A 56040-nucleotide genomic window follows, 5' to 3' on the forward strand; every position below is an offset into this window, starting at 1 on the left:
GGCCACGAGCAGATCGCGGCCGTGATCACGGGAGCGCAGGCGCAGTTCCCGGGGTTCTCCTTCCGGCTGTCCGGCACGGTCGACGGGCACCACGACATAGCCCGCTTCACCTGGGAACTGGTGAGCGCGGCCGATGGCTCGGCGCCCGTCGCCGGCTTCGACGTGATCAAGCTGGACGACGACGGGCGCATCCGTACCGTCCACGGCTTCCTGGACCGCGTCCCGGCGGGCGCGGCGTAGAACACCCTGCCGGGCGGCTCGGAGGCTACCGCTCACAGCCTTCCGGGCTGCCCTGCGCACCACCCTCACCGGGTGCCGCCTTGTCGTCCGTCGCGGGCTTCGCCTTCAGGCCGAGGACCAGTTCGTCGTCGGCGACATCGGCGACGACGGTGTCACCCGGGTTGAGCGTGCCGTCCAGCAACATGTTCGACAGCCGGTTGTCGAGTTCGGACTGGATGGTGCGGCGCAGCGGCCGGGCCCCGTATTCCGGCTGGTAACCACGTTCGGCCAGCCAGTCCTTGGCCGCCTCGGTGACCTCCAGACCGACCTGCTGGGCGTGCAGCCGGCGTCGGCTGCCCTCCAGGAGCAGGTCGACGATCCGCACCAGGTCCTCGCGGACCAGCGCGTGGAAGACGATGACCTCGTCGATCCGGTTGAGGAACTCGGGACGGAAGTGCGCCTGGAGCTCCGCCATCAGATCGTCCTTGATCTCCTCGACGTCGCCGTGGTGGTCCAGGATGCGCTTCGAGGCGATGTTGCTGGTCATGATGACGACGGTGTTGCGGAAGTCCACCGTGCGCCCCTTGGCGTCGGTGAGCCGTCCGTCGTCCAGGACCTGCAGCAGCAGGTTGAACACGTCCCGGTGGGCCTTCTCCACCTCGTCGAACAGCACGACGCTGTAGGGCTTGCGGCGCACCGCCTCGGTGAGCTGGCCGGCCTCCTCGTAACCGACGTATCCGGGCGGGGAGCCGATGAGCCGGGAGACGGTGTGCTTCTCCTGGAACTCGCTCATGTCGAAGCGGACCATACGGTCGGGGTCGCCGAAGAGGAGTTCCGCCAGCGCCTTGGCGAGTTCCGTCTTGCCGACACCGGTGGGGCCGAGGAAGAGGAAGCTGCCGGTGGGCCGGTCGGGGTCGCCCATGCCGGCCCGGCCACGGCGGACGGCCTGGGCCACGGCGGTGACCGCCTGATCCTGGCCGATGACACGCTCGTGCAGGACCTCCTCAAGCTTCAGCAGACGTTCGCGCTCGGTCTCGGTCAGCTGGGAGACCGGGATGCCGGTGCGCGCGGAGAGCACCTCGGCGATGTCCTCGGGGGTGACGGCGGGCGTCGGTACCCCGCCTTCGCCCATCGAACCGAGTCGCTCCTCCAGCTCGGTGACCTCGCGTTTGAGTTCGCCGGCGCGCGTGAAGTCCTCGGTGCTGACCGCCTCGTCCTTCTCGCGGCGCAGTCGGCTGAGCCGGTCCTCCAGCTCCGCAGCCTCGCGGGAGCCGCCCACGCTGCGCAGTCCGACCCGGGCGCCGGCCTGGTCCATGAGGTCGATGGCCTTGTCGGGCAGGAACCGGTCGCTGATGTAGCGGTCGGAGAGGGAGGCCGCGGCGTCCAGCGCCTCGTCCGTGTAGCGGACCTGGTGATGGGCCTCGTACGAGTCGCGCAGCCCGCGCAGGATCTCGATCGTCTCCTCGACGGTGGGCTCGGGCACCATGACCGGCTGGAAACGGCGTTCGAGCGCGGCGTCCTTCTCGATGTGTTTGCGGTACTCGTCGATGGTGGTGGCGCCGACGACGCTGAGGTCACCGCGGGCGAGCGCGGGCTTGAGGATGTTGCCCGCGTCCATGGAGCCCTCGCCGGTACCGCCCGCCCCGACGACCGTGTGCAGCTCGTCGATGAAGAGGATGATGCCCTTCTGGGCCTGGGTGACCTCGTCGATGACCTTCTTCAGCCGTTCCTCGAACTGGCCCCGGTACTGGGACCCGGCGACCAGGCCCGCCATCTCGAGAGCGGCGACACGGCGGTTCTTCAGCGCCTTGGGGACCTCTTCGGCGACGATGCGCTGTGCCAGACCCTCGACGATGGCGGTCTTGCCGACGCCGGGGTCGCCGATGAGCACCGGGTTGTTCTTGGTCCGGCGGGAGAGGACCTCGATGGTCTGCTCGATCTCGCCGGCCCGGCCGACCACGGGGTCGAGGCGTCCGCTGCGTGCTTCGTCGGTGAGGTCGCGCCCGTACTGCTCGAGCGTCGGGGTGTCGGGGTGACCGCCTGCCGGTCGCCCTTCCCGGGCCGGGCCGCTGAGTGCGCCGGGCGAGGCGCCCTCGGCCCTGAGGGTCTGGGTGAGCGGGGAACGCGGATCGTCGAGCAGCGCGGCAAGGATGTGCTCCGGGCCGATGTACGAGGCACCGGCCGCCTGGGAGCGGGCGTGGGCGGCGAGCAGGGCTCGCTTGGCCGCCGGTGTGAGCGCGGGTTCCCCGGTGCCGGTCCCGGTGGGCAGTGATTCCTGCAGGTCGGCGGCGAGCCGGTCCGGATCCGCACCGGCCTGCTCCAGGAGCTGGCGGGCGGCCGGCACCTGGGTGGCGGCCCACAGCAGGTGCACGGTGTCCAGATCGGACCCGTCCTCGGCGGCCCGGCCACCGGCGGCGGCGAGCAGTTCCTGCGAGGAGCCGCTGAGGAGACGCCCGATGGGGACGCGTTGCACGGCCGGCGGGGAGGTCGCCGGGCTCATGCCGAAGAAGCGGTTGAAGAGTTCGGAGAACGGGTCGCCGGACCCGAAGGGTGAGATCGTCACGGTTGACCACCCGTCCGGCCGACGACACACGGCCGCGCGTCGCCCGCCGTAGTCGGTTGCCCCTACCCCGACCAGTCTTCGCCAGGTCCAAGGGCGGCACAACCGCACGGTCGACGCCGTCGGCGGCTCCCGTGCGCACGGATTCCACCGCATCCGAGGGTCCTTCGTCCCGCGGTGACCGTCCGCCCTCGGGGCCGGCTCGTTCCTGGGCATGCGGGCGGCCTCCCGCGTATGCGGTCGGCCGCCCTCCTGCGTACAGAAGGTGAGCGAACGCCCTACGCCTTGATGACCGCGTCGATCCGCGCCAGCTCGTCCGCGTCGAAGTCCAGGTTGCGGATCGCCGCGACGCTGTCCTCCAGCTGCTGCGGGCTGCTCGCACCGACCAGGGCCGAGGTCACCCGTCCCCCGCGCAGCACCCAGGCCAGGGCCATCTGGGCCAGCGACTGGCCGCGGGACTTGGCGATGCCGTCGAGCGCGCGCAGCTGCCCCACCAGCTCCTCGGTGAGGGAGTCGGCGCTGAGGAAGGGGCTCTCGCTCGCGGCGCGCGAACCCGCCGGAATCCCGTCGAGGTAACGCGCCGTCAACAGACCTTGCTCCAGCGGCGAGTAGGCGATCGAGCCGACCTGGAGCTCTTCCAGGGCGTCGAGGAGGCCTTCTTCCTCCGGGCGGCGGTCGAGCATCGAGTAGCGCGGCTGGTGGATCAGCAGCGGGGTGCCCAACTCCCCCAGGATTCGGGCGGCTTCACGGGTCTGCTCCGGCGAGTAGTTGGAGACGCCGACGTAGAGCGCCTTGCCCTGCTGGACCGCCGAGTGCAGGGCGCCCATCGTCTCCTCCAGCGGTGTCTGGGGATCGGGGCGGTGCGAGTAGAAGATGTCGACGTAGTCCAGGCCCATCCGCTTCAGGCTCTGGTCGAGCGAGGACCTCAGGTACTTGCGGGAGCCCCATTCGCCGTACGGGCCCGGCCACATGAGGTAGCCGGCCTTGGTGGAGATGACCAGCTCGTCGCGGTAGGGCGCGAGGTCCGCCCGCAGCGCGTCGCCGAGGGCGGACTCGGCGGCGCCGGGCGGCGGGCCGTAGTTGTTGGCCAGGTCGAAGTGCGTGACGCCGAGGTCGAAGGCGCGGCGCAGGATCTGCCGCTGCGTCTCCACCGGGCGGTCGGGGCCGAAGTTGTGCCACAGGCCGAGCGACAGCGCGGGCAGCTGCAGACCGCTGCGTCCGGTGCGCCGGTAGGGCATGGTCTCGTAGCGGGCGGGGTCTGCCGTGTACAACGTGCACTCCAGGAGGGAAGTTCAGGACGATGCGGTCCACTCTCGCCTGCCGCTCGGGCAGTAGTCCAATCGGCTCCCGGAACATCTGACCGGCACGGCGCACGATTCCGCGGCCTGGCCTGGGACCTCGACCGCGAGAACTGGCGCACCCTCCTGTCCCTCCCGTGACTGCGGCGGCGCAGCACGATGGGGGCGGGGCACACGGCCCCGTTCAGGCCCCTCCCCCGGCGTGAGCGGAGCGTTCGCATGTCCGGGCAGGCGCTGCGTGCCAACGTGTTGCACCGTTGATCCATGAATGCCAAGGACATCCTCATCGACGCGTACGGCCGCATCCGGGAAGAAGTCCATGCCGCCGTCGACGGTCTGGGCCCGGACGACCTCAATGCCCGGCCCACCGCCGACACCAACTCCGTCGCCTGGCTCGTCTGGCATCTCACCCGGGTGCAGGACGATCACATCGCCGACGCTGCCGGTCTCGACCAGGTATGGCTCGCCCAGGGCTGGGAGAAGCGCTTCGGGCTCGATCTGCCCCGGCAGGACACGGGCTACGGCCACAGGCCGCGCAAGGCCGCCAAGGTGCGGGTGGAGTCGGGCGACCTGCTCACCGGGTACTACGACGCCGTGCACGAGCAGACGCTCGGCTTCCTGCGCGGGCTGCTGGCCAAGGACCTCGAGCGCATCGTGGACGAGCGCTGGGATCCGCCCGTCAGCCTGGGCGTGCGGCTGGTCAGCGTCCTGTCCGACGATCTGCAGCACGTCGGACAGGCCGCCTATGTGCGAGGGCTGCTTCAGAGCGCAGTCCCGTAACCGGGCAGGATCACGTCCCGGATGAGGGCGCCCTTCTCGTCGAACGGGATGAACGCGCTCTTGACCGCGTTCACCGTGACCGTGCGCAGGTCCTCCACCGTCCAGCCGGCCTCCTCGGCCAGCAGGGACATCTCACGGGTCATCGTCGTACCCGAAACCAGACGGTTGTCGGTGTTGAGGGTGACCCGGAAGCCCAGGTCCTTCAGGGCCGTGATCGGGTGGTCGGCGATCGAGGAGGCGGCGCCCGTCTGCAGGTTGGACGTCGGGCACATCTCCAGGGCGATTCGGCGGTCACGCACCCAGCTCGCAAGGCGGCCCAGCTTGCCGTCGACGATGTCCTCGGTCAGGCGCACACCGTGGCCGATGCGCTGGGCACCGCACACCTGGAGGGCCTGGTGGATGCTGGGCAGGCCGTGCGCCTCACCCGCGTGGATGGTGAACGGCACGCTCTCGCGGCGCAGGTACTCGAAGGCGGCGAGGTGGTCGGCGGGCGGGAAGCCGTCCTCGGCGCCGGCGATGTCGAAACCGACGACGCCGGCGTCACGGAAGGCCACCGCGAGGTCGGCGATCTCCCGGGTGCGGTCGAACATGCGCATGCCGCACAGCAGGGTGCCGACCCGCACCGGGGTGCCCGCGGCCGCGGCCTTGGCCATCCCCGCAGCGAGGCCCTGCTGCACGGTCTCGACCACCTCGGGCAGGGTGAGGCCGCCCTTGAGCATCAGCTCCGGGGCGTAGCGCACCTCGCCGTAGACGACGCCGTCCTCGGCGAGGTCCAGGACGTATTCCTCGGCGGTGCGCAGCAGGCCCTCGCGGGTCTGCATCACGGCCAGGGTGTGCTCGAAGGTGGCTATGTAGCGCACCAGGTCTCCGGAGTTGGCGGCTTCGTAGTACCACTGCGCCAGCGCCTGCGGGTCGGTGGTGGGCAGGGTGTGGCCGACCGTCTCCGCAAGCTCCACGAGGGTGGCGGGGCGAAGTCCGCCGTCGAGGTGATCGTGCAGCACAGCCTTGGGGAGTCGGCGGATGGTGTCGGTGTCGATGCGCGGGGCGGTCATGTGCGGTTGGTTCCTCGGCAGGTTGTTCTGGGGTTTCGTCCGGCGGGGTTTCAGTCGGCGGGCTGGAGCAGGTCCCAGCGGTTGCCGTACAGGTCCTGGAAGACGGCGACCGTGCCGTACGGCTCGTGCCGCGGTTCCTCCAGGAAGGTCACTCCGGCCGCGGTCATCCGGGCGTGGTCGCGGGCGAAATCGCCGGTGTGCAGAAAGAAGCCCACACGCCCGCCGGTCTGGTCGCCGACCCGGTCGCACTGGGCCTCGTCCTTGGCCCGGGCGAGCAGCAGGGCGGTGCCCTCGCCGACGCCACCGGGCTCGACGACGACCCAGCGGGAGCCGTCCGGCCGCGGCTCGTCTGCGGCGAGCCGGAAGCCGAGGGCCTCGGTGTAGAAGCGGACCGCTTCGTCGTAGTCGTCGACGACGAGGGTGACCAGAGCGATGCGTCTCATCGGGCCTTCCGGTGCGAGGTACGAAGTGATCACGTTATACGTAACACGTAGCGTACGGCATCCCGTCAAGGGGGCCCGCAGGGGTCGTACCCCCGGCCACCCCGGCGTCTACGGCGCGGCGCCCGCACGGCGCGGTCGGCGGTGCCATGCTCTGCGGCATGGCACATGACTACGTGGGTGCGGCGCTGACCGTCGGCCACCGGGACCCTGAGCTCAACGAACGTCTGTCCAAGGGGCTGGACGAAGTCAATTTCCCCGCCACCGGGACCACCGCCGCAGACGAGGGGACCCTGTCGGTGAAGGTCGTCGACGACACCGGCGAACTCATCGGGGGGCTCTCCGCCTGGACCTGGGGCGGGCTGCTGGGCATCGAGATGCTCTGGGTGCGCGAGGAGAGCCGAAGGGAAGGATGGGGAAGCCGACTCCTTCTCGCAGCCGAGGACGAGGCACGGCGGCGCGGCTGCGACCGCGCGTGCGTGTCGTCGTTCACGTTCCAGGCGCCGGAGTTCTACCAGCGCCACGGATACATCGAGACCGGCAGGACGCCGGGCATCCCCGGCGGGGCGGAGGACGTCCATATGTACAAGGAACTGGCCTGACCGCTTCCGCCTGACAGGAGACCTTGCCGGGCAAGGGGCGGGACCCCGCACTCGCGCCGGCGGCCGTTCGGTGCCCGGCGCGCCTCAGCGTCCTTCTTCGCCCTGGGCGATCTCGACCTCGTGGTGAAAGCCGATGACTCCGGTCGCCGAGGTGCAGACGGAGACGGTCGCGCAGGCGACGAGAAGGCCGGCGATCCAGGGGGCGGCCCGGTGCGGCGGGCGGGGGGCCGCCAGCAGCGCGGCGACCCGCTGCGGCACGGGGCCCGTGGTCGCGGCGGCCGCGAAGGACGGCCGCTCCCCGTGGGCCGCCCGGGCGGCGAGCGCGGCGCGGCCGATCGCCCGGGCGGTCAGCCGGCGGTCGCCGACCGCCGCGGCGGCGGCCTCGTCGGCCGCGCGCTCGACCGCGAACCGGATGACCTCACCCACGGGCCGCAGCCCGGGGTGGCACAGCGCGGCGAGTTCGGCGAACGCGAGGAAGTAGTGATGTCCGCCCGCGTTATGGGCCCGCTCGTGGGCGAAGAGCGCCTCGCGTTCGTCCGGGCCGAGGCTGCGCAGCATGCCGGTGGTGACGACGATGCGGTGCGGTCGCCCGGGGAGGGCGTACGCGTCGGGGCGCGGGGAGTCGATGACGCAGAGGTCGCCCGCGGTGGCCCGGCACCCCGCCTCGGCGGTCGCGACATGGAAGGCCCGGGCCTGGCGCGTCGCGGTACGGATCACGGTCCACAGGCACACGGCGAGCGCGCCGACGGAGAACGCCGCCGCGGGCACGACGAACAGGTCCGACGCGGTGCGCAGCGGGTACACCAGCTTGCCGAGCGCCGCAAAGAGGGGCAGCTTGAGCAGCCCGGTGAGGACGAAAGCCCCCAGGGCGGTCAGGGAGCAGCACGCGACCACAAGCGTGGAGCAGGTCACCACCCACAGCGCGGTCGCGGGCGCGAGCCGTTCGAGAGCGCGCCGGGCGAGCGCGGGCATCGCGAACGGCAGCACCAGGGGGACGATCAGCAGAAAGGTCACTGCTCACCGGATTCCAGCAGATCCCGCAGGACGCGCTCGTCATCCTCGCTCAGCTGGGCGACGAAGCGCGCCAGCACGGTGTGCCGGTCGCTGCCCCGGTCCAGTTCGGTGTGCATACGCCGGGCGGTGAGCCCGTGGGTGTCCTGGACGGGGAAGTAGGCGTACCCGCGGCCCTGGCGCCTGCGGTCGACGACGCCCTTGTCGTACAACCGGGACAGGATCGTCGTCACCGTCGTACGGGCGAGGCCGGCTCCGAGGCTCAGCTGTACCTGGCCGGGGGTCTGAGGGGCGTCCGCGGCCCAGAGCGCGGCCATGACACTGGCTTCCAGTTCGCCCGCCGGTCGCCGCTCGTCCTTCACTTCGGTCATGGAACCTTCCTCACCCGGCCATCATCTACATTCCTGTAGACGGTCTACAGGATTGTAGTCTTCGTGAGGCCGGTCGAAAGCCGGCCCGCCTGTCCATTATGAAAGGGGCCACGACCCATGGACGCAGGTTCGCGCACCGCACCGCTTCGCGCGGCCGCCGCCCCGCAGGCGCTGTCGTGAAGCGGGAGGACGTCACCGACCTCGCCGGTTCCACGGCCGTGGGCGCCCTGGTCGCGTTCGTGCTGCTGGCCCTGACGGTGACGGGGCACAACGGCGCTCCGCTGTTCGGCGACCAGGACCTGCTGGACTGGTCGGTCGCCCACCGCCCGTCCGCCGCGGTCGCGGTGGCCCGGGCGGTGACGTACACGGGTACGGGGTTCATCCCTTATCTGCTCGTTGTCCTGGCGGGTCTCCTCGCGGGGCGTACGGTGCGGCGGCGCGCTCTCGCCGCCGCTGCCGCGGTCGCCTGCCTGGCCGCGGGCCAGGCCGTGCGGTACGGCGTGATGTCGCTGGCGGCGCGCCCGCGGCCGGAGACGCAGGACTGGGTCACCCACGCGTCGGGCTGGTCGTTCCCCTCGGGGCATACGACGACTGCCGCGATCACCGCCGGGCTGCTGGCCCTCGCGATCTGGGGCCGGGCCTCGCGGGGCAGAGGCGCGTTCGTAGCAGTCGTCCTCGCCTGGGGTGTCCTGGTCGGACTCACCCGCGTGTATCTGGGCGTCCACTGGTTCTCCGACGTCCTGGGCGGCTGGCTGTTCGCCCTGTGCTGGCTGAGCCTGTGCGTCTACGTCGCCGCCCGGCTGGCCCCGCGTACGCACGCCGCCCCGGCGGAGCCCGCCTCCACGCCGACGTCCTGAACTGCCGCCGGGAACAACTTCGTTCCCCAGGCACGACATACGCTTCGGGGGCCCGATAGGTTCGCGCCGTGGGGAATGACGACGGGACGAAGATCCGACTCGCGGCTGCGGCGGACGCGACGGTGATCGCGCACATCCATATGACCTCTCGCGCCGCGGCGATGCCCTACCTGCCTCCGCAGAGACGCGATCACGAACAGGTCACCCGATGGGTAGAGGATGTCCTCCTCACGACGTGCCGCGTGTGGGTGGCAGAGCGTGAGGGGGAAATCCTCGGCTACGCCGCCCTCGAGGGCGACATGCTCGAACACCTCTACCTGCGGCCGGATGTCCGCCGCCAGGGCATCGGCACGCTGCTGCTCGACGCGATCAGGCAGCACAGCCCGGACGGGCTGTCACTGCACGTCTTTCAGCAGAACACCGATGCCCGCGCGTTCTACGAACACCACGGCTTCCATGTCCTCGACACCAGCGACGGCCGCACGAACATGGAGAATCTGCCCGACATGACCCTGCGGTGGATCAGGCAGTGATCGGGGCCGGCGGGCTCACTCCCTTTGCCGGTGCAGCGCGTCGAGGCGCGCCATGTCGTCGTCGGTGAGCCGCAGCGCGCCCGCGGCCACGTTCTCCGCGAGATGGTCCGGGTTGCCGGTGCCCGGGATGGCCAGGACGTGGGGGCCCTGCCGGAGCGTCCAGGCCAGCCGGACCTGGGCGGGCGTGGCATCGTGCGCCCGCGCGACGGCGCGGACGACCTCGTCGCCTCCGTCGCCGACCGGGCCCTGTGGACCGCTCTCCCCGGCGATCGCGAAGAACGGCACGAACGCGATCCCCTGTTCGCCGCAGATCCGCAGGAGTTCGTCCGTGGCCGGATCGGGCCGGTGGAGCCCGTACTCGTTCTGTACGCACACCACCGGCGCGATGGCCTGCGCCTCGGCGAGGTGGCGGGGCTCGACGTTCGAGATGCCAAGGTGCCGGATCAGCCCAGCGTCGCGCAGGTCGGCCAGCGCGCCGAAGTGTTCGGCGATCGAGTCGTACGTCCGCATCCGGCGGAGGTTGACCGCATCCAGGTGGTCACGGCCGAGTTGACGCAGGTTCTCCTCGACATGACCGCGCAGTTCGTCGGGCCGAGCCGCGGTGCCCCACTCTCCCGAGTACTCGCGGTGCGGACCGACCTTGGTGACGATGACCAGGTCGTCCGGGTACGGCGCGAGCGCACGGTTGATCAGCTCGTTGGCGGAGCGCAGGGAAGAGAAGTAGAAGGCGGCCGTGTCGATGTGGTTGACGCCGAGTTCGACCGCCTTCCGCAGCACGGCGAGGGACCGCGCGCGGTCGCTCGGCGTGCCGAGGTGGAAGGCGGCGCTGCCCGTCAGCCGCATCGCGCCGAAGCCGATGCGGCCGACGGGCAGGTCTCCGAGCTTCCAGATGCCCGCCGCGTCGGCGGTGATCGTCTGCGAGTTCATCCGGGGATTATGCGCAGACCGCACGGAGGGGCATACGCTTCGCGGGAACCGGTCGGGCGTGCCCCGGCTCCACGCCGCGTCAGCGCACCGCCGTAGGCACCACCGCCCGGCCGACGCGCGCCTCGTGGACCCGGCGGGCCGGCGCGGAGGTCGGCCCGCCACTCGTTCCTATGGCTCAACTCACGTTGAGAGCCGTGTCGTCGATGACGAACGACGTCTGGAGCTTGGCGCCCTCGGTGCCGGTGAACTTGATCGAGACGGTCTGCCCGGCGTAGTTGCCGAGGTTGAAGCTGCGCTGGGTGTATCCGGAGGCCGCGTTGAGGTTGGAGTAGGTCGCCAGGGTGCCGAGGACCGTGCCGGAAGGGTTGAGGACCTGCACGCTGAGCGTGTCGTACGCCGTACTGGTCGTGGTCTCCGCGGTGTCGATGTGGAGGTAGAAGCTCAGGGTCGCGGCGCAGCCCGAGGGGATGGTCACCGTCTGGGAGAGGGTGTTGGTTGTGGCGGAGCCGTAGCCGTCGAGCCATGCGTAGTACGAGCCGGAACGGGCTGACTCCCCGGTCGAGTTGGTGATGACGCCGCTACTGGCGCTCCAGGTGGTGTTGCCGGACTCGAAGCCGTTGTTGCCGAGGAGCTGTGCCGCGGTGCACGAGGTGGAGCCGCCTCCCCCGCTGCTGCCGCTCGCTCCGGCGAGCCATGCGGTGGCGTTGAGGGCGAGGGCGGCGTTGGTGGCTCCGGGGTCGTTCCAGCCGTCGTACAGCGTGTTGCCGCTCTGGCCGGTGCCGTCGTCGATGGGTGAGCTGTCGCCCCAGAAGGCGACGCGGCCGCTGCCGAAGGTGCTGGTGAGGAAGAAGGCGCCGGTGTTGCCGGAGTAGCCGGAGCGGTAGAGCAGGCCCTTGACGGAGGAGTTGTCGGAGGGCTTGAGCGTGGCGGTGGTGCCGTTGGCGATCAGGCTCTTGGTGACGGTGCCGAAGGATCCGTGCAGGACCGGGTCGGTGCTGTCGCTGATGGCAGCGGGGTGATCGGAGCCGATGTTCAGCGCGTCGATGGAGAAGCCGAACGGGTCGGTGGAGTCGACGCTGTTGTTGGACATCAGATCGTTGAGGATCTTGACCGCGTCATAGCCGTCGTTGTTGCGGTCGGCGCCGGTGTGGTCGGAGATCATGAAGAGCCCGCCACCGTTCTTGACGAACGTCATGATGGCGGTCTTCTCGGCTGTGGTGAACGGCGTGTTGGGTTCGGGCAGGACGAGCGTGTCGAACTTCGACAGGTCGGTCGAGGACGATCCGCCGTAGGAGAGGCTGGAGCCCGAAGGCAGCGTCTTCAGACTGTAGTTGCCCGTCTTCTGCAGGGCGACGCCCCACGAGGAGAGCGCTCCGGTCCAGTCCTTCTCGACGGACGGGGAGGCGTTCTCTCCGAGCGGGTCGGGCTGGCTGGTGGAGATGATCCAGTCGGCGTTTCCCGCGGTCTCCGCGTGTGCGTTGTCGAACAGGACGCGGTGTGGGGTGGCCGCGTGGGCCGGTGTGGCCGCCGTGGTCATCTGGACGGCGGCGCCCGTGGTGAGCAGGCCGAACACGGCGAGGGCCGTGGTGAGTCTGCGGGGGGACCTGGTGCGTGCGAGCATCCGGCGGACCTCCGTGAGGGGGTGGGGGGAAGGAACGGTGCGGGTGCCGAGTCTTCGCGCAGAGAACCACCCACTCGGTCTGCGCGCGTAGACATCTCTTCATATGCTGCCCGGATGACGGGTTTTTGAACGGTACATGGCAAAAGTGGGTGCGAACAGGAGAACCTCCCGTCACCAGGCCGAGGATTGACCCGACGTTGACCGGCGGTTGAAGAAGTGGAATGGATTGTTCGGCATGGTGACGCCCTTCGGCACGGCGCCGACGGCCCGCCCGTGGCGACGCCTGTGGCCTGAGGGGTCGTACCCTGCACCCTTGAGATCATGTCGCGAGAAGGGCGGCCACTTCATGGTGAAGGACCCCGAACTGCGGTATCTGCGCCGCTGCGTCGAGCTGGCGACCGAGGCACTGGAGGCCGGCGACGAGCCGTTCGGCTCGGTGCTGGTCGCGGCGGACGGCACGGTGCTGGCCGAGGATCACAATCGGGTGGCCTCCGGCGACCGCACCCGCCACCCCGAGTTCGAACTGGCCCGCTGGTCCGCCGCGCACCTGACACCCGAGGAGCGCGCGGCAGCGACCGTCTACACCTCCGGCGAGCACTGCCCCATGTGCGCGGCCGCCCACGCCTGGGTGGGCCTGGGCCGCATCGTTTACATCGCCTCGTCGGAACAACTCGCCTCATGGCTTCAGGAGTTGCAGATTCCCGAGCCTCCTGTACGGACGCTCCCCGTGAACGAGGTCGCGCCCGGTGTGGCGGTCGAGGGTCCAATTCCGGAACTGGCGGCGGAGGTACACGAGCTGCACCGGCGCTTCCACCGCCGCAACGGCGAGGTGAACTAGTGCCGCGGCAGGCAACGTTTGCCCGTTGAGGAGCGGCGTCGTGGGGGCACCTCCCGCTCTGGAGGTCCCCCCCGCTCAAGCGGAGCCGAGAGTGGGAGAGAAGCCGAGGGTGGGGGAGCGTGCTCCGGGGGTCCCCCTGCTCGAAGAGCTCGAGGAAGTGCCGGACGGAAGCCCTCGTACTGGACGTACTTGGGCTTTCGTCTGGCGCGGCGAGTGGGGGTACCCCCTGCTCGAAGAGCTTGGGGGAGCGTGCCGGGCGTCGCGACGGGGCGAACGTTGCCTGCCGCGGCACTAGCGTGGCTGGACATGACCGACGAACACGTGACGCTGCGCCCCGCAACCGAGGACGACCTCTCAGTCTTGGACCGTTTCCTGACAGACCGTGAGGTGGCTTCGGGCTTCCAATGGTTCGGCTGGTGGGACCTCGGGCGCTGGCGGCGCGAGTGGGCGGAGAACGGGCTGCTCGGCGATGACCGAGGCACCCTCATGGTGGTGCGAGACGACGAGGTGCTGGGCTTCGTCGGTTTCCGGAAGGTCTGGGCGTCCCGTTTCTCCTTCCACTGGAACATGGGCATCGCTCTGCTGCCCGAGGCCCGTGGCAAGGGCGTGGGCACCGAGGCCCAACGGCAGTTGGTGCGCTACCTCTTCGCACACACCGTCGCCAAGCGCGTAGAGGCGGACACCGAGGTCGAGAACATCGCGGAGCAACGCTCCCTGGAGAAGGCCGGGTTCAGCCGGGAGGGGATCATGCGCAGCGTCGTGTTCCGTGACGGGCGATGGCGGGACGGGGTGCGGTACAGCATTCTGCGGGGCGAGGCAGCCGACGCGGCCCGGCGCTGACGTCGGCGCCGGGGGCCCTGTCGGCCGTTCGTCCGCAAGGCCCCCTCGGCGCACTCGGCGTATTCGGCTCAGCGCGTCCCGCTCACCCGGGAACGGCGGTACAGGATCGCCCCGCCGAGCACCAGGGCCGCGCTTCCCGCGAGCGCGGGCACGGTCGCGTCCGCGCCTGTGTGGGCGAGCGTGGCCGCCACGGGCTGTGCATCGAACTGCGTCTCGGGGGGTGCGACGGGCCGTGGAGCGTGGTGGCGGTGAGGCTGGTTGCCCGGGGCGTTCGTGGAGGTGTTGCCGGTGGCCTCGTTGCCGACGCCGGCCACGCTCACCGAGTTGCCGCTGATGTTCACCGGAAGGTCGACCGGCAGTTGCACCTCGTTACCGGAGAGCATGCCCGGTGAATCCGTTCCCCGGCTGTGCGCGAACGCGCCGCCCCGAGGGGTCGTGCGGTTCGCCGGACCGCCTTGGCGCGCGTCCCGGTTCGCGCAGGCGTTACCCGCGGCCGGGTTGAGAAGCCCCACCACGTTCACGGTGTTGCCGCACACGTTGACCGGTACGTGCACCGGGAGCTGGACAGTGTTGCCGGAGATCAGCCCGGGCGAACCCGCCGCAGTGCCCTCCGCCGCGGAGTCCGCGTGCGCGGGCAGCGCCACAGCCATCGCCCCCGAGGCGGCGGCCACGGCGATCAATCCATTCCGGGTAACCCGTTTCATCGGTTCCCTGCCTTCCACACATGGTCGCGGGCACTCGCCCGCACTCGATAAAACGCAGGCAAAGCATCCGAGTTATGGCTTATCCGCCTTTCACTCGATCGAGTGGCACGGTGATCGAACCATGGGAACACCGTCCTCGGGACGGATCCCACCGCGCCAGAAGGCCGACCGACGGTGGCGCACGGAGGGTACGCCACATCCGCGCGCCCCGCCCTCCCGGAGGCGCACCCCCGGGAGCCCGCCTATCGTGAGCGGAAGGCCGTCGCCGGATCCTCAGCCGGGGCGTCCCCGGAGGCACCATGCTGTCCATGCGCAGACGCCGTGCGATCGCCACGGCGGCGGCCACGACCGCGGTGCTGGCCCTCTTGGGCACGGCGCTTCCGTCGGCGGTCGCGGCCGGCGGCGACCGCGACCTGTCTCGCTTCTACCGCCAGAAGATCTCCTGGTCCGCCTGCAAGGGCGAGGGCATGCCGAGAGACCTGCAGTGCGGGAAGGTGACGGTCCCCCTCGACTACGCGAGGCCTTCCGCCGGCACGCTCGACCTGGCGCTGGCCCGCTTCCCGGCGACCGGGGGGTCCCGGGGATCCGTACTGCTGAACTTCGGCGGCCCCGGCCGCGCGGGCGTTTCCCAACTCGCCTCGGCCGGATTGGAGTTCATGGACCTGGCGAAGTCCTACGACCTGGTGACGTTCGACCCGCGCGGTGTCGGCCGGTCCTCGCCCGTCAGCTGCGGAGAGGACACGGACGGGACGACGGGTACGACGGGTGTCCCCGCCGAAGAGAGCGATCCCCGGGCCGCTCTCCAGCAGATGCGAAAGTTGGCCGAGCAGTGCGCCCGGCACTCCGGGCCGGTACTGGCGCACATGGGGACCGTCGACGCCTCCCGCGATCTGGACGTGATGCGCCAGGCCCTCGGCGACAAGAAACTGAACTACCTCGGCTTCTCCTACGGCACGCGGCTGGGCGCGGTGTACGCGGCCCAGTTCCCGACGAAGGTGGGCCGGATGGTGCTCGACGGTGTGGACACGCTCACCGAGCCCCTGGCTGAGCAGGGCCTGGCGGGCGCGCGGGGTCAGCAGATCGCCCTGGAGGACTTCCTCGCCTGGTGCGTCAAGAACGTGGCCTGCCCCTTCGGACAGGACGCGCGTTCGGCCCGGGAGCAGGTGGTCCGGCTCGTCGACTCGCTGGACAGGAACCCCGTACCGACCGCCCTCGGCCTGCCGTTCTCGGGGCAGGACCTGGTCGACGGGATCGGGCAGGCACTGTTCAGCGAGCGGCTGTGGCCGGCGCTGGAGCAGGCGCTGTCCCGGCTCGTGGAGAAGGGCGACCCCGGCGGGATCATGCGCTTCTCCAGCGGCGCCCTGGCCGTGCCGTCCGCCCGTGAGACCGGTGGCGGGCTCGTCGACCCCGCGGACGTGCCCGACGACAACCTGCCGGCCGCGCTGATGGCCGTCAACTGCGCGGACGACCCGGACCGGCCGAGCGCCGACCGGATCGTCCAGGACCTCCCCCGGCTGCGCAGCCGCTACGAGGAGGCGTCCCCGGTCTTCGGACCGCACCGCCTCTCGCAGGTGCTGATGTGCTACGGACGTCCCCCGGGCACCGACTTCATCCGGAAGGAGGTGAAGGACGTCCACACCGCGAAGATGCTGCTCGTCGGCACACGCGGGGATCCTGCGACCCCGTACCGCTGGACGCTGGAGACCGCCAGGCGCCTCGGCCCGTCGGCAGTGGTCCTCGACAACAAGGGTGAGGGCCACACCGGATACACGTCCTCCAGGTGCGTTCACGCGAAGGTCGACGCCTTCCTCCTGGACGGCACGTTGCCTGCCGACGGCAGCACGTGCGGTTCGGAACGACCGCACTGAGCCGGGGCGCTGATGCCCCGACGGGCGATGCCTGCCGCGGCGTCAGACCGGATCCCGGATGATCGGGCAGGTCATGCAGTGCCCGCCGCCCCGTCCTCGTCCCAGTTCCGCGCCGACAATGGTGATGACCTCCACGCCCGCCTTGCGCAGGAGCGTGTTGGTCTGGGTGTTGCGGTCGTAGGTGAAGACCACGCCCGGCTCCACGGCGACCGCGTTGTTGCCGCTGTCCCACTGCTGGCGCTCGGAGGCGTACACGTCCCCGCCCGTCTCGACCACCCGCAGCCCGGGCAGGCGGAGCGCCTTGGCGACGACGTCCACGAAGGGGCGCGCGCCCTCGTCGACGGGTTCGATGCCCGGGGCCTGGTCGGCGGGCCGCAGGGAGAAGGTGTGGACGCCGTCCATGATGGCCGGGTAGAGCGTCACCAGGTCCCGGTCGGCGAAGGTGAAGACGGTGTCGAGGTGCATGGCGGAGCGCAGCTTCGGCATGCCGGCCACGATGACGTGCTCGGCGGCACCGTTCCGGAACAGGGCCGCCGCGACCTGGGTGATCGCCTGCCGTGAGGTGCGTTCGCTCATGCCCATCAGTACGACACCGCCGCCGACCGGCATGATGTCTCCGCCCTCGAACGTGGCCTGTCCCCAGTCGAGTTCGGGGTCACCCCACCAGACGGTGGACCCCGCGAAGTCGGGGTGGAAGGCATAGACCGCCTTCATCAGCAGGGTCTCGTCATGGCGGGCGGGCCAGTACAGCGGGTTGAGGGTGAGTCCGCCGTACAGCCAGCACGTCGTGTCGCGGGTGTAGAGCGTGTTGGGCAGCGGCGGCATCAGGTACTCGCGCGCGCCGGTGGACTCGCGGGCCAGGGCGATGTGGCCGGTGCGGTACGCGTCGGGCAGGTCAGTGGTGGCGAGGCCGCCGATCAGGTGTTCGGCGAGCCGGGCGGGATCGAGGGACTCCAGGAAGGCGCGGGTGGTGTCGACGAGCCCGAGCCCGACCTCGTTGGCGGTGATCTTCCGGTCCAGCAGCCAGTCCCGGGCCCCGGGGACGCTCATGGTCTGTGCGAGCAGGTCGTGCAACTCCACCACCTCGACGCCGCGCCCGCGCAGCTTGTCGACGAAGTCAGCGTGGTCGCGCTGGGCGTTCTCCACCCACATGACGTCGTCGAAGAGCAGTTCTTCGGCGTTGGTGGGGGTCAGCCTGCGGTGGGCGAGACCGGGCGCGCAGACCAGTACCTTGCGCAGTCGCCCGACCTCGGAGTGCACACCGTACGCGGGGCGGGAGTCTTGACGGGTCACGATGAGCCTTTCCGGAGTGCGGCGGGGTCACGATCCGTCCCGGTGCCCTGCGCCAGGACGCCCGGAGCGGCACCGCCGAGCGCCCTGCCCCGGCCGCCCCCGTACGGCGCATGGGATGTCCTACGGCGGTCAGGTGCCGGCCTCCGTCGGCGATGCGGACGGTCACGGCCGACGGCCCGAGCGACATCGACAACCGATTATCTCGAATATTGTGTCGATTTGCCCCAAATGCCTTATCGGCGAATCCGCCCTATCGTGCTCATATGGAGCACGATCTGAGTCCCGCGACCCTCGCCGAGCTGCGGCGGCCACGCAGCTACCCCGCGGTGTCCGTGCTGACGCCGACGCACCGCCGTGGGCCCGACAACACCCAGGATCCGGTCCGGCTGCGCAATGTGGTGGCCGAGGCCAAGAAGCAGCTGGAGGCCGATCCCGCGGTCACCCGGGAACGGCGCAACGATGTCGTCCGGCAGCTCGACCAGGCCCTTGCGGAGGTGGACTTGTCGCACGCGGAGGACGGCCTCGTCATCTTCGCCGCACCGGGCGAGCACCAGGTCTGGTCACTGGCCCGTACGGTGCCCGAGCGCGTGGTGCTCTCGGACACCTTCCTGACCCGCAACCTCGTCTCCGCACAGGCCGCCGAGCGGCCGTTCTGGGTGCTGTCGGCCGCGGCTGACCGGGTGACGCTGTGGAGCGGCAGCATCGACCGCGTCACCGAGGATCACACCGGCGGCTTCCCGCTGACCAGGAGCCGCGAGAATTTCGACGCCGAGCGCCGGGAGCAGATCGGCAACACGCCGAGCATCTTCCGCGACGAGGAAACACGCCATTTCCTGCGCGAGGCCGACACGGCGCTGAGCGCGGTACTGCGCGAGCACCCGCGCCCGGTGTACATCACCGGCGAGCCGACGGCGCTGTCCTGCCTCGACGAGGTCGGCACCGTCTCCAAGGACGCCGTCCATGTCCCGCACGGTGGCCTCGCCCACGGCACTCCAGACGCCGTGTGGCAGGCACTCCGGCCCGTGATCGAGGCCCATGACCGCCAGGACATCGACACGGTGAGCCGTGAGCTGGTGACCGCACGCGGCCGCAAGGCGTTCGCCGCCGGCGTCGACGAGGTCTGGCAGAACGCCTCCGACGGCCGCATCCACCTCCTCGCGGTCGAGGAGAACTATCGCGTGACGGTCCGCGATGACGCCGGTGACCATTTGGTGCCGGCCGAGAGCGGCGATCTTGACGCCCGCGAGGACATCGTGGACGAGATCGTCGAGCGCTGCCTGGACACCGGGGCCGAGGTCCACTTCGTTCCGGACGGCACGCTGGGCGACGCGCAGGGCATCGCCGGGGTGCTGCGCTACTGAGGCCCTGCCCGTGCTGCCCTCCCTCCCCGCCACCTGCCCCGCCGGGGACAGTCGGTGGAGAGGGGGGGCACCCTGTGACAAGTGGGGCCCGAGGGGGGTCCGTGGCTCAAGAAGCCGATGCCGCCGGGTCCGGCGGGGGGCGCTACGCGTGGTGAGCGGAGGCACCCACGCATGTGTCGAACGCATATCTGAACATGGGACACACACGCCCGCACACCCCGTCGAGTACCGTACGTTACCTGCGACTTGACCACATCGGGCACGAGGGCTCTACATCCCGCACAGATACTCCACAGAGCCTGTGGCATATGCCAGAAGCACCACCGGATCGTGTGTTGCCAAATGCCTTACAGGGCATCGCAGGCTGTGCAACAGTCGTAACGGCCCTTCCGCCAGCCTTTGTGGAACCGTCCCCGCATCGGAGTGCCCATGCCACCCCATCTCTCCGCGGACCCTTCATCCGCCCGGCCACCCGAGCGCGGCGCGGTCGATGCGCTCATCTCGCAGACACGGCGGCTGCGCGGCGAAGTGGACGCGGTACGACGGGAGGCCCTCGAGGACGGCTCGGAGCTGGAGACCCGTTGGCAGCGCGCACTGTGCGATCTGGCACTGCACCAACTCAGCGATGTCGATGAGCACTTGGCGCAGCTGCGGGACGGCCCGCCCCCCGTGGCGGTCGAGGACCGCGACGCCCCGGCCGTCCCGCCCGCGCGCCCGGCGGGCTCGTTGCTCAGCCGGGTCGGCAGCGCGGAGTGGAATCTACTGACGGACGAGGCGAGTTGGTCCGGGGAGCTGTACCGGATCCTCGGGCGCGACCCTGCCGCCCCCGCGCTCACCCTCGACGAGTTTCCCTCGCTGGTGCACGACGACGACCGGCCGCTGCTGACGGCGATGGTCACGGACTGCCTGATCGACGGCAAACCCATCGACGGGGAGTTCCGGATCCTGCGCCCCGACGGTGGGGCGCGCACCGTGCACATGATGGGCGAGCCCGTGCTCGCCACCGACGGCAGCACCTCCTCGATGTGGGCCGTGCTGCGGGACGTCAGCGAGCTGCGCCGCTTCCGGCGAACCGTGGGCGAGGCCCGTGACTCACTGCAGCGCCACCGGTACCGAGCGCAGACCGAGCGCCGGGTCGCGGTCGCGTTACAGGAGGCCGTGCTGCCGCCATGGCACGGCTCCCTGCGGGTCCCGCAGCGGGGCCCGGGGACACTCGAACTGGCCGCCCACCACCTGCCGTCCTCCGCGGGCGCAGCGATCGGCGACTGGTACGACGCGCTCGAACTGCCCGACGGGGACACACTGCTCGCCGTCGGTGACCTCACCGGGAACGGGGTGTCCGCGGCCTCGGGCATGGCGACACTGGTCGGGGCCCTGCGCGGCATGGCCATGGCAGGCACCGAACCCGGCCCCCTGATGGGCCTGCTCAACCAGTTACTGGACGCCTCGACCCGGCCGTCCCTGGGCAGCGCCGTCTGCTGCCGTTACCGCCCCGCGACGCACACCCTGACCTGGGCGCAGGCAGGACACCCCGTCCCGCTGCTGTTCCGCGACGGGGCGGGGTGCGTGCCGGCGGCGCCGGACGGCGTACTGCTCGGGGCGACCTCGACAGCCACCTATGGACAGGCCGAAGTGACCCTGGAGAGAGGCGACCTGCTGCTCCTGCACACCGAGGGGCTACTCCCGCGGTGCAGCGGCACGGCGGCCGTCCAGAGGCTGCTCGACCTGGCTCCGCGCTTCAGCGCAGCCCGTACGGCCCAGGACTGTGTACGGACCGTGGTGGAAGAGTTCGGCGAGGCCTGCGTGCTCGCCGCCAGGATCGTCTCCTGACGAGGGGACCACGGCCTCCTGGAGCCGGACCCTACGCTGCTTGCACAGACCTCTCCTACGCCTGCGCGTCGTTGCCGCCTCTGGGCTTCGGCAGCCCCTTGGGCAAGGCCAATTCGATCTCCTCCCGCAGGTCCTGGATCTTCGGATAGCTGGAGTACTGGCCGGTGAGCCGGTACATCTCGCGCAGCCGGTCCCAGGTGCGGTGGGAGGAGTTCGCCCCCATCGACGTCAGGGCCAGACGTGCGTAGCGGTCCGCCTGCTCCGGGTCGTCGGCGATGAAGCACGCGGACGCGAGGGAGATGTGGTCGAAGATCTTCGACCGGTCCCGGCCGGTCCCGCGCAGCTCCAGCGCCTCCTTCGCGTGCCGCTGCGCGACGGCGGCCGCGCCCGGCTCGTGTTCGGCGAGAGTGCGATAGGCCAGCGCCTGCATGCCGTGCAGATCCGCCTCGTCGAACATCTGCATCCAGCTCGGCGGGGGCACATCCGCCTTGTCCGAGACGAACAGCTCCTCCGCCTCGCCGAGTGTGCGCCGCATGGCCTGACCCTTGCCCATCGAGGCCTGCGCCCAGGCCTCGATGGTGCTGAGCATGGCCTGAGTGCGGGGCAGCACCTGATCGCCGGAGCCGGACCTGGCGAGGTGCATCAGATCGAGTGCGTCGTCGGGTCGGCCGAGGTGCACCATCTGGCGGGCCGCGCGGGAGAGCGCCTCACCGGCACGAGGCCGGTCGCCGCCTTCACGGGCCGCGTGGGCGGCGATGACGAAGTACTTCTGTGCCGTGGGCTCCAGGCCGATGTCGTGCGACATCCAGCCGGCGAGGACGGCGAGGTTGGCGGCGACGCCCCACAGGCGCCGCTGCAGATGGTCGGGGTGCCGGTAGGAGAGCATGCCTCCCACTTCGTTGAGCTGTCCCACGACAGCCTTGCGCTGCAGCCCGCCGCCGCGGGCCGCGTCCCAGGCCCGGAACACCTCGACAGAGCGCTCCAGTTCCTCGACCTCCTGCGATCCGATGGGGGCGGCCTCGTAGCGGTCGTACCCAACTTGGTCGACATGCAGGGGATCGTCGAATGAGGGAGTGTCGGCCGCGAGGGCCGGATCGGTGTGCAGCCAGTCGTGCATGGCGCTGCTGAGTGCTGATCCTGCGGCGAGCGCGGCGCCCGCGCCCACCAAGCCGCGTCGGTTGAGCATGAGGTCCATTCCCGTGAATTCGGTGAGGACCGCAGCAGTCCGCTCGGGCGCCCAGGGAACTCCGTCGGGGTGCTGGGCACGCCCTTCGTCACGCCGTTTTCCCGGGCGTCCGTGCCGGACCAGACCGAGGTCCTCGATGGTCACGACACGACCGAGTCGCTCGGTGAACAGCGCCGCCATCACCCGTGGCACGGGATCGCGCGGGATCTCTCCCATGTCGATCCAACGCCGCACCCGCGAGGTGTCGGTCGCCAGCTGGGGGTGGCCCATGGCCGCCGCCTGCCGGTTGACCAGCCTCGCGAGTTCACCCTTGGACCAGCCGGCCAGGCCGAACAGATCCGCGAGGCGGGTGTTGGGTTGTCTGCTCACGTCAAGCCCCCAGGTTCTCGGCTGAGTTGACAGTAGCCCTCCGTCAGTTGCTTCGGGACTATTCGCCAGGGTTCGCCAGGGTGCGCCAGATGGTGTGCCACGGGGCATCGGGTGTCAGGTAGGAACGCGCCACCCCGACCCGGCCGCCGCAGGGGCATTCCCCAGGGTGCACCCGCGGCGGCCGGGTCGGGCGGCGCTGAACTCGCAGGCACACGAAGGGATCTGTCTCGCCTATGTACGCAGCATCGTCCTCCGTGTCCGCCCCGCCCCGGTCGCTGCGCTCCCGCCCGGGCGTCGGCGGCCCCTATCTCGACTCCGCGCGACCCGCGTCCCCCGCGCTCGCCACCGCCAGGGCGCGACGCGTTCCGGGGGTCGGCGCCCCACCGCTCAGCGGGAAAATCGACTTGTCCGGCCCGCAGGGCGCGCAACTGCGCACCGCCATCGCCTCGGTGCACCGCATCTGTCCGGAGTTCTCCCCGGTGCAAGTGCTGCGCCACAACGGGCGCTCCGTACTCATCGTCGGCACGACAGGACGCACCACGGCGGTCGCCAAATGCTTAATCGACCGCTCCCCCGTCTGGTCGGAACGCATCCGGCACGAAATAGCGGCATACCGGTCGTTCGTCCGACACCGGCCACCGGTACGCGTACCCCGGCTGATCGCGGCGGACCCGGACAACTGCACGCTGGTGATCGAGCGGACGCCGGGCCGGGTCGCCGCCCTCCAGCGGCATCCGAGGGAGGCACCGCCGCGCGGCGACATCCGTACGGCGCTGGGCGCGATCTGCCGGCTGAACGCATGGCGTCCGCCGGCGGGGACGTTCGTGGCCCCGCTGGACTACGCGGAGCGGATCGCGCGTTTCCATGATCTGGGCCTGCTCACGGACCGGGACATGGGCGACCTGCAGAAGCTGCTGCACGACATCGCTCACGCGGCGGGCCGGCAAGGTATGGGGCAGTTCTGTCATGGAGACGCGCTCCTGTCGAACATCCTGCTCTCACCGGCGGGTCCGGTGCTGGTGGACTGGGAGCACGCGGGCTGGTATCTGCCCGGATACGACCTGGCGACGCTGTGGACAGTCCTCGGCGACGCCCCGGACGCCCGACGTCAGATCAGCCAGATCGCACAGTCGGCGGGACCGGCCTCGCGTGATGCCTTCCTGGTGAACCTGATGCTCGTCCTCACCCGTGAGATCCGCAGGTACGAGACGGCCGTGCAGCGTTCGATGCACGAGGCGACCTCGGCGGCACCGGGAGCGGCCCACCCGGGCACATCGTCCGGTGAGGAACAGCGATTGCTGCTGCGGCGGCTGCACGACGACTGCCAGTTGGCTCGGCGGGCCGTACGAGCGGCGGTCGGCACTCGCTGAGCGAATGACGGTCCGCGGAGCGTTGGTGCCCCGCGGGCCCTCGTCCTGTCCGGTCGCCGGGACAGCCGCGCAGAACGCACCCGTTCAGATCATTGGTCCACTCCACTGACGCCCCGCAGGCCGAGCTGCTGTCGCCACGAAACTCCTCGCCACCGCCGCTGACATGGGAAATCGCCTCCGACTGGGCATGATTGACGGATCGTCGCAGAGCCGGTACCACTGACGCACGTTCGGCCCCGCACGTCCCAGAGCGCCCACCGTCCCAGGAGGCTGCATTGCGAGGATCCGCCACCGCCCCCAACGCCCCCGCCGGGCGCAGACGCGCCCTCAGAACGGCAGGCGCCGTCGCCTCGGCGGCGCTGCTGCTGCCGGTGCTGCTGGGCGCCGCCCCGACCCCCGAACGGCACCCCTCGGCCGGTCTGCAGGGTGCCTTCGCCGCCGCGGCCGCCGAGTACCACGTGCCGCAGAGCGTGCTGCTCGGTGTCTCCTACCTGCAGTCCCGCTGGGACGCGCACGGCGGCGCGCCGAGCGTCACGGGCGGCTTCGGCCCGATGCATCTCACCGACGCCCGCGCCGCGATCACCGAGGCCCCGCACCACAGTGAGGGCACGGAGGACGCCCGCGGCGACCAGGCCCGTGCCGCGCTGCTGCCCACGACGAAGGTCCCCGAGAACGCCGAGCTGCCGGCCCGGCTGAACACGCTGACGAAGGCCGCCACGCTGACCGGCATCCCAGCGGAACGGCTGCGCACCGACCCGGCGGCCAACATCGCGGGCGGCGCCGCACTGCTCGCCGCCGCACAGAAGCACCTCGGCCAGCCGCTGACCGCCGACCCGGGCGAGTGGTACGGGGCGGTGGCGACGTTCTCGGGCGCGGACGACAGCGCGACGGCGGCCGCGTACGCCGCCGACGTCTTCCAGGTGATGCGCGGCGGTGAGCGGCGTACCACGGACTCCGGACAGAGCGTCACGCTGGCCGCACAGCCGGGCCTGGCACCCGACACGGCGCAGCTGAAGCGCGCCGGACTGCGCGCGGGCGGCACGGCCGGGACCGAGTGCCCGCAGAGTGTGTCCTGCGAGTGGATCCCGGCGCCGTACGAGGAGTTCGGTGAGGGCGACTTCGGCAACCACGACCTGGGCGACCGGCCCTCGTCGCAGAGCATCAAGTACATCGTCATCCATGACACCGAAGGCCGGTGGGACGGCGTCCTCAATCTGATCAAGGACCCGACGTATGTGTCCTGGAACTACACGCTGCGGTCGACGGACGGGCACATCGCCCAGCACGTCAAGGCCAAGGACGTGGCCTGGCACGCGGGTAACTGGGACATCAACGCCAGGTCCGTCGGCCTCGAGCACGAGGGCTTCCTGGTCTCGCCGGACACCTGGTACACCGAGGCGATGTACCGCTCGTCGGCCCGGCTGGTGAAGTACCTCGCCGGGAAGTACGGCATCCCGCTGGACCGGCAGCACATCCTGGGGCACGAGAACGTGCCGGGCCCGACGACCTCCTCCGTCCCGGGCATGCACACGGACCCGGGCCCGTACTGGGACTGGCGGCACTACTTCGAGCTGCTCGGCAAGCCGTTCCACACCACGGCCGATCCCGACGGCGGCCTGGTGACAATCCTGCCGGACTACGCGAAGAACCGTCCCGAGTACACCGGCTGCACCGCCCCCGGACAGCCGTGCGCGCCGCACGGCTCCAGCGAGGTGCGCCTGTACAGCAAGCCGGACGAGACCTCGCCGCTGATCAAGGACATCGGGCTGCGTCCCGGGGGCGGCGACTCCACGATCGACGTGAACGACGTGGGCTCGCGGGTCTCCACCGGTCAGCAGTATGCGGTCGCCGACCGTGACGGGGACTGGACGGCGATCTGGTACCTGGGCCAGAAGGCCTGGTTCAAGAACCCGAAGAAGCAGTCGACGGCGGTGAACGCGTCCGGGCTCGTGGTGATGCCCAAGGACGGACTCGCGGACATCCCGGTGTACGGCCGGGCGTATCCGGAGAAGGGGGCCTACCCCGCGGGCGTGCCCGTGCAGTCGGTCTCGCCGCTGTCCTACCGGCTGCCGGCGGGCCAGAAGTACGTCGTCGGCGACGAGATGGCGGGCGAGTACTACTACTCGGCCACCTTCACCATGGACTCGCACAAGGTCGTGATCGGCAAGGACCGCTACTACGAGATCCAGTTCGGACACCGGGTGGCGTTCGTCCGGGCCGCGGACGTGCAGGTGGTGCCGTCGGCGTCGTAGTGCGGTGCGCAGGGCCGGGATCGCTCGCTGGTCCCGGCCCTCCGCGTGTCGCCGGGCGGCAAGAGATGCGACAAGCCGGACGGAACCCCGGACCGTCAGAGGTCCGGGGTCCCGTCCGAGCCGGTATGCCGGTCGTCAGCCCTGCTGGAACAGCTCCGCGGGCAACGGCTTCAGCAGTGCGTACAGGTCGTCGGTGATGGGGCGGTCCCAGGCGGTGATGGTCACCAGGACGTTGTCGCTCCGGTCGAACTGAACGCAGGAGATACGGCTCTCGGAGAGCTTGAGGCGGCGCACGATCAGGAGGTTGTCGCCCTGCATCACCGGCATGTCCTCGGTCCCGACGACGGTGACCTCCTCGTCGTTGTCCAGCGCGACGAGAAGCTGGCCCACCTCGAAGGGGATCTCGCCCTCGGCGACATCACGGGCCGGGGAGCCCTCCGGCAGGTTGCCGATGATCATCGCGGGGCCGCGGCCGCCGAACAGGTCGTAGCGCAGGAAGACGCCCTGGCAACTGCCGTCGGGAGCGGGGAGCAGACCCGCACCGAGATTGCCCGGCCAGTCCCCCGGGTCCATGGCCAGAACGTCGAAGTCGGGGCCTGCGGGGGTGGCGCTGCGGCGGCGGAGGAAGGACATGCCGCAATGGTACGTGCCCGGGCGGAAAGCGGGGTCTGGGGTGGGCCGCGGGGAGAGCCGCTCACGCGCCGCCGAGCGGGGCCGTTGGCGCGGGGCCCGTCCGTCCGATGCGGCGGCCGGGGGACCGGTCAGCCGTCGGTGCGGGCGGGCTCCGTCGCCGGGGGGATCACCGCGATGGGGCTCGCCGCGTGAAGCAGGACGGCCTGGGTCACCGAGCCGATCATGCGGGCGGGGGAGAAAAGGCGTCGGCGGTGGCGGCCCACGACGACCAGTTCGGCTTCCTTGGAGGCCGCGACCAGGTGGCCCGCGGCGTCGCCGGGCGGGGTCGAGAGGTCGACCTGCACATCCGGGTGCCGCTCGCGGTGGGCGGCGAGGAGGCTCGCGGCCAGGGTGCGGGTCTCGCCCTCCACGGCGTCCTCGTCGTCGCCCGGGGGGACCAGTTCGCCGGGCGTCGTCCAGATCCGCGCCGGGGGCCAGGGGTATGCGGCGATCACCTGCAGCCGGGCGCCGCGGCGGTCGGCCTCGGCGAAGGCGAAGGCGAGGCTGGCCTCGGCGGGGCTGTCGATGTGCAGGCCGACGACGACGCGCGGCCCCGGTGCGACGGGCGGGCCCTCGTGCACCTGTCGTCCCGGGCGCGGCACCACGACCACCGGACAGTCGGCGTCGCGTGCGGCGGCCACACCGCTGGAGCCGAGCAGCAGGCTGGCGAAGCCGCCGCGGCCCCGTGAGCCGAGCACCATCAGCTGAGCGCTGCCACCCAGTTCGGGCAGCACGGCGGCCGGGGCGCCGGCCAGCGACAGGTACTCCATGACCGGGCGCTCCGCCCGGCCCTCCAGCAGCGCCCGTACGTCGTCGAGCACCGGGTCCTCGTCCGGATCCGGGGGGCCGGCGACCAGGACCGTGACGTCGGGCTGCGCCCAGGACGCGTACTGCCGCACGTGGACCACGCGCAGCGGCGCCTCGCGCAGTCGTGCGGCGGTCAGCGCCCACTCCAGGGCGCGCAGACTGTCGTCCGATCCGTCGACGGCCGCGATGACCGGCAGGGTGCTCATGGGATTCTCGCCTCCGGCACACACAGTTGTGATCGCTCCGGGGCCAGCCTGACGTACGGGATGGCCTCAGGACGGGGTCACCGGCCGCGTGTCCGGACATTCCGCGCCGGGCGAGGGCTCACGTCAGATCGAACTCCCCCTCCCGCGCCCCCGACACGAACGCGCCCCATTCCGCGGGGGTGAAGATCAAGGAAGGGCTTTCGGGACGGTCACTGTTCCGCATGGCGATGAAGCCTTCGACGAAGGCGATCTGGACATCTCCGAGCCCTCGGCTGCTGGAGTGCCAGTCGGCGTTGCTGAGGTCCAGCTGCTCCGGTTTGTCCCAGCCGGTGAGCGGCTGCTGCTGGGTGGTGCTCTCGGCCACGTCCGTGCTCCTCCCGATTCGTCGTCCGCGGCCAGCCTATCGATCGTGTCCGACCGCCAAAAGGTCATGTCACCTTCTAAGCGGTGAACGACCGAGCGTGTCTGCCCGGTCGTTCACACAGCCGGAGCCGGTGTCCGTAAGTGAGCGGCGCCGCGCGGTGGGAAAGCCGCCGGCCAGGGCCTATGCCGGTCGGCCGAAGAAGTCGTCCACCCGGGCGGTGAACCGCTCGGGGTCGTCCAGCCACGGGTAGTGGCCGGCACCCGGTTGTACGGCGAACTCGGCATGGGGGACAGCCTCGGTGACGCGGCCCGCGAGTTCCGGGTAGCACCAGCCGTCGAGTTCGCCCGCGAGGAGGAGCACGGGCGCGGTCAGCCGCGCGAGTGCCGCCCGGGTGGTGGGCGGGTCGTAGGCGCCGTGGGAGCCATAGATGTCGGCCGCGGGCTCGTTGGTCTGCTGCTCGTCGGCGTCGGAGTGGGCGCGTGCCGCCGCGTCCCAGCGTCCGTACCAGAAGGGCATGAAGGCGGGGTCGAAGTCGCCGTGTCCCGTCAGCCATGCCTCGAAGACCGGGAAGGCGGCCTCGAACCAGGGCTCGTCCTTGCGTAGCCGGGCCGCTGCGAGCTGGTCCCCGGGAGTCGGGATCATGCCGAGGGCCCACGGGACGGCGGTGATCAGGGCGAGCCGCGCAACGCGCTCCGGATACCGGGCCGCGTAGAGCAGGGCGAGGCTCCCGCCCGCCGAGTGCGCGAGTACATCCATGCGCTCGAGGCCGAGATGCGCGCGCAGCGCCTCCACGTCGTCGACGAGCCGGTCGCATCGGTAGGTGGCCGGATCGGCGGGCACGGCCGAGTCCCCGGTGCCCCGCAGATCGAGTCGTACGAGCCGCCGGGAAGCCAGCCCGCCCAGATCTCCGAGATAGGTGCCGGCCCGCATGGGACCGCCCGGCAGCACGACGAGCGGATCCCCCTCGCCGCGCAGATGGTAGGTGAGCCGGGTCCCGTCGTAGGCGTCGAATTCAGGCATGTCCTTGATCTTCTCGGCCGGGACGGCCGGGCGACAACGGGTTTCCCCGCACGGGCGAGGAGGCCCGGCGGTTACGACCTGGGGAGCAAGAGGGAGTGGGTGAAGGAGCGGCGTCCGGTGCGGTCGCTCACGGCGTTGGCGGGTTGCTTTCGATGTCCGGTACCGCCCGCATGATCTCCTCCATGCACCACAGATGATCACCCGTGAACACCTTGTACCGGAACTCGGTCACAAAGTCCCAGTGAACATGCATCACGAAAAATCACTGCCGACCGATCCGGATATTCTGCATCTCCGCCATAACTCAGGTACGTAGAGTCCTCGGTGTGCAGCTTCGGTACAGCTTCCGCTTGTACCCGCAGCCTGGCCAGCGCACTGCGCTGGCAAGGGCGTTCGGGTGCGCCCGTGTCGTGTTCAACGACGCGGTACGCGCCCGCGAGGACGCCCGCAGGCAGGGCCTGCCGTTCCCGAAGGCCGCGGACCTGTCCCGCACCCTGATCACCCAGGCCAGACAGACCGCCGAGCGTGCGTGGCTGGGCGAGGTCTCCGCAGTGGTGCTGCAGCAGTCCCTGCGGGACGCCGAGAGCGCCTATCGCAACTTCTTCGCCTCGCTGAAAGGCGAACGCAAGGGACCGAAGCTGGGCGCGCCGCGCATGAAGTCCCGTAAGGACGCACGGCAGTCGATCCGGTTCACCACAAACGCCCGATGGTCCCTCACACCGTCCGGGCAGCTGAACCTGCCGAAGATCGGTGAAGTGCGGGTGAAGTGGTCCCGCACCCTGCCCGCTGTCCCGTCCAGCGTCACCGTGATCAAGGACGCTGCGGGCCGGTACTTCGCCTCCTTCGTCATCGACACCGACCCCGCCGCCGACGCGGCCCGCATGCCCCAGGCCGACCAGAGCATCGGCATCGACCTCGGACTGACCCACTTCGCCGTCCTGTCCGACGGCACGAAAATCGACTCCCCGCGGTTCCTGCGCCGCGCGGAGAAGAAGCTCAAGAAGGCCCAGCGGGAGCTGTCCCGCAAGCAGAAGGGATCGAAGAACCGGGCCAAGGCCCGCCTGAAGGTCGCCCACGCCCACGCAAAAGTGGCCGACGCGCGCCGTGAGTTCCACCACCAGTTGTCCACTCGGCTGATCCGTGAGAACCAAGCGGTGGCCGTGGAAGACCTGGCGGTCAAAGGCTTGGCGCGTACCCGGCTGGCCAAGAGTGTCCACGATGCGGGCTGGTCCCAGTTCGTGGGCATGCTGGAGTACAAGGCGGCCCGGTACGGGCGGACCTTCGTAAAGGTCGGACGGTTCGAGCCCACCAGCCAGGTGTGCTCCACCTGCGGCCACCACGACGGCCCCAAACCCCTGCACGTGCGGGAATGGACCTGCACCGCCTGCGGCACGGTCCACGACCGGGACCACAACGCCGCGAAGAACGTGAAATCGGCCGCCGGACTGGCGGTGACAGCCTGCGGAGCGCCGGTAAGACCAGAACCCGTTCTGGCACAGCGTGAAGAAACAGGAAGCCAGGGAATCCCACACGGAAACCGTGCCGCGTAGCGGCACAGCAACCCGTGGGACGGCCAGAATCCTCGAGCTTCAGCCCGAGGAGCATGTCAACGGACCCGCGACCTGAGCCGTCTGCTGCCGGGCACGGCCCGCGTCTTCCGGCGGATGGAGAAGATCACCGGCCGTAGCGACGACATGGTCATCCTGCGCGGTGTGAACCTCTTCCCCACCCAGATCGAGGAGATCGTGCTGCGCACACCGGGCGTGGCACCGCACTTCCAGCTCCGGCTCACCCGCGAGGGCCGGCTCGACGCGCTGACGGTGCGGGCAGAGGCCCGGCCCGGTGCCACACCCGAGCAGCGCGAGGCGGCCGCGCTCGCCATCACCGCCGCCGTGAAGGACGGGATCGGCGTCTCGGTCAGGGTCGAGATCGTCGAACCGGAGTCCCTGGAGCGGTCGGTGGGCAAGATCAGGCGCATCGTCGATCTGCGGTCGCGCTGAGTTGACGTGCTCCCCGTCCTACAGGACGGGCTCGCGCGCAAGATCACCGGTCAGTTCCCCGCGAACCGGTCCCGCAGTTCCCGCTTGAGGATCTTCCCGCTCGCGTTGCGCGGCAGCTCGCCGACGAACAGGACCCGCTTGGGCACCTTGAAGTGGGCGAGCTTCTCGCGCGTGTGGGCGAGGAGTTCGGCCTCGGACACCTCGCCGCGCGGTACGACGACCGCGGTGACCGCCTCGATCCAGCGCTCGTCCGGCAGCCCGATCACCGCGGCCTCGGCCACCCCCTCGTGGGTGTACAACGCCTCTTCGACCTGGCGTGAAGCGACCAGCACACCACCGGAGTTGATGACGTCCTTGACCCGGTCGACGATGGTGAAGTACCCCTCGGCGTCCCTGACGGCGAGGTCGCCGGAGTGGAACCAGCCGTCGCGGAAGGCCTCGGCGGTCTCTGCGGGTCTGTCCCAGTAGCCCTCGCACAACTGCGGTGACCGGTAGACGATTTCGCCCCGTTCCCCGTCCGGCACGTCCTTGCCCGACTCGTCGACGAGCTTCGCCTCGACGAACAGCACCGGGCGCCCGCAGGAGTCCATGCGGCCCTGGTGCTCGTCCGGCCCGAGGACCATGGCCAGCGGGCCGATCTCGCTCTGCCCGAAGCAGTTGTAGAAGGCGAGCTCCGGCAGCCGCTGCTCGATGCGTTCCAGGACGGGCACGGGCATGATCGAGGCGCCGTAGTAGGCCTTGCGCAGACCGGTCAGGTCGCGGGTGGCGAAGTCGGGGCGGCCCGCGAGGGCGATCCACACGGTGGGCGGCGCGAACAGGCTGTCCGCGCGGCCCGTCTCGATCAGGTCGAAGAGCCGGTCGCCGTCGGGTGCGTCCAGGATGACGTTCTCCGCACCGACGGCGAGGCAGGGCATCAGGAAGACGTGCATCTGCGCGGAGTGATAGAGCGGCAGCGAGTGCACCGGCCGGTCGCTCGCGCTCAGGTCGAGGGCCGTGATGGCGCTGAGGTACTCGTGCACCAGCGCGCGGTGGGTCATCATCGCGCCCTTGGGGAGGGCGGTGGTACCGGAGGTGTAGAGCAGCTGTACCAGGTCCTCGCCGCGCGGCTCCTCTCCGTCGTACGCCTCCGCCCTGGCAAGCCGCGCGAGCAGCGAGTCGTCCGCGTCCCGCAGGGGCAGCACCGGTACGCCCTCTGCGAGCTTCCCGGCGAGGTCCGGGTCCGCGAGGACGAGTGCGCAGCCGGACTGGTCGATGATGTACGCCAGATCGTCGCCGGTCAGGTTCTGGTTGACCGGCACATGCACCAGCCCGGCGCGGGCACAGGCCAGGAAGCCGATCAGATAGGCGTCGGAGTTGTGGCCGAACGCGCCGACCCGGTCGCCGGGGGCGAGTCCTCTCTCGCGCAGGACGCGGGCGGCACGGGAGACCGCGTCGTCGAGTTCCGCGTAGATCCAGGACCGTTCGCCGTAGCGGACCGCCACTCGCTCCGGGGTGCGCCGGGCGCTGCGCCGCAGCATGCCATCGACCGTGACGCTTCGTCCCGCCGTCATGCCGTGCTCCTCCGTGAGGTGGGGCTCGGTTCGCCCGGACCCTGACGTGATCCTCGTGGCGTCCCGCGCGGAAGGTCAAGGGCCGGGCGCAGTCGACGCGAAGTCACTCAACCGCCCACCGCCGGTGAGGGCGGTTCCGCCCCGACGGGTGGGACCGCCCACACACCGAGCGCCGACTTCTTGACACACCCTGCTGCTGACATGAATCTTTCACTCTGCACAGCGGTTCCGGAAAGTTTCTTTCAGGCGACGCGGCAGGAGGCTTCACGATGGCAGAGAGAGCGGACAGCGGACTGACCAGACGTCAACTCGGCGGTGTCACGGCGGCATTGGGTGGCGCCTTGATCCTCGCGCCACTCGCGGGGGCGCCGACCGCAACCGCGGCCGAGCAGTCAGGCCACCCCATGCTGCGGCACGGCTCCGCACAGCAGGCGGGTCTGCTTCCCGAGCACCTGCAGCACCTGGTCACCGACGCGGAAGCCTTCCTCGGCCCCTCCCCCAAGCACCCCTGGTACGCGGGCGCCGTACTGCTCGCCGGGCGAGGCGGCACGGTCGCCCTGCACCAGCCGATCGGGACGGCGGTGCGCTACTCGGCGTACGACGAGAAGACCGACACCGGAGTGGAGCTACCGGCCGACCGGCAGATCCCCATGGCCCGGGACACGGTCTTCGATCTGGCCTCCGTCTCCAAGCTGTTCACCTCGATCCTCGCCGTCCGGCAGCTGGAGCGCGGAACGCTGGAGCTTGAGGGCAAGGTGGCCGACTACCTGCCGGAGTTCGGCGGCGCGGGCAAGCAGGACATCACGATCCGTCAGCTCCTCACGCACACCTCCGGTTTCCGCGCCTGGATCCCCCTCTACGGCGCACCCACCCGCGAGGGGAAGCTCCAACTCATCTGGGACGAGTCCCCGCTGCACCCGCCCGGCACGACCTACCTCTACTCGGACCTGAACCTGATCTCCCTCCAGCTCGTCCTGGAGGCGATCACCGGTCAGCCTCTGGACGCCCTGCTGCGCAAGGAGATCACCACTCCCCTGGGGATGAGCAGCACCTGCTACAACCCACCGGCCTCCTGGAAGCCGAGGATCGCGGCGACGGAGGACGCCCGCAAGCCCTGGTCCGGACTCGACCGCGGGCTGGTCTGGGGAGAGGTGCACGACGAGAACGCCTACAGCCTCGGCGGTGTCGCGGGACACGCGGGCGTGTTCTCGAGCGCGTGGGACCTGGCGGTGCTCGGCCGGACGCTGCTGAACGGCGGTGCGTACGGGACCGCGCGCATCCTGGAGCCCGAGTCGGTGGAGTTGATGTTCACCGACTTCAACACCGCGTTCCCGGGCCAGGACCACGGGCTGGGCTTCGAGCTCTACCAGCATTGGTACATGGGCGCGATGGCCACGCCGCGCACGGCGGGACACACCGGCTTCACGGGCACGTGCCTCGTCCTCGATCCGACCACCGACTCCTTCCTGATCGTGCTGGGCAACTCCGTGCATCCCGTGCGCACCTGGCGGTCCGGTTCCGCACCCCGGGTGGCCGCGGGAAACAACCTGGCGCGGGCCGTTGCCGTGCGGCCGGCGCGCGGACGTACGGCCTGGTTCTCGGGGATGGCCAACTCCACCTCCGCCACCCTGACCCTGCCCGCGCTGGACACCGACGGCGGTGACGCCCGGCTGCGGTGCGACCTGTGGTGGGACACCGAGCCGGCGTCGGACGCAGTCTTCCTGGAGGCCTCCCGCGATGGCGGCGCGCACTGGGAGGCGGTGCCGTTCACGACGGTACGCGGCGGCCAGGATCCCGAGCGGCATCCGTCCGGCTCGGTCACCGGCTGGTCGGGACGGGTGTGGCACCAACTCACCGCGAACCTGCCGACGGCGGCGCGGCTCACCCTGCGGTGGCGGTACACGACCGACAAGCTGTACGTGGGCCGGGGCGCTTATGTGGACGGGCTGAAGATCGAGGCCGGCGGACAGGTCGTATTCAACGGGGCGCGACCGGCGGACGCGGCGCGGATCGAGGCGACGGGCTGGACCACGTCGACCGGCTGACACCGGACGGCCCTCCGCCGTTCCCGACGGTCGACCGGCTGTGTCCAACCGACCGGTCCAACTGATCGGTCAGACATCTGACCGATCGGTTGGATCACGGCGTCGTATCCCCCGTGCGCAAACACGGCTCTTCGCAACGTGCGGTGATCCCGGTCGGCCAGAGGCGGGGCCGGTGGCTCAGGGCCCGTCCGGCGCGTGCCGGCCGCGGACCGCCGCCACCCTGCGGTACAGCTCCGCCGCCTCCTGGCCACAGCCCAGTTGTTCCAGGCAGTGCGCCTCCTCGGTGCGGCTGGCGAGGGTGTCGGGGTGGCCGGGGCCGAGGGCGCGCTCGCGGGCGGCGGCCACACTGCGGTACTCCGTGAGCGCGTCGGCCCAGCGGCCGAGCCAGCCGAGGCCGACGGCGACCTCACGACGGCTGACCAGGGTGTCCGGGTGCTCGGGACCGAGGGCGCGCTCGCGAAGGGCGCACACGTCACGGGCCTCGGCGACCGCCTCCTCCCAGCGGCCGAGGCGGCCCAGATTGACACCGAGGCCATGGCGGGCGCGGAGGGTCTCCGGGTGCGACGGCCCGTGGACGCGTGTGCGGTCCTCGACCAGTTCGCGGTAGAGCGGGAGGGCCTGCGCGGTGCGGCCGAGCCGGCCGAGACTGATCCCGACCTCATAGCGGGCCGCCAGGGTGTCGGGGTGGTCGGGCCCCAACGCCCGGGCACGCTCCTCGGCCACCTCCCGGTACATCTGCAGCGCCTCCGGCCAGCGTCCCAACTGACCGAGCGCGTACGCGACTTCGTACCATGTCACGAGCGTGTCGGGATGGCCCGGTCCGAGCACCCGGGCGCGGGCCTGAGCCACATCGTGGGCCATCCGGTACGAGTCCTCCAGACGCCCCAGCCGGCTGAGGTTGAAGGCGAGGTTGTGGCGGCAGCGCAGGCTGTCGGGATGGTCGGGCCCCAGCGTGCGCTCCCGAGCGGCGAGCACCGACGTGTACACCTGGTGCGCTTCCACGTGACGCCCCAATTGCCCCAGTACGTACGCCGTTTCCTGGCGGGCGGCCAGAGTGTCCGGGTGGTCGGGGCCGAGCAGCCGCTCCCGGACCCGGGCGACGTGCGTGTACTCGTGCAGCGCGTCGGCGGGGCGGCCGGTGCGGCTGAGCGTGAAACCGACCTCGTAGCGGCTGGCGAGCGTGTCGGGGTGCTCGGGACCGAGGAGGTGCTCGCGCTCGGCTGCGACCGCGCGGTGCCCCTCACCCGCCTCGCTCCAACGGCCGAGCCGTCCCAGGCTCAGGGCCGCGTTGTGCCGGCCGGCCAGGGCGCCGACCGCCTCCGGTGACGGGGTGGGCGGTTCGGCGCGCGCGGGCTCGTCCGGGTGACCTGTGGCGGGGCGTGCGATCCATTCGAGGGTGAGGCCGGCCGCGCCGTCCGGCGGGGTGGTGCGCAGGCCGGTGCCGGCCGCCTTGTGGCCGGTGGTCATGCCGCGGGTCCAGGACGGCAACCGGGGTTCGCGGGACGGCGGCCGGGCGGTGGACGCCGCGGGAGGCGAGAGCGGCGTGGGCACGTACGGGGAGGGGGTGCGGGCCGCGCTGATGCGACGGCTCAGCTCGCTCGCGTCGTGCGGGCGCTCCTCCGGGCGTTTCGCCAGCAGGTCCAGGATCATCCGTTCGAAGTACTCGGGGAGGTCGGCCCGGTGGGTGCGGGGCGGCTCGGGCGGGGTGTCACGGTGCCCGAGGAGGACCGCCCACGCGTCGTCGCGGTCGAACGGCGGCACACCGGTGGCGATCTCGTACAGGACACACCCCAGCGAGTACAGGTCGCTGCGCTGGTCGACGGGGTCGCCGCCGATCTGTTCCGGGGACATGTAGTGGGGCGTGCCCATCGCGACCCCGGTGCCGGTCAGACGCGCCGTGAAGCCGATGTCGTGACCGAGGCGGGCGATGCCGAAGTCGCATATCTTCACCGTGCCGTCGCCGGTCCGCACGATGTTGGCAGGTTTCAGATCGCGGTGCACGATGCCCTGCCGGTGCGTGTACGCGAGCGCCGCGGCGACCTGGTCGGCGATGTCGACGACGTCCGGCACCGGCAGCGGGTGGCGCTTGTTGTCCTCCAGGAGCCGGCTGAGGTCGCGTCCCTCCAGTAACTCCATGACGAGGTACAGCCCCCCGTTGTACTCGCCGAAGTCGTGCACGACGGTGACGCCGCGATGCTGAAGGGCGGCGGCCACGCGCGCCTCGCGCCTGAACCGCTCCCGCAGGACCGCGGTGAAGGACTGGTCGTGGTGCGGGCCCAGCGGTTTGAGGCACTTCACGGCGACCTTTCTGCCCAGGGACTCGTCCCGCGCGCGCCACACCTCGCCCATGCCGCCTCGCCCGATCAGATCGAGCAGCCGGTACCGGCCCTGGATCAGCCTGGAGTCCGCCATCGCCCGCGATCGCCCCCGTCCCGGCCCCTGCCCTCCCCTGGAACGCCCAGTATGGCGAGTTTTCTGCCGACTTTGTACGGTGCCGGGCGGGCGCCGGGACCGAGTCCGGGCATGGCGCGCAGGATGTACTCGGGTGGCAGTTGCCGCTGTCACGCGTCCAGCGGCGGCACCGATGCCAAACGGCGCTGCGCGGCAGCTTGGATCTCGGAAGGGCCGCGGGCCCACTCGATCGTGCGGCCGACCACCCTCGCCGCCGGCCGGTCCCAGCAGGAGCGGACCACCGTCGGCCGGTGAATGCCGAGTTCGGCCCGTGCCCAGTCCGGAAGAAGCCCGACCGAGGCATTCATGAACAGGCCCACGACCAGCCGCTCACGTCCGGTCCGGCCGAAGCCGCGGAGAAACCGAACGGAGTCCAACGCGGCTTGGGTCGCGTGGAGTCGGGGGCGTATTCGGGCCAGGTAGCGCTCGACCTCCTGCGAGCTGCGCGGCACCTTCTCCGCGCCCAGCATCTCGGCAACCGGGGCGGCCTGGCGGTAATACGCGTCGCACTCGGCGCGTGTGAGCCGGAGCCGCTGCGGTGCGTACGTCTGGTAGCCCGCCAGGAAGCAGCGCACCTCTGCGGTGTGCACCCAGGTCAGGAGCTCGGGGTCGTCCGCGCAGTAGGGTCGGCCGTCCGGGGCGGTGCCGTGCACACGGGTGTGGATCCGGCGCACCAGGACGATCGCCTCGTGCGCGGCCGACGTGGAGCCGAAGGTCGTCGTGGTGATGAACCGCGCGGTGCCGATGAACCGGCCGGCCGGGTCGGACCGGAAATCCGAGTGCTGGTCGACCCCGGCCATGGCCAGAGGGTGCAGCGACTGGAGCATCAGCGCCGCGAACCCTCCGGTGAGCATGCCGGTCAGATGTCCGTGCACCCGCCAGGCAGGATCGCCCGGGGTGATCCCGAGCAGCCCGGGATCACCGGCCGGCCCCTCGTACCGATCCAGCTTGAGGTCCCCACCATGCACGGTCGCCTTGAGCTCGTCCGCGATCCGAGTCCGCAGCCCCACAAGCACCTCCGCGATCCGACGCAAAACCGCCGCTCCGCCGCTATTCTCTCCGGTCAGGGGGCTGCGGGAACCGTGGTGTCGCGCGTGGGCTTCGCTGCCTGTCTGCGAGGCAGGATCAGGTGGGTCAGGGCCAGGCCGGCAAGGCTCAATACGGCTCCGGCCAGACCGGTCCAGCGCAGCGCGTCGGCGGCCATGATGGCTCCGCCGAGCGCGGAACCGGCGGCGGCGCCGAGGTTGAAGGCGCCGACGTTGACCGAGACGGCCAGGGTCGGCCGCCGATCGCTGACCGCCGACGGCTCTCGCAGAACCACCGGTCGACTGATGGGTGTGCGTGCCCTGCCCTCAATCCCTCGTGCTCTGCCCCGTGTGCGCTTCGATCAGGTCGGGGGTGAGGTAGGCGTCGGCCCGCTCGAAGTCCTTCAGCGTGGCAGGCCGGCTCGCCTGGAAGCCGATGCGGACGAAGTCGAAGCTCGCGAGTGCGTTGAGCGTCCAGTTCGTCAGGGTGCGCAGGCGGGCCGGAACCGTACGCAGGGCCCCCAGATGGTAGCCGCGTGCGACGGCCTGCGCGGGCAGGCCCGTCAGCTCCACGCCGAGCGGCTTGGAGACGGCCTGGGCGCCGCCGAGGTCCACGACCAGGCCCAGATCCCGGTGCCGGTAGGCGGTCAGCGGAGCGCCGCGCAGCGTCGCCGCCACGTTCTTCGCGGCGGCCCAGCCTTGGCGCATGGCGTGCTGGGCGGTCGGCGGGCAGATGGCGTCGTCGCCCTTGTCGAGGTCGGGTACCGCGGCGGCGTCCCCCAGAGCGAAGACCCCGTCCAGGCCCGGCACGGCCAGGTCCGGCTGGACGATCAGCCGCCCCCGGTTGGTCTCGGCGTCCAGCGTGGCGATCAGCGGGCTGGGCGCGACCCCCGCCGTCCAGATCAGGGTGTGGCAGGGCAGGGTGCGGCCGTCGGTGAAGGTGACAGTCTCCCGTGTGGCCTCCGCGACCGAGACTCCGAGGGAGATGTCCAGGCCGCGCCGCCGCAGGATGGCGAGGGCCTTCGCACCGAGCCGCTCGCCGAGTTCGGGCATGAGCCGGGGCGCGATGTCGATCAGGTGCCACTTGATGAGCGACGGTTCGAGGCCCGGATAGCGCTTCACCGCTGCGGTGGTCAGGTGGTGCAGATAGGCGGCGGTCTCGGTGCCGGCGTAGCCGCCGCCGACGACCACGAACTGCAGCCGGGTCTCGCGCTCGCAACGGTCGGAACTCGCCGCCGCGAGATCGAGCTGGGAGATGACGTGGTCGCGGACCCAGGCAGCCTCGGCGAGCGTCTTCATGCCCACCGCATGCTCGTTCACCCCGGGGATGTCGAACTGTCGCGTCACGCTGCCCGGCGCCAGCACCAGATAGTCGTAGTGCTCGACGCTCGTCTCGCCGTTGATCTTCCGTACGACCACGGCCTTGGCTCCGGGATCGACACCTACCGCCCCGCCGGGCAGGATGACCGTACGGCTCAGCAGACGACGCAGCGGGACCGCGACCGACTGCGGGGTGAGGATCCCCGAGGCGACGTGTGGCAGCAGGGGCAGGTAGAGCTGGTAGTCGTAGGGCGTGACGAGCCTCAGTACGGCCTCGGTGGGCCTGAGGATCCGCTCCAGTCTGCGCGCGGTCTCCATCCCGGCGAATCCCCCACCGACGATCACGATCCGGGGCACGGCCATGAGCATGTCCCTCCAGACGGAGACGCCGACGCCTGCCACGCTAGGGAATCGGGCCCGACTCCGCATCCGTAAGGCCTCTCACCTGCACGATTTCCCTACCCCACGGGCCACCGCCGCCACCGTCGGGGCGCCCCGTGCAGGACGGCCGCGCGGCTGCGCCTGAACCGGACGAGCGACGGACCGTCTCGGAGAGTTCCCCGGAAGCAGCTCCTCCCCCGAACGGGCCGCCCGACAAGGGGTGTTGACTCGGGCCATGGGGCTCCACCCCCTCAGCGGAAAACTCTCCGTAATCACGTGAAAGCGATTGCGTCCGCATGCCCACTCGTACGCGCCCACGAACGTCCGCACACGTGACCAGCGCCCTGTCAGGTCCGATACTGCCGTGAGCGAACCACCCCAGAAAACGGACCACCGAGATCAGAAACCGTCACCGTCTCCCTCCGGCCGGGCAGGACACGGGTCGGGGGCTCAGCTGCCAGGCTCACCAGGAGGCTCCCTTGAAGATGTTGATCAACGTCCCGGAAACGGTGGTCGCGGACGCGCTGCGAGGTATGGCGGCCGCGCATCCCGAACTCATCGTCGACGTGGAGAACCGGGTGATCGTACGGCGTGACGCCCCGGTGGCCGGGAAGGTCGCGCTCGTCTCCGGCGGTGGCTCCGGACACGAGCCGCTGCACGGCGGTTTCGTCGGCCCGGGGATGCTGTCGGCGGCCTGCCCCGGCGAGGTTTTCACCTCGCCGGTGCCCGACCAGATGGTGCGCGCGGCCGCGGCCGTGGACAGCGGCGCGGGTGTGCTGTTCATCGTGAAGAACTACACCGGTGACGTGCTGAACTTCGACATGGCGGCGGAACTCGCCGAGGACGAGGGCATCCAGGTCGCGAAAGTCCTGGTCAATGACGACGTCGCCGTCACCGACAGCCTCTACACGGCCGGCCGGCGTGGCACCGGCGCCACCCTGTTCGTGGAGAAGATCGCAGGGGCGGCGGCGGACGAGGGGCAGCCACTGGAGCGCGTGCAGTCCATCGCCCGGCAGGTCAACGAGAACTCCCGCAGCTTCGGGGTCGCCCTCAGTGCCTGCACCACGCCCGCCAAGGGCAGCCCCACCTTCGATCTGCCGTCGGGAGAACTGGAGTTGGGCATCGGCATCCACGGCGAACCGGGGCGCGAGCGGCGCCCGATGATGACGGCACGCGAGATCGCCGACTTCTCGGTGCACGCGGTTCTGGACGACCTGGAGCCGCACAATCCCGTGCTCGTCCTGGTCAACGGGATGGGAGCCACCCCGCTCCTGGAGCTGTACGGCTACAACGCCGAGGTCCAGCGGGTGCTGGCCGAGCGCGGCGTCGCCATGGCCCACACCCTGGTCGGCAACTTCGTCACCTCGCTCGACATGGCCGGCGCCTCGGTCACCCTCTGCCAGGTCGACGAGGAGCTGCTGCGGCTGTGGAACGCGCCGGTCTGTACGCCGGGGCTGCGCTGGGGCAGGTGAGTGAGGTCAACGTCCGTACCAGTCAAGGAGATCCATTGCTCGACGCCGACTTCTTCCGCCGCTGGATGACGGCGGCCGCCGCATCGGTCGACCGCGAGGCGGAGCGGCTGACCGCGCTCGACTCGCCGATCGGCGACGCCGACCACGGCAGCAATATGCAGCGCGGGTTCCGCGCGGTCACCGCCGTGCTGGAGAGGGAGGCGCCGGACACGCCCGGGGCGGTTCTCCAGTTGGCGGGCCGACAGCTGATCTCGACGGTCGGGGGCGCGTCGGGGCCGCTGTACGGCACCCTGCTCCGCCGTGCCGGCAAGGCCCTCGGGGACGCCGCCGAGGTCACCGAGGAGCAGCTGGCGGATGCGCTGCGGGCGGGCGTGGACGCGGTGATGGCGCTGGGCGGAGCCACGCCCGGCGACAAGACCATGGTCGACGCTCTGGTGCCCGCGGTGGATGCGCTCGGCACCTCGTTCGAGGCGGCGAGCGCCGCCGCCGAGAAGGGCGCCGTCGCCACAACGCCGCTGCAGGCCCGCAAGGGCCGAGCGAGCTATCTGGGGGAGCGCAGCATCGGGCACCAGGACCCGGGCGCCACCTCCTCGGCCCTGCTGATCGCCGCACTCGTGGAGGCCGCCGGTGAGTGACAGCAGCAAGAAGATGGTCGGCATCGTGCTCGTCTCGCACAGCGCCGCGGTGGCCGAGTCGGTCGCGGAACTCGCGACGGGGCTGGCGGGCGGCGGCGTGACCGCGCCCGTCGCGGCCGCGGGCGGCACGGCCGACGGCGGGCTGGGTACGAGCGCCGAGCTGGTGTCCCAAGCGGCCTTCGCCGTGGACCAGGGTGCGGGGGTGGCCGTGCTCATGGACCTGGGCAGCGCGGTCCTCACCGTGAAGGCGCTGCTCGCGGAGGGCGACGAGCTCCCGGAGAACACCCGGCTGGTCGACGCCCCCTTCGTCGAGGGCGCGGTCGCGGCGGTGGTCACGGCCTCGGCGGGCGCCGACCTCGCGGCGGTGGAGGCGGCGGCCAAGGAGGCGTACACGTACCGCAAGGAGTGAGGCACCGCACCATCGCACAGGATGACAGGAGCCGCTGCCGTCCCCGGCCCGGGAACGGCAGCGGCTCCCTCACATCCGCCCGCTTCGCCCCTTCCACGGGCGTCAGTTCTCCCGCAGGAACTTCCGGGCCAGCGCGTTTCCCTGAGCCACGGCCGCCCTGTGGCTCTCGATCGGGGACGCGCGGGAGTTCCTGAAAACGATGTACGTCACCCCGGAGCCCACTCCGCCGGTACGCGGATTGGCAGGGATGCCGAGGGCCTTGGCGGTGGCGTACGAGGCCTCGCCGATGATGTCCTTCGGGCCTGTGTCGCCGACGACCGCGTACTGGATACGGCCCTGGTAGATCACGGCGGCGACGGCACCGCCGTTGACGCCGTGGGCGCGGTGGTCCCAGATGCCGCTCGCACCGGGCACCACGATGTAGGGCAGGGTCTCGGCGCTCAGGTACCGCCCGTCGGACTGCCGGAAGGCGGTGGCCGGGGAGAAGAACGGGTCGGTCTGGCGGTTGCACAACAGGCCGGGGCGCCCGTCGCAGTCGATGTCCATGTCCGCCTTCCAGAACACGGCACCGCGTTTGCCGCAGACGGGGATGTCGGCCGGGGCGCCCTGGTCGCGGCGGTAGCGGCTGTGCGAGACCTGGACGCAGGCGCGTACCTTCGCCAGCAGGTCGGCGGCGCGGACTGTGCCCTCACGTCTCGCCGAGGGGTCGTTCGCCTGGGCTATGGCGGGCAGCGCGGTAGGGATGAGCAGGGCCGCGCCGGCCGCGGCCGGCGTCAGTAACCGGACGAGCACCATACGGGAACCTCTTCTGGAGGCAATGCTGATCATTCACCCACCGTGGTGCCGGTCTGCGGCGTACGTCCACCGAGAGGGGGCCGGACGGGGCACAGGGGCGTGCGGTCGGGTGGCCGGGGCCGCACCGGGCCCGGCCACCCGACCGCGCTCGCCGGCGCGGGATCAGCGACGACAGCGGACCGCGCCGTCGGCGCGAACTGCCTTCAATGACAAGGGAGTTCGCGCCGCATCAAGGATCAGCATACGTAGCCCGGACGTCATCCGGCCAACGCCGCCCTCGCCGTTGGTACGGGCGTGTCAGCCCTGGCATACAGGTGCGGATCAACCCCGCGGAGGGGACCCGTCCGTGGCGCTTCGGCTAGGCGGGTCCCGGCAGGTCCTCGAACTCCTCCAGGGCGCGGGTCAGCCACTGGGTCCAGAAGGTCTCCAGGTCGATGCCGGCCCGCAGCACAAGGTGCTGCAGGCGGTCCTGCGCCGTGTCCTTGCCGGGTCCGAAGTCACGTTCCTCGATCTCCTGATACTCGGCCAACTGCCTTTGGTGAAGGGCAAGATGACGCCGCAGATCTGCTTCGATGCCCTCGGTTCCGACGACGGCGGCGGCGCGCAGCCGCAGCAGCAGCACATCGCGTACCGGCTTGAGGTCCTGGGACGCGGCGGTCCAGCGGGCGAGTTCGGCGCGGCCGGCGGGCAGAACCTCGTACGACTTCTTCTGCCCACGGGCCGGCTGCTCGGCGGGGAGGGCGCGGATCAGGCCGTCGCTCTCCAGCCGCCCCAGCTCGCGATAGATCTGCTGGTGGGTCGCCGACCAGAAGTAGCCGATCGACCGGTCGAAGCGACGGGTCAGTTCGAGCCCCGACGACGGCTTCTCCAGCAGGGCGGTCAGGATCGCGTGCGGGAGTGACATGAGGTCATCCTAGAAAAGCCGCTACAGCGCCGCGGCCAACTCCGTGCCCTGCTTGATCGCGCGCTTGGCATCCAGCTCGGCCGCCACGTCGGCGCCGCCTATGAGGTGCGGGGTGCGGCCCGCGGCCACCAGCTCCTCGTACAGGTCGCGGCGCGGCTCCTGCCCGGTGCACAGAACGATCGTGTCGACCTCCAGGACCCGGCTCACGCCGTCCACGGTGATGTGCAGCCCGGCGTCGTCGATCCGGTCGTAGCTGACGCCGGCGACCATGGTGACGCCCCGGTGCTTCAGCTCCGTGCGGTGGATCCAGCCGGTGGTCTTGCCGAGCCCCGCGCCGACCTTGGAGGTCTTGCGCTGGAGGAGGTGGACGGTGCGCGGCGGGGCGGAACGCTCGGGCGCGGCGAGGCCGCCGGGGGCGCGGTAGTCCATGTCGACGCCCCACCGGCGGAAGTACACCGCCGGGTCCTCGCTCGCCTTCTCACCGTCGTCGGTGAGGTATTCGGCGACGTCGAAGCCGATGCCGCCCGCGCCGAGGACGGCGACGCGCTCGCCGACGGGGGCACCGCCCTGCAGCACATCGAGATAGCCGAGGACGCTCGGGTGGTCGACGCCCGGGATCTCGGGCGTGCGCGGGCTGACGCCGGTGGCCACGACGATCTCGTCGTAGCCCGCGAGGTCCTCGGCGGTGACACGGGTGTTCAACCGGACGTCCACGCCGTGCTCTTGGAGCTGGGTGCGGAAGTAGCGGAGCGTCTCGTCGAACTCCTGCTTGCCGGGGACCCGGCGGGCGACGTTGAGCTGACCGCCGATGTCGTTCGCCGCATCGTGGAGCGTGACGTCGTGGCCGCGCTCGGCGGCGGAGACGGCACAGGCGAGCCCGGCGGGGCCGGCGCCCACCACCGCGACGCGCTTGCGCAGCCGGGTCGGGGACAGGACCAGTTCGGTCTCGTGGCACGCGCGCGGGTTGACCAGGCAGGAGGTGATCTTCCCGCTGAAAGTGTGGTCGAGGCAGGCCTGGTTGCAGCCGATGCAGGTGTTGATGGCCTCGGGGCGCCCGGCCGCGGCCTTGGCGACGAAGTCGGGGTCGGCGAGCATCGGGCGGGCCAGGGAAACCATGTCCGCGTACCCCTCGGCGAGCAACCCCTCAGCCAGTTCAGGGGTGTTGATGCGGTTGGTCGTCACCAGCGGGACCGAGACGGCACCCATGACCTTCTTGGTCACCCAGGTGTAGGCGCCGCGCGGCACGGAGGTGGCGATGGTCGGGATACGGGCCTCGTGCCAGCCGATGCCGGTGTTGATGAGGGTGGCCCCGGCGTCCTCGACCGCCTTGGCGAGCATGAGGACCTCGTCGAGGGACGAGCCGTCGGGGACGAGGTCGAGCATGGACAGCCGGTAGATGATGATGAAGTCCTCGCCGACCGCCTCACGGACGCGGCGGACGATCTCCACCGGGAAGCGCATGCGGTTCTCGTAGGAACCGCCCCAGCGGTCCTCGCGCCGGTTGGTCCGGGCCGCGATGAACTCGTTGATGAGGTAGCCCTCGGAGCCCATGATCTCGATGCCGTCGTACCCGGCCTGGCGGGCCAGCCGGGCCGCGCGCGCATAGTCGTCGATCGTCTGCTCGACCTCGTCGTCGGACAGCGCGCGGGGGACGAACGGGCTGATCGGGGCCTGGAGCGCGCTGGGCGCGACGAGGTCCTGGTGGTACGCGTAGCGGCCGAAGTGAAGGATCTGCATCGCGATCCGCCCGCCCGCGCGGTGCACGGCCTCGGTGATCACGGAATGCTGTCCGGCCTCCGCCTCCGTGGTGAGCTTGGCACCGCCCTCGTACGGGCGTCCGGCGTCGTTGGGTGCGATGCCGCCGGTGACGATGAGCCCCACGCCCCCACGCGCCCGCGCGGCGTAGAAGGCGGCCATGCGGTCCCATCCGCCGTCCGCCTCCTCCAGGCCCACATGCATCGAGCCCATGAGCACACGGTTGGGCAGCGTGGTGAAGCCCAGGTCGAGCGGGGTCAGCAGATGGGGGTAGCGGCTCATCGGGCCCTCCGTCGGAGTGTGGTGCTCGTCTGTTGTAGACGACGACACCCCGGTTATGCAACTAGTTGCATAAAGCTCGGCACGTCTTCAGTCCACGTCCACGTCGTCGAAGACTTCGAGCATCCGAGTGAGCACGCGCACGCAGGTCTGCACGTCCGCCTCCCTCAAATCACCGCGAACCTGGGCGAGCAAGGCGTACTCGCGGGCGGTGACGGCATCGATGGCCGCCCGGCCGCCATCCGTCAGCCGGATCAGCGAGGACCGCTTGTGGGCCGGATTGGGGATGCTCTCGACCAGCCCGCGCGCCGCCGCGTCGTTGACCATCCGCTGCACGAACTGCCTGCTGAGCGCCTGCGCCCGGCCCATCTGCGGCACGGTCAGGGGCCCATGCCCCCGCAACAGGTCGAGGACGGCACGCACGCCGACGGAGATCCCCTCGATCGGCTCGGCCTGTTCGACCTTGCGGAGCACCCGCCGGTACAGCGGGCCCACCAGGGCGAAGACCTCCATGAGACGCGGGGCGAGTTCATCGGAGGCGAGTGGCGTGTTCTCGTCGGTCACGTCGGTAATTATGACACCTAAGTTGTCAAAGCTTCAGTCTTTTGACACCTTGGTTGTCATGATGCACACCTCGGAGACACAGACGTTCGAGACCGAAGACGCCTGCCTCGCCTACCGCGACGAGGGGGCGGGACCGCCGCTGGTGCTGGTGCACGGCGGCTTCCTCGACCACCGGATGTGGGACGACCAGATTCCCGTGTTCGCGCAGACCCACCGGGTGATCGCCGTGGACGCCCGGGGGCACGGAGCCTCGTCGAACGCGACCCGGCCGTTCCGCCACACCGACGACCTCGCCGCACTGCTGCGCCATCTCGACGTCGGCCCCGCGACCCTGGTCGGACTGTCCATGGGCGGGGGGATCGCAGTCGACACCGCGCTGGAGCACCCCACCCTGGTCCGCGCCCTCGTCGTCAGCGGCGTCGGAACCAGTGAGCCCGACTTCCAGGACCCGTGGACCAAGGACACCCAGTCCGCGTACTGGCAGGCGCTCGGCGCCGGCGACATCGACGCCTTCGTGGACGCGTTCTCACTGTTGGGGACCTATGGCCCGCGACGCACCGCCGAGGACACCGACGCCGAAGTCGACCGCCGCGTACGGGAGATGCTGCGGAGCACGATCGCCAAGCACACCGGGGACGAACCGGACTGGTCCGTCCCCGTCACCGACACCTGGGCCCGCGCGGCGAAGATCGAGGTACCGGTGCTGGCCGTCAACGGCGGCATCGACTCGGTCGACCACATCGGCATGGCGGAACGCCTCGTCCGCACCGTCCCGGACGGCCGGGCCACGGTCGTCGAAGGCACCGCGCACTACCCCAACATGGAGCGGCCCGGTGCCTTCAACGCGATCGTCCGGGACTTCCTGCGCTCCGGAGACCTCTGACTCCCCCCGGGACCGCTAACGCAGAGTGCCGATCAAAACGTTGGCGCCCAACTCGGTAGAGACGGCAAGCCGGACGTCCAGGCCGCCACGGGTGAACGCCTTGGCCGCGAGCGGGACTTGGCGTTCACTGGCCTCGACGAGCAGCGAGCCGCCGAGGGCCAGCCAGCGCGCCGCCTCGGCGGTGACGCGGCGCAGGACGTCCAGTCCGTCCGTGCCGCCGTCGAGGGCGACCAGGGGCTCGTGCTCGCGGGCCTCGGAGGGCAGCAGCGCGACCTCGCCCGTGGGGACGTAGGGCACGTTGGCGGCCAGGAGATCGACACGGCCGCGCAGGCTGTCCGGGAGCGCGGCGAACAGGTCGCCCTCGTGGACGTGCCCGCCGTACGCCGCCACGTTCCCGCGGGCACAGCGCACGGCGGCCGGGTGGATGTCGGCGGCATGCAGTTCGGGCCCGTCGAGCGCCGCGGCGAGGGCGGCGCCCACCGCGCCCGAGCCACAGCACAGGTCCACGACGACGGCGGCGCCGTTCCCGATGGCGAGGGCCTGCTCGACGAGGAACTCGGTGCGGCGCCGGGGCACGAAGACGCCCGGTTCCACGGTCATCCGCAGACCGCGGAACTCGGCCCAGCCGAGGACCTGTTCGAGGGGCAGGCCGTCGACCCGCCGGCCGACCATCGCGGCGGCCTCGTCGGGTGTGCGGGCCGTGGAGAGAATCAACTGCGCCTCGTCCTCGGCGAAAACACAGCCTGCGGAACGAAGCCTGGAGACGACGGTGGAATACGTCAGTGGTGGCATGAAGCCGAGAAGCCTTTCGGTGGACCGAAGGGCGCCCTCGCGGTCACCCGCAGTGATGATCCGCGCTGTTCCGAGGTGAGAGCACCCAAGCCGACACAGCAGAAATGGGTCTCACCTCCTCGGCCACACACCGGCCTGGACGATCCAAGGCCGGGGCCGTCACCTTAGCAGCAGCGATCATGCGCCGACCGCCGTTCTCCGCCCCTTCCTCGGGCCTCCACAATCTCTGCGCCACTCCCCCAAGTTGTACTATGCAACCAGGAGAGCGAGGGAGGTCCCATGACGACAGCCAGGGGGTCCGATGGGACCGTTGTCGAAGAGCGCGGCGCCGGCGAGTCCGCCGCCGACTCGGCCGTCGAGACCATTCAACGCGAGATGACGGTGTTCGCCCGGCGCGCCCGCGCCTCGGCCGGACGCATGCATCCCCAACTGTCACTGGTCTCCTACACCCTGCTCGGGCATCTGGAGGAGAGCGGCGGCTGCAGCGCGACCGACCTTGCCGCGCACTACGCGCTGGACAAGTCCACGGTCAGCCGGCAGGTGGCCGCGCTGGAGCGGGCCGACCTGATCGAGCGGCGACTCGACCCGGAGGACCACCGGGTGCAGGTGCTGCACCTGACCGAGGTGGGCAGACGGATCCTCGCCCAGGTCACCGAGAGCCGCCGGCAGGCGTTCCGGGAGCGGCTGGCGGGCTGGCCGGAGGGGGACCTGGAACGCTTCGCGACGTATCTGCTGCGGTACAACGCGGCAGCGGCGGTCATGCCGATCAGACCGTCCGCCGAGGCCGCAACCGTCGACTAGTGCTGTGACCGGCAGAGAGCACCCCCGGCGGGCGCGTACGGTGGAATGCCTGCACATTGATCACGCACGACCGACCGTCCCGCACGGATGGCCTGGAGGCACCACCTGCCATGAACGTCACCCGAGGCTTCACCGGGCGCCCGCGTGTCCCCGACCCCGGACTGCCGCCCGGCCAGTACGACGCGGGCGACGACTGGCCCGTCCTGTCCGCCGAGGTCACACCCGATCTGGCGGCGGAGGACTGGACGTTCCGGATCGACGGGCTGGTGGCCGAGCCGCGCACCTGGACCTGGGAGGACGCACACGCGCTCCCGGCGTCCGCGTACAAGGGCGACATTCACTGCGTGACCGGCTGGTCGAAGTTCGGGGTGCGGTTCGGGGGCGTGTCCCTGGACGCCTTCCTGGACCTCGTACGGCCGGAGGCGGCGGCCACGCACGCCGTCGCCCACTCCCACACCGGGTACACCGCGAACCTCCCCCTCGCCGACCTCACCGGCAAGCGGGCCTGGATCGCCTTCGATTACGACGGCGATCCGCTGCCCGCCGAACACGGCGGACCCGCACGGCTGCTCGTACCGCACCTGTACTTCTGGAAGAGCGCCAAGTGGATCGCGGGCCTGAGGATCCTCGACCACGACGAGCCGGGGTTCTGGGAGCAGAACGGCTATCACGCGCGGGGCAACCCGTGGGAGGAGCAGCGCTACTCCGGTGACTGAGACGACCGTGACATCCGAGCCCTTCGTTCCTCCCACACGCTTCGCGGTGCCCGGACGGATCGCCGTGAGCAACCAGACGGCCACCGCGTGGCAGAGCGCGACGCTGACCGAGATCCGCCGGGAGACACCGCACGCGGCGACGTTCCGGTTCGCGGTGCCTGGCTGGGCGGGCCATCAGCCCGGCCAGCACCTCATGCTGCGGCTGACCGCCGAAGACGGCTACGTGGCGCAGCGGCACTACTCGATCGCGTCGCCGCCGGACGACACCGGGCACATCGAGCTGACCCTGGACCATGTCGAGGGCGGCGAGGTCTCCGGCTGGTTCCACACCGTGGCCAGGCCCGGGGACAAGGTCCAGGTACGCGGCCCGCTGAGCGGCTTCTTCGCCTGGCCCGGCGACCGGCCCGCGCTGCTGATCGGCGCCGGGTCGGGGGTCGTCCCGCTGATGTCGATGGTGCGCCACCACCGGGCGCGCGGCCTGGACGTGCCGCTGCGGCTGCTGGTGTCGGCGCGCGGGCCACGGGAGCTGATCTACGCGGACGAGTACGGCGCGGAGACCACGCCGGTCTTCACACGCGGCGCGCCCGAGGGTGTGCCCGTGGGCCGTATGTCGGCGGCCCATGTGGCACCGCTCCTGGCCGATGCACCTCCCGGTGGGTGGGAGGCCTATGTGTGCGGCTCCAACGGGTTCGCGGAGCACGCCTCGCGGCTGCTCGTCGAGGCCGGGCAGCCGGTGGACCGCATCCGGATCGAACGCTTCGGCTGAGCCCGTACCCCGGTGGGCAACGCTCGCCCCGCGGTTTCGGTACCGGATGGCCGGGAACCGCCCCCGGGAGGACAATCGGTGTGAAAAGCCGTTCAACAAGCCGTTGTGATCCGGAAGCATCCCGTGCCGTGTACGCATGTGTCGATGAACGGCCGTCCACCGGCCCGGGGCCGGCGAGCACGGTCGCTCAGACGTGATCGGGTCCCCGATACCGGAAGTGCCGGGACCCCCGTCGCGGCCCACGGCAGACGAAACGATGCGACGGCTTGCCGAGAGGCGAGGGGCTCGGATGCGCCGCCGGCGCTGCGCGGCGGTGCCCCGCCGAGGGGCTGCCGCCCGTGGCCCGGGGGTGGTGCGCGGGTTCCCCGCTCGCCGTGGACCGTGCGGCCTGGTCGCACGGGCGCGGAACCGACGCCGGATCCCTGGTGGACGTTCACCTCCGGGCGCGGTACGCCGGGAAGGCGGATCGTGCCGACGGGGGGACGGACGGCCCCCCCACGAGCGGGACGCGGCGGGTAGGAGGTCGAGATGCGAACCCGGGTGCGCGGCTGGCGCTGGCGGCGCAATCCGCTGCGCCGCCGGTCGGATGTCGTAGAGGCGTGGACGGCACTGGTCCTCGCGGTTCTGCTGTGCGTCGGGGCACCGCTCGCCGGCACGGCCGTGGCCTGGTGGGCGTACGGCAACGCGCACGCGGCGCAGGTGACCCAGCGCGCCCAGCGCCATCAGGTGCCGGCGGTGCTGGTCGAGGACGCCCCCGCCGCAGCGCCCTCGACGCAGAACGGCACCCAGCCCCTGTACCGCGTGAAGGTGCGCTGGACGGATCCGGAGAAGGGCACACGGACCACGCTCGCCCAGGTCCCGGCGGGCTCGCGGCGCGGCGAGCGGACAGAGGTGTGGCTGGACGCCAGGGGCAACGGCGTCACCCCACCGGCGAGCGATGCTGCGGTGTGGCAGCGCTCCCTGACGGCCGGTGTGTGGGCCGCGGGCGGTGTGGCGGGAACCGTGCTGCTGGCCCGCGCCGTGATCAGGCGGGTCGCCGAACGGCACCGCATGGCGGAGTGGGAGGCCGAGTGGGCCCGCACGGGGCCGGAGTGGCGTCGGCGGACGGCGTGACGGACCCGGCCGCACGCCCGTCGCCTCGCATCTCGGTTGCGCTGCGCGACGGACACTGTCGTACTTCGACGGCGTGCACTTCGCCGCGCGCGGCCGGGCGCCCGCGCTGTTCTCGGCGGCGCTGGAGGACCAGGCATGCCCGCCGTCGACGGTCTTCGCCGCATTCAACGCGTGGGCGCACAAGGACAAGACGATCGAGGTGTACGACTTCAACGACCACGAGGGCGGCGGCCCTTGTCAGGAGGCGGTCCAACTGCGCTGGCTGCCGGGCCGTTTCTGACGTCGCCGGCGAGCGCACGCTCGACGTCCGCTTCTCCGAACCGGTCAGGTGCCGCGGCCTCAGCCCGAACTCGCGGTTCCCGAGCCCGCTTCGGCCTCCCGGGTGGCCACGATCAGGCGACAGCGCGGGCTGCCGTCGGGCCGGCGGCCGAAGTCCGGCAGCGCCTCGTGCTCGACCGTGAAGCCGGCGCGCGCCAACTCCCGCCGTACCTCGCCGAAGCGGAACGTCCGGTAGTACATGACGAACGGCGGCCGCCACAGGGCGTTGCGGACGCGCATCGCGGTGTCGAAGCCGAGCAGCGCCCAGTACTTCGGTGACGTCGGGTGCGGCGGGGCCCCGACCGGGAACGCTAACGTCCCTCCCGGCCGCAGTACGGCGTGGACCTGCGCGAACAGGCCGGGCAACTCGCCCGGCAGGAAGTGCCCGAAGGCACCGAAACTCACGACCAGGTCGAAGACGGGACCGAAGGGCAGGGCGCGGGCGTCGCCGCGCACCCAGGCGGCGCGTGGCGCAGCGTCGGCCCGCACCCGGTCCCGTCCAACGGCCAGCATCCCCGCGCTGAAGTCCACGCCGGTGACACTCCGGCGGCACACCCTGCGCAGCACATCCATGCCCGCTCCCGTACCGCAGCACAGATCGAGCCCGTGGTCGAAGGGTCCCCTGGCCGCCAGCGTGTCCTCGACGGCTTTCAGGATCACGTCCGGCGTCCGGAAGGGAGTGTGGTCGAACGTGGGCGCGAGCAGGTCGTATCCGTGCTCGACCGAGGACAGCGCCTGGACGGCCAGCTCGCGGAGGGTGGGGCCGTGCGGGGAGAACATCACCTTCAGCTTACGGGCAGCGCGAAGCCGGATCACAATGGTGCTGTTGCTGGACGAGCGGCCGGAAGAGGTCACCGACATGCGGCGCTCGGTGCGCGGCGAGGTGTACGCATCCACGTTCGACCGGGCGTCCAAGCAGCACATCGCGCTCGCCGAACTGGTCGTCGAGCGGGCCAAGCGGCTGGTCGAGCAGGGGCAGGACGTCGTCCTCCTGCTCGACTCGCTGACCCGGCTGTGCCGGGCGCACAACAACGCGGCCGCCGCCAATAGCCGCACCCTCAGCGGCGGTGTCGACGCGGCCGCCCTGCACGGTCCCAAGCGGCTTTTCGGCGCCGCCCGCCTGGCCGAGGAGGGCGGATCGCTCACCATCCTGGCCACCGCGCTGGTCGAGACCGGATCCCGCGCCGACGACTTCTTCTTCGAGGAGCTCAAGAGCACCGGGAACATGGAACTCCGCCTGGATCGCTCTCTCGCCATGCGCCGGGTCCACCCCGCCGTCGACATCACCCCCTCCGGCACACGGCGCGAGGAACTCCTCCTGTCGGAAGGCGAGTTGGCAGCCGTACGGGGACTGCGGCGCGCCCTGCGGTCGCGCGACGGCCAGACGAGCCTGGAGATCCTGCTGGAACGGATGCGGACCACGCCCGACAACGCGGCCTACCTGCGTCAGGTCCAGCCCACGCTGCCGGCCGGTTGAACGGCCCGGCCCTACGGGCCCGGCGTGCGGCATCCGGGTGCACGTTTCCCCCACTTGGCTCAAGCGATCGGGGCCCCGACGGTCTCTGTTCCTACGGTATTTGCTATGACCGTCGCATTTCCATACCGCTTCGTCGTTTCCTGCTGTGCCCTCTTCGCGGTCGCGGCGCCGGCCCTCGCCCCGCACCCGGCCGCCGCCCAGGTGCGCACCGACCCCGGTGTCCCGTCGCCCGCGGCCTCGCAGAAGCCGCTGCTGTACCAGTCCGGCACGCAGGTCCGGATGCACCCGGGGGTACCCGAGGTCCCTGAGGTGTCGGCGCTGTCCTGGCTGGTGGCCGACGCCGACACCGGCGATGTGCTGGCCGCGTACGACGCGCATCGCCCGCTACCGCCCGCGAGCACCCTGAAGACACTGTTCGCGCTCACGGTCCTGCCCGCACTGCCCGGCGGCACCCGGCACACCGTCACCGAGCGGGAGCTGGCAGGCATCGGTCCCGGCAGCAGCCTCGTCGGGATCAGGGAAGGGTTCACCTACCAGGTGAGTGACCTGTGGAAGGGAGTCTTCCTGCACTCCGGCAACGACGCCGTGCATGTGCTGGCCGCGCTCAACGGCGGCTGGCAGACGACGGCCCGCCAGATGCAGGCCAAGGCCCGCGCACTGGGCGCCCTCGACACCCATGTCGTCTCCCCCGACGGGTACGACGCTCCGGGTCAGGTGTCGTCGGCGTACGACCTCGCCGTGTTCGGGCGGGCGGGACTGCGCAACGAGGATTTCGCCCGATACTGCGCCACGGCCGAGTCGAGCTTCCCCGGCGACGGCGCGTCCTACGAGATCGCGAACACCAACCGGTTGCTGACCGGCCGCGACGGCGTGGCCGCCTACCCGGGGCTGATCGGCGTCAAGAACGGCTACACCAGCGGCGCGGGCCACACCCTGGTGGCCGCCGCCCGCCGCGACGGCCGCACCCTCGTGGTGACGGTGATGAACCCTCAGCGGGGCGGCGGCTTCGCGGTCTACGCGGAGACCCGCTCGCTGCTCGACTGGGGGTTCGCCGCCGCCGGGCTTATCGCGCCGGTCGGCTCCCTCGTACCGCCCAGGCCGCCCGTGTCGCGGACGTCTCACATCACGGTGCAGGGGGTGAAGCCGGGGTCGGACGACTGGCTCGGGACGGGGACGATGATCCTGGGCGCGGTCGGCGCGGGCGCGGGAGCGGTCGCGCTGGCGCTGCGCCTGAAGGGCCGCCGGTCGGCGCGCGACTCATCGCCTGATACGCGGTGATCAGCTGAGCACGCCGGTCGTGAGCAGGCCGAGGAGCATCACTCCGATGACGATCCGGTAGGTCACGAAGGCATTGAAGGAGTGCCGGGCGACGTACTTCAGCAGCCAGGCGATCGAGGCGTAGGCGACCACGAAGGAGACGATCGTGCCGACCGCGAGCGGTGCGGCGCCCACGCCCGCGCCCAGGGCGTCCTTCAACTCGTAGATCCCGGCGCCGGTGAGGGCCGGGATGCCGAGGAAGAACGAGAGGCGGGTGGCGGCGACACGGTCGAGGTCGAGGATGAGCGCGGTCGACATCGTGGCTCCTGAACGGGAGAAGCCGGGGAAGAGCAGGGCGAGGATCTGCGAGCAGCCGACCAGCATCGCGTCCTTGAACGAGGTGTCGTCCTCACCGCGCTTGTGCCGGCCCGTCCGGTCGGCCGCCCACATCACGCCGGACCCGACGATCAGCGAGGCCGCGACGACCCAGAGCGAACCGAGCACGCCGTCGATGAGCGGCTTGGCGGCCAGGCCCACGAGCACGATCGGGATGGTGGCGTAGATGACCCACCAGGCGAACTTGTAGTCGTGGTGATGGCGCTCTTCACGGTCGGTGAGGCCGCGGAACCAGGCGGAGACGATCCGCACGATGTCCTTGAAGAAGTACAGGAGTACGGCCGCGATGGCGCCGACCTGGATGACGGCCGAGAAGCCGACGACGGACTGGTCGTCGACGGGGATCCCCATGAGCCCCTCGGTGATCTTGAGGTGACCGGTCGAGGACACGGGGAGGAATTCGGTCACCCCCTCGACGACTCCGAGGACTACGGCCTGACCGACGTTGATGGCGCTCATGGATTCCACTTCCGAGGAGTTGGCCGGCGGTGCCGTCAGTGGTGGTGCTGGAGTCGTTTCTACTATGCGCGGGTGACGTCCACGGGCTAGCGCCACAAAGCCTGGGTGAACGCAACCCCGACGAAGGCCGCACCGAGTCCCGCCGCCACGCTCGCGACGACGTTCACGGCGGCGTAGAACCCCGCCCCGGTCTGGGTCAGCCGCACGGTCTCATAGGAGAACGTCG

At 70.9% G+C, this 56040-nt stretch carries 51 protein-coding genes and 3 pseudogenes (2 of these 54 only partly in view); 26 read left to right on the plus strand and 28 right to left on the minus strand.

Annotation, left to right across the window (positions count from 1 at the left end; genetic code table 11):
• Positions 1-240 carry the 3' portion of a nuclear transport factor 2 family protein gene (locus BIV24_RS05955; protein ID WP_071365090.1) on the plus strand. 147 nt of this gene lie to the left of the window's left edge, so 240 of the gene's 387 nt are visible here — the last part of the coding sequence; its start codon lies beyond the left edge, outside the window; the stop codon is at positions 238-240.
• 25 nt (positions 241-265) lie between these two features.
• Here BIV24_RS05955 and BIV24_RS05960 read toward each other — a convergent pair whose 3' ends face one another.
• Together BIV24_RS05960 and mgrA are read right to left on the minus strand one after the other, a co-directional pair.
• On the minus strand, positions 266-2782 hold the full coding sequence (locus BIV24_RS05960) for an ATP-dependent Clp protease ATP-binding subunit (protein WP_071365091.1): 2517 nt from the start codon (positions 2780-2782) through the stop codon (positions 266-268).
• 275 nt (positions 2783-3057) lie between these two features.
• Positions 3058-4050, minus strand: a complete 993-nt coding sequence (mgrA, locus tag BIV24_RS05965) for an L-glyceraldehyde 3-phosphate reductase (protein ID WP_071365092.1) — start codon at positions 4048-4050, stop codon at positions 3058-3060.
• A 291-nt stretch (positions 4051-4341) separates the two neighbouring features.
• Between mgrA and BIV24_RS05970 the strand changes: the two genes are divergently transcribed.
• Entirely contained in the window at positions 4342-4857 is a 516-nt protein-coding gene (locus tag BIV24_RS05970; protein ID WP_071365093.1) for a mycothiol transferase, read from the plus strand.
• On the opposite strand, the gene BIV24_RS05975 is transcribed toward BIV24_RS05970, so the two are convergent.
• Positions 4839-5909: an adenosine deaminase gene (locus BIV24_RS05975; RefSeq protein ID WP_071365094.1), complete on the minus strand. Its 1071-nt coding sequence runs from the start codon at positions 5907-5909 to the stop codon at positions 4839-4841. The genes BIV24_RS05970 and BIV24_RS05975 overlap by 19 nt on opposite strands.
• 50 nt (positions 5910-5959) lie before the next feature.
• Positions 5960-6352 carry a VOC family protein gene (locus BIV24_RS05980; protein ID WP_071365095.1) on the minus strand — a complete coding sequence of 131 codons (393 nt, stop codon included), beginning with the start codon at positions 6350-6352 and terminating at the stop codon, positions 5960-5962.
• A gap of 158 nt (positions 6353-6510) precedes the next feature.
• Here BIV24_RS05980 and BIV24_RS05985 point away from each other — a divergent pair, with 158 nt between their 5' ends.
• Positions 6511-6951 (plus strand): GNAT family N-acetyltransferase, encoded by a 441-nt coding sequence (locus tag BIV24_RS05985; RefSeq protein ID WP_071365154.1) that lies wholly within the window; start codon positions 6511-6513, stop codon positions 6949-6951.
• 84 nt (positions 6952-7035) lie between these two features.
• Here the strand turns inward: BIV24_RS05985 and BIV24_RS05990 are convergent, their stop codons facing one another.
• Together BIV24_RS05990 and BIV24_RS05995 are read right to left on the minus strand one after the other, a co-directional pair.
• A complete protein-coding gene (locus BIV24_RS05990) occupies positions 7036-7965 on the minus strand; it encodes a M48 family metalloprotease (protein ID WP_107459230.1) in 930 nt (309 codons plus the stop codon).
• The gene (locus tag BIV24_RS05995) at positions 7962-8333 is read right to left on the minus strand and encodes a BlaI/MecI/CopY family transcriptional regulator (protein ID WP_071365096.1); all 372 of its coding nucleotides are present in this window, start codon (positions 8331-8333) and stop codon (positions 7962-7964) included. The genes BIV24_RS05990 and BIV24_RS05995 overlap by 4 nt, the downstream gene beginning before the upstream one ends.
• A 176-nt stretch (positions 8334-8509) precedes the next feature.
• Here BIV24_RS05995 and BIV24_RS06000 point away from each other — a divergent pair, with 176 nt between their 5' ends.
• Together BIV24_RS06000 and BIV24_RS06005 are read left to right on the plus strand one after the other, a co-directional pair.
• Positions 8510-9190: a phosphatase PAP2 family protein gene (locus tag BIV24_RS06000; protein ID WP_071365097.1), complete on the plus strand. Its 681-nt coding sequence runs from the start codon at positions 8510-8512 to the stop codon at positions 9188-9190.
• A 140-nt stretch (positions 9191-9330) separates the two neighbouring features.
• Positions 9331-9723 (plus strand): GNAT family N-acetyltransferase, encoded by a 393-nt coding sequence (locus BIV24_RS06005; protein WP_218149289.1) that lies wholly within the window; start codon positions 9331-9333, stop codon positions 9721-9723.
• A gap of 15 nt (positions 9724-9738) precedes the next feature.
• On the opposite strand, the gene BIV24_RS06010 is transcribed toward BIV24_RS06005, so the two are convergent.
• Both BIV24_RS06010 and BIV24_RS06015 read right to left on the minus strand, forming a co-directional pair.
• A complete protein-coding gene (locus BIV24_RS06010) occupies positions 9739-10650 on the minus strand; it encodes an oxidoreductase (RefSeq protein ID WP_071365099.1) in 912 nt (303 codons plus the stop codon).
• 175 nt (positions 10651-10825) lie between these two features.
• Positions 10826-12271, minus strand: coding sequence for a M6 family metallopeptidase (locus BIV24_RS06015; protein ID WP_071365100.1), 1446 nt, complete (start codon positions 12269-12271; stop codon positions 10826-10828).
• A gap of 346 nt (positions 12272-12617) precedes the next feature.
• On the opposite strand from BIV24_RS06015, the gene BIV24_RS06020 reads away from it, so the two are divergent.
• Together BIV24_RS06020 and BIV24_RS06025 are read left to right on the plus strand one after the other, a co-directional pair.
• Complete coding sequence (locus BIV24_RS06020; protein ID WP_071365101.1) at positions 12618-13109, plus strand: nucleoside deaminase; 492 nt, start codon at positions 12618-12620, stop codon at positions 13107-13109.
• Positions 13110-13415: 306 nt separating this feature from the next.
• Positions 13416-13949 carry a GNAT family N-acetyltransferase gene (locus BIV24_RS06025; protein WP_071365102.1) on the plus strand — a complete coding sequence of 178 codons (534 nt, stop codon included), beginning with the start codon at positions 13416-13418 and terminating at the stop codon, positions 13947-13949.
• 68 nt (positions 13950-14017) lie between these two features.
• On the opposite strand, the gene BIV24_RS06030 is transcribed toward BIV24_RS06025, so the two are convergent.
• Positions 14018-14629, minus strand: coding sequence for a chaplin (locus BIV24_RS06030; protein WP_071365103.1), 612 nt, complete (start codon positions 14627-14629; stop codon positions 14018-14020).
• 323 nt (positions 14630-14952) lie between these two features.
• Here BIV24_RS06030 and BIV24_RS06035 point away from each other — a divergent pair, with 323 nt between their 5' ends.
• Positions 14953-16521 (plus strand): alpha/beta hydrolase, encoded by a 1569-nt coding sequence (locus BIV24_RS06035; RefSeq protein WP_071365104.1) that lies wholly within the window; start codon positions 14953-14955, stop codon positions 16519-16521.
• A 42-nt stretch (positions 16522-16563) separates the two neighbouring features.
• On the opposite strand, the gene BIV24_RS06040 is transcribed toward BIV24_RS06035, so the two are convergent.
• Positions 16564-17814, minus strand: coding sequence for an arginine deiminase (locus BIV24_RS06040; RefSeq protein WP_071365105.1), 1251 nt, complete (start codon positions 17812-17814; stop codon positions 16564-16566).
• Positions 17815-18077: 263 nt separating this feature from the next.
• Here BIV24_RS06040 and BIV24_RS06045 point away from each other — a divergent pair, with 263 nt between their 5' ends.
• Both BIV24_RS06045 and BIV24_RS06050 read left to right on the plus strand, forming a co-directional pair.
• Positions 18078-19175, plus strand: a complete 1098-nt coding sequence (locus tag BIV24_RS06045) for a baeRF3 domain-containing protein (RefSeq protein WP_071365106.1) — start codon at positions 18078-18080, stop codon at positions 19173-19175.
• 429 nt (positions 19176-19604) lie between these two features.
• Positions 19605-21005 (plus strand): PP2C family protein-serine/threonine phosphatase, encoded by a 1401-nt coding sequence (locus BIV24_RS06050; RefSeq protein ID WP_071365107.1) that lies wholly within the window; start codon positions 19605-19607, stop codon positions 21003-21005.
• 55 nt (positions 21006-21060) lie between these two features.
• Here BIV24_RS06050 and BIV24_RS06055 read toward each other — a convergent pair whose 3' ends face one another.
• Positions 21061-22560, minus strand: a complete 1500-nt coding sequence (locus BIV24_RS06055) for a DNA-binding protein NsdB (RefSeq protein ID WP_071365108.1) — start codon at positions 22558-22560, stop codon at positions 21061-21063.
• 233 nt (positions 22561-22793) lie between these two features.
• Between BIV24_RS06055 and BIV24_RS06060 the strand changes: the two genes are divergently transcribed.
• Entirely contained in the window at positions 22794-23930 is a 1137-nt protein-coding gene (locus tag BIV24_RS06060; protein WP_071365109.1) for an aminoglycoside phosphotransferase family protein, read from the plus strand.
• A gap of 275 nt (positions 23931-24205) precedes the next feature.
• Positions 24206-26182, plus strand: a complete 1977-nt coding sequence (locus BIV24_RS06065) for an N-acetylmuramoyl-L-alanine amidase (RefSeq protein ID WP_071365110.1) — start codon at positions 24206-24208, stop codon at positions 26180-26182.
• 135 nt (positions 26183-26317) lie between these two features.
• Here BIV24_RS06065 and BIV24_RS06070 read toward each other — a convergent pair whose 3' ends face one another.
• The 4 genes from BIV24_RS06070 to BIV24_RS06085 form a co-directional block, all read right to left on the minus strand.
• Entirely contained in the window at positions 26318-26815 is a 498-nt protein-coding gene (locus BIV24_RS06070) for a hypothetical protein (RefSeq protein ID WP_071365111.1), read from the minus strand.
• A gap of 128 nt (positions 26816-26943) precedes the next feature.
• Positions 26944-27867 (minus strand): universal stress protein, encoded by a 924-nt coding sequence (locus BIV24_RS06075; protein ID WP_071365112.1) that lies wholly within the window; start codon positions 27865-27867, stop codon positions 26944-26946.
• 118 nt (positions 27868-27985) lie between these two features.
• On the minus strand, positions 27986-28231 hold the full coding sequence (locus BIV24_RS06080) for a DUF397 domain-containing protein (protein ID WP_071365113.1): 246 nt from the start codon (positions 28229-28231) through the stop codon (positions 27986-27988).
• 180 nt (positions 28232-28411) lie between these two features.
• Positions 28412-29251, minus strand: coding sequence for an alpha/beta fold hydrolase (locus tag BIV24_RS06085; RefSeq protein WP_071365114.1), 840 nt, complete (start codon positions 29249-29251; stop codon positions 28412-28414).
• A 326-nt stretch (positions 29252-29577) separates the two neighbouring features.
• On the opposite strand from BIV24_RS06085, the gene BIV24_RS06090 reads away from it, so the two are divergent.
• Entirely contained in the window at positions 29578-30801 is a 1224-nt protein-coding gene (locus tag BIV24_RS06090) for an RNA-guided endonuclease InsQ/TnpB family protein (RefSeq protein WP_071365115.1), read from the plus strand.
• A 60-nt stretch (positions 30802-30861) separates the two neighbouring features.
• Positions 30862-31251: pseudogene (locus tag BIV24_RS06095) on the plus strand (phenylacetate--CoA ligase); the annotation flags it as partial.
• A 50-nt stretch (positions 31252-31301) separates the two neighbouring features.
• Here BIV24_RS06095 and BIV24_RS06100 read toward each other — a convergent pair.
• Positions 31302-32801 carry an acyl-CoA synthetase gene (locus BIV24_RS06100; RefSeq protein WP_071365117.1) on the minus strand — a complete coding sequence of 500 codons (1500 nt, stop codon included), beginning with the start codon at positions 32799-32801 and terminating at the stop codon, positions 31302-31304.
• A 269-nt stretch (positions 32802-33070) separates the two neighbouring features.
• On the opposite strand from BIV24_RS06100, the gene BIV24_RS06105 reads away from it, so the two are divergent.
• On the plus strand, positions 33071-34846 hold the full coding sequence (locus tag BIV24_RS06105) for a serine hydrolase domain-containing protein (RefSeq protein ID WP_071365118.1): 1776 nt from the start codon (positions 33071-33073) through the stop codon (positions 34844-34846).
• A gap of 177 nt (positions 34847-35023) precedes the next feature.
• Here the strand turns inward: BIV24_RS06105 and BIV24_RS06110 are convergent, their stop codons facing one another.
• From BIV24_RS06110 to BIV24_RS06125, 4 genes are all read right to left on the minus strand, one after another.
• Positions 35024-37258 (minus strand): serine/threonine-protein kinase, encoded by a 2235-nt coding sequence (locus tag BIV24_RS06110; protein WP_071365119.1) that lies wholly within the window; start codon positions 37256-37258, stop codon positions 35024-35026.
• A 149-nt stretch (positions 37259-37407) separates the two neighbouring features.
• On the minus strand, positions 37408-38307 hold the full coding sequence (locus BIV24_RS06115; protein WP_245766680.1) for an oxygenase MpaB family protein: 900 nt from the start codon (positions 38305-38307) through the stop codon (positions 37408-37410).
• Positions 38308-38360: 53 nt separating this feature from the next.
• Positions 38361-38618, minus strand: coding sequence for a hypothetical protein (locus BIV24_RS06120; RefSeq protein WP_071365120.1), 258 nt, complete (start codon positions 38616-38618; stop codon positions 38361-38363).
• Between the two features lie 31 nt (positions 38619-38649).
• Positions 38650-40005 carry an NAD(P)/FAD-dependent oxidoreductase gene (locus tag BIV24_RS06125; protein ID WP_071365157.1) on the minus strand — a complete coding sequence of 452 codons (1356 nt, stop codon included), beginning with the start codon at positions 40003-40005 and terminating at the stop codon, positions 38650-38652.
• Between the two features lie 497 nt (positions 40006-40502).
• Between BIV24_RS06125 and dhaK the strand changes: the two genes are divergently transcribed.
• Genes dhaK through BIV24_RS06140 form a run of 3 tightly spaced genes read left to right on the plus strand, consistent with a single transcriptional unit; the run spans position 40503 to position 42539 of the window.
• Positions 40503-41495: a dihydroxyacetone kinase subunit DhaK gene (gene dhaK / locus BIV24_RS06130; RefSeq protein ID WP_071365121.1), complete on the plus strand. Its 993-nt coding sequence runs from the start codon at positions 40503-40505 to the stop codon at positions 41493-41495.
• 35 nt (positions 41496-41530) lie between these two features.
• Positions 41531-42130, plus strand: a complete 600-nt coding sequence (dhaL, locus tag BIV24_RS06135; protein WP_071365159.1) for a dihydroxyacetone kinase subunit DhaL — start codon at positions 41531-41533, stop codon at positions 42128-42130.
• Positions 42131-42143: 13 nt separating this feature from the next.
• Positions 42144-42539 (plus strand): PTS-dependent dihydroxyacetone kinase phosphotransferase subunit DhaM, encoded by a 396-nt coding sequence (locus BIV24_RS06140; RefSeq protein WP_071365158.1) that lies wholly within the window; start codon positions 42144-42146, stop codon positions 42537-42539.
• A gap of 102 nt (positions 42540-42641) precedes the next feature.
• Here BIV24_RS06140 and BIV24_RS06145 read toward each other — a convergent pair whose 3' ends face one another.
• From BIV24_RS06145 to BIV24_RS06160, 4 genes are all read right to left on the minus strand, one after another.
• Positions 42642-43331, minus strand: a complete 690-nt coding sequence (locus tag BIV24_RS06145; RefSeq protein ID WP_071365160.1) for a glycoside hydrolase family 75 protein — start codon at positions 43329-43331, stop codon at positions 42642-42644.
• Between the two features lie 361 nt (positions 43332-43692).
• Positions 43693-44238 carry a PadR family transcriptional regulator gene (locus BIV24_RS06150; RefSeq protein ID WP_071365122.1) on the minus strand — a complete coding sequence of 182 codons (546 nt, stop codon included), beginning with the start codon at positions 44236-44238 and terminating at the stop codon, positions 43693-43695.
• Positions 44239-44259: 21 nt separating this feature from the next.
• The gene (locus BIV24_RS06155) at positions 44260-46275 is read right to left on the minus strand and encodes an NADPH-dependent 2,4-dienoyl-CoA reductase (RefSeq protein ID WP_071365123.1); all 2016 of its coding nucleotides are present in this window, start codon (positions 46273-46275) and stop codon (positions 44260-44262) included.
• Between the two features lie 87 nt (positions 46276-46362).
• On the minus strand, positions 46363-46785 hold the full coding sequence (locus BIV24_RS06160) for a MarR family winged helix-turn-helix transcriptional regulator (RefSeq protein WP_177198632.1): 423 nt from the start codon (positions 46783-46785) through the stop codon (positions 46363-46365).
• A 109-nt stretch (positions 46786-46894) separates the two neighbouring features.
• On the opposite strand from BIV24_RS06160, the gene BIV24_RS06165 reads away from it, so the two are divergent.
• Positions 46895-47719 carry an alpha/beta fold hydrolase gene (locus BIV24_RS06165; RefSeq protein WP_071365125.1) on the plus strand — a complete coding sequence of 275 codons (825 nt, stop codon included), beginning with the start codon at positions 46895-46897 and terminating at the stop codon, positions 47717-47719.
• Positions 47720-47734: 15 nt separating this feature from the next.
• Here BIV24_RS06165 and BIV24_RS06170 read toward each other — a convergent pair whose 3' ends face one another.
• The gene (locus BIV24_RS06170; protein WP_071365126.1) at positions 47735-48511 is read right to left on the minus strand and encodes a putative protein N(5)-glutamine methyltransferase; all 777 of its coding nucleotides are present in this window, start codon (positions 48509-48511) and stop codon (positions 47735-47737) included.
• A gap of 279 nt (positions 48512-48790) precedes the next feature.
• On the opposite strand from BIV24_RS06170, the gene BIV24_RS06175 reads away from it, so the two are divergent.
• The 5 genes and pseudogenes from BIV24_RS06175 to BIV24_RS06195 all read left to right on the plus strand — a co-directional run.
• On the plus strand, positions 48791-49312 hold the full coding sequence (locus tag BIV24_RS06175) for a MarR family winged helix-turn-helix transcriptional regulator (RefSeq protein WP_071365127.1): 522 nt from the start codon (positions 48791-48793) through the stop codon (positions 49310-49312).
• 110 nt (positions 49313-49422) lie between these two features.
• Positions 49423-50028 carry a sulfite oxidase-like oxidoreductase gene (locus BIV24_RS06180; RefSeq protein WP_071365128.1) on the plus strand — a complete coding sequence of 202 codons (606 nt, stop codon included), beginning with the start codon at positions 49423-49425 and terminating at the stop codon, positions 50026-50028.
• Complete coding sequence (locus BIV24_RS06185) at positions 50021-50794, plus strand: ferredoxin reductase (RefSeq protein ID WP_177198630.1); 774 nt, start codon at positions 50021-50023, stop codon at positions 50792-50794. The genes BIV24_RS06180 and BIV24_RS06185 overlap by 8 nt, the downstream gene beginning before the upstream one ends.
• A gap of 528 nt (positions 50795-51322) precedes the next feature.
• The gene (locus BIV24_RS06190; protein WP_071365129.1) at positions 51323-51907 is read left to right on the plus strand and encodes an Rv1733c family protein; all 585 of its coding nucleotides are present in this window, start codon (positions 51323-51325) and stop codon (positions 51905-51907) included.
• A 43-nt stretch (positions 51908-51950) separates the two neighbouring features.
• Positions 51951-52187: pseudogene (locus BIV24_RS06195) on the plus strand (acetylxylan esterase); the annotation flags it as partial.
• A gap of 59 nt (positions 52188-52246) precedes the next feature.
• Here the strand turns inward: BIV24_RS06195 and BIV24_RS06200 are convergent.
• Positions 52247-53005 carry a class I SAM-dependent methyltransferase gene (locus tag BIV24_RS06200; RefSeq protein ID WP_071365162.1) on the minus strand — a complete coding sequence of 253 codons (759 nt, stop codon included), beginning with the start codon at positions 53003-53005 and terminating at the stop codon, positions 52247-52249.
• Positions 53006-53042: 37 nt separating this feature from the next.
• Here BIV24_RS06200 and BIV24_RS06205 point away from each other — a divergent pair.
• Together BIV24_RS06205 and BIV24_RS06210 are read left to right on the plus strand one after the other, a co-directional pair.
• Positions 53043-53702, plus strand: a pseudogene (locus tag BIV24_RS06205) (transcription termination factor Rho); the annotation flags it as partial.
• A gap of 105 nt (positions 53703-53807) precedes the next feature.
• A complete protein-coding gene (locus tag BIV24_RS06210; protein WP_071365131.1) occupies positions 53808-54980 on the plus strand; it encodes a D-alanyl-D-alanine carboxypeptidase family protein in 1173 nt (390 codons plus the stop codon).
• Here BIV24_RS06210 and BIV24_RS06215 read toward each other — a convergent pair whose 3' ends face one another.
• The gene (locus BIV24_RS06215; protein ID WP_071365132.1) at positions 54981-55814 is read right to left on the minus strand and encodes an undecaprenyl-diphosphate phosphatase; all 834 of its coding nucleotides are present in this window, start codon (positions 55812-55814) and stop codon (positions 54981-54983) included.
• An 86-nt stretch (positions 55815-55900) separates the two neighbouring features.
• Positions 55901-56040, minus strand: partial view of a fluoride efflux transporter CrcB gene (gene crcB, locus BIV24_RS06220; protein WP_071365133.1) — the final stretch only. 235 nt of this gene lie beyond the right edge of the window; only the last 140 of its 375 coding nucleotides appear in the window; its start codon lies off the right edge, out of view — the gene reads right to left on this strand; it ends in the stop codon at positions 55901-55903.

Source organism: Streptomyces colonosanans (assembly GCF_001866645.1).
In the GTDB taxonomy this organism is placed as follows: Bacteria; Actinomycetota; Actinomycetes; order Streptomycetales; family Streptomycetaceae; genus Streptomyces; species Streptomyces colonosanans.

What these genes read in the sequence shown, in the direction of transcription:
- BIV24_RS05970 (WP_071365093.1), top strand. Translation starts at nt 4,342, where the DNA reads ATGAATGCCAAGGACATCCTCATCGACGCGTACGGCCGCATCCGGGAA.
- BIV24_RS05975 (WP_071365094.1), bottom strand. Translation starts at nt 5,909, where the DNA reads ATGACCGCCCCGCGCATCGACACCGACACCATCCGCCGACTCCCCAAG.
- BIV24_RS05980 (WP_071365095.1), bottom strand. Translation starts at nt 6,352, where the DNA reads ATGAGACGCATCGCTCTGGTCACCCTCGTCGTCGACGACTACGACGAA.
- BIV24_RS05985 (WP_071365154.1), top strand. Translation starts at nt 6,511, where the DNA reads ATGGCACATGACTACGTGGGTGCGGCGCTGACCGTCGGCCACCGGGAC.
- BIV24_RS05995 (WP_071365096.1), bottom strand. Translation starts at nt 8,333, where the DNA reads ATGACCGAAGTGAAGGACGAGCGGCGACCGGCGGGCGAACTGGAAGCC.
- BIV24_RS06005 (WP_218149289.1), top strand. Translation starts at nt 9,331, where the DNA reads ATGACCTCTCGCGCCGCGGCGATGCCCTACCTGCCTCCGCAGAGACGC.
- BIV24_RS06010 (WP_071365099.1), bottom strand. Translation starts at nt 10,650, where the DNA reads ATGAACTCGCAGACGATCACCGCCGACGCGGCGGGCATCTGGAAGCTC.
- BIV24_RS06015 (WP_071365100.1), bottom strand. Translation starts at nt 12,271, where the DNA reads ATGCTCGCACGCACCAGGTCCCCCCGCAGACTCACCACGGCCCTCGCC.
- BIV24_RS06020 (WP_071365101.1), top strand. Translation starts at nt 12,618, where the DNA reads ATGGTGAAGGACCCCGAACTGCGGTATCTGCGCCGCTGCGTCGAGCTG.
- BIV24_RS06025 (WP_071365102.1), top strand. Translation starts at nt 13,416, where the DNA reads ATGACCGACGAACACGTGACGCTGCGCCCCGCAACCGAGGACGACCTC.
- BIV24_RS06035 (WP_071365104.1), top strand. Translation starts at nt 14,953, where the DNA reads ATGCTGTCCATGCGCAGACGCCGTGCGATCGCCACGGCGGCGGCCACG.
- BIV24_RS06045 (WP_071365106.1), top strand. Translation starts at nt 18,078, where the DNA reads ATGGAGCACGATCTGAGTCCCGCGACCCTCGCCGAGCTGCGGCGGCCA.
- BIV24_RS06050 (WP_071365107.1), top strand. Translation starts at nt 19,605, where the DNA reads ATGCCACCCCATCTCTCCGCGGACCCTTCATCCGCCCGGCCACCCGAG.
- BIV24_RS06060 (WP_071365109.1), top strand. Translation starts at nt 22,794, where the DNA reads ATGTACGCAGCATCGTCCTCCGTGTCCGCCCCGCCCCGGTCGCTGCGC.
- BIV24_RS06070 (WP_071365111.1), bottom strand. Translation starts at nt 26,815, where the DNA reads ATGTCCTTCCTCCGCCGCCGCAGCGCCACCCCCGCAGGCCCCGACTTC.
- BIV24_RS06075 (WP_071365112.1), bottom strand. Translation starts at nt 27,867, where the DNA reads ATGAGCACCCTGCCGGTCATCGCGGCCGTCGACGGATCGGACGACAGT.
- BIV24_RS06085 (WP_071365114.1), bottom strand. Translation starts at nt 29,251, where the DNA reads ATGCCTGAATTCGACGCCTACGACGGGACCCGGCTCACCTACCATCTG.
- BIV24_RS06100 (WP_071365117.1), bottom strand. Translation starts at nt 32,801, where the DNA reads ATGACGGCGGGACGAAGCGTCACGGTCGATGGCATGCTGCGGCGCAGC.
- BIV24_RS06105 (WP_071365118.1), top strand. Translation starts at nt 33,071, where the DNA reads ATGGCAGAGAGAGCGGACAGCGGACTGACCAGACGTCAACTCGGCGGT.
- BIV24_RS06110 (WP_071365119.1), bottom strand. Translation starts at nt 37,258, where the DNA reads ATGGCGGACTCCAGGCTGATCCAGGGCCGGTACCGGCTGCTCGATCTG.
- BIV24_RS06125 (WP_071365157.1), bottom strand. Translation starts at nt 40,005, where the DNA reads ATGGCCGTGCCCCGGATCGTGATCGTCGGTGGGGGATTCGCCGGGATG.
- BIV24_RS06140 (WP_071365158.1), top strand. Translation starts at nt 42,144, where the DNA reads ATGGTCGGCATCGTGCTCGTCTCGCACAGCGCCGCGGTGGCCGAGTCG.
- BIV24_RS06150 (WP_071365122.1), bottom strand. Translation starts at nt 44,238, where the DNA reads ATGTCACTCCCGCACGCGATCCTGACCGCCCTGCTGGAGAAGCCGTCG.
- BIV24_RS06155 (WP_071365123.1), bottom strand. Translation starts at nt 46,275, where the DNA reads ATGAGCCGCTACCCCCATCTGCTGACCCCGCTCGACCTGGGCTTCACC.
- BIV24_RS06160 (WP_177198632.1), bottom strand. Translation starts at nt 46,785, where the DNA reads ATGGAGGTCTTCGCCCTGGTGGGCCCGCTGTACCGGCGGGTGCTCCGC.
- BIV24_RS06165 (WP_071365125.1), top strand. Translation starts at nt 46,895, where the DNA reads ATGATGCACACCTCGGAGACACAGACGTTCGAGACCGAAGACGCCTGC.
- BIV24_RS06170 (WP_071365126.1), bottom strand. Translation starts at nt 48,511, where the DNA reads ATGCCACCACTGACGTATTCCACCGTCGTCTCCAGGCTTCGTTCCGCA.
- BIV24_RS06175 (WP_071365127.1), top strand. Translation starts at nt 48,791, where the DNA reads ATGACGACAGCCAGGGGGTCCGATGGGACCGTTGTCGAAGAGCGCGGC.
- BIV24_RS06180 (WP_071365128.1), top strand. Translation starts at nt 49,423, where the DNA reads ATGAACGTCACCCGAGGCTTCACCGGGCGCCCGCGTGTCCCCGACCCC.
- BIV24_RS06190 (WP_071365129.1), top strand. Translation starts at nt 51,323, where the DNA reads ATGCGAACCCGGGTGCGCGGCTGGCGCTGGCGGCGCAATCCGCTGCGC.
- BIV24_RS06200 (WP_071365162.1), bottom strand. Translation starts at nt 53,005, where the DNA reads ATGTTCTCCCCGCACGGCCCCACCCTCCGCGAGCTGGCCGTCCAGGCG.
- BIV24_RS06210 (WP_071365131.1), top strand. Translation starts at nt 53,808, where the DNA reads ATGACCGTCGCATTTCCATACCGCTTCGTCGTTTCCTGCTGTGCCCTC.
- BIV24_RS06215 (WP_071365132.1), bottom strand. Translation starts at nt 55,814, where the DNA reads ATGAGCGCCATCAACGTCGGTCAGGCCGTAGTCCTCGGAGTCGTCGAG.